The following is a 56,699-nucleotide window of genomic DNA, read 5'->3' as shown; positions in this document are numbered from 1 at the left end:
GCCGCGCCGCATCAGGCAGACGAACCGGTGCGTGAACAGACGCTGCTGAAAGAAGTTGTTGCCGTCGAGATCGGGGAAGTAGCCCACCGCGAGATCGATCGAGCCGGCTTCGAGGCCGCGGCCGACTTCGTCGTGCGCGAGCGAGACCGAGCGCAGGTTCGCATGCGGCGCGCGCGTCGCGAACGCCTGCAGCAGCTTCGGCAGGAACACGATCTCGCCGACGTCCGACAGCGCGATCGAGAACGTATGCGTGCTCGCCGCCGGATCGAAGTCATGCGGCGCGACGAGGCCGCGCTCGATCTGCGCGAGCGCATCGCGCGCGGCCGGCAGCAGCGCGAGCGCGCGCGGCGTCGGCTCCATGCCGCGCGACGTGCGCACGAACAACGGATCGCCGAAATACTCGCGCAGGCGGCCGAGCGCGGTGCTGACGCGCGGCTGGCTCACGCCGAGCAGGTCGCCGGCGCGGCTGACGTTGCGCGTGTCGTCGAGCGCGACGAGGTAGGGAATCAGGTTCAGATCGAGCGCATCCATCGTGAGGCCGGTATCCGGGAAACGTATACAACTTATCTCCAAAATCGCATTGCCGCATAGTCGGGAAAGCGCTCAAATGGGTTCCATTATTCGAACCAATGTTCAGGAGACGAACAATGCGCACCCAGGTCGCCATCATCGGCGCCGGTCCGTCCGGCCTTTTGCTTTCTCATCTGCTGCGCCTGCAAGGCGTCGATTCCATCCTCGTCGAAGCGCGTTCGCGCGAATACTGCGAGAACCGCATCCGCGCCGGCGTGCTGGAGCAGGGCACCGTCGACACGCTGAACGAAGCCGGCCTCGGCGAGCGGATGCGCCGCGAAGGGCTCGAACATCACGGCATCGAGCTGCTGTTCTCCGGTCAGCGCCATCGCATCGACCTGAGCGCGCTCACCGGCGGGCGCGCGATCACCGTCTATAGCCAGCATGAAGTCGTGCGCGACCTGATCGCGGCCGGCGACGCGCATGGGCACCAGATGCACTTCGAAGTCAGTGAAGTCGCGCTGCACGATATCGAAAGCGAGCACCCGTTCGTCACGTTCAAGCATGCGGACGGCCGCGCGGACCGCATCGACTGCGACTACATCGCCGGCTGCGACGGCTTCCACGGCATCGCACGGCAGACGATTCCCGCCGAGCGGCTGAACACGTTCGAGCGCGTCTACCCGTTCGCGTGGCTCGGCATCCTCGCCGACGCGGCGCCGTCGCTCGACGAGCTCGTCTACGCCCATCACGACAACGGCTTCGCACTGTTCTCGATGCGTTCGCCGACGGTCACGCGCCTCTACCTGCAGTGCAAGCCCGACGAAGACCTCGCGGAATGGTCCGACGCACGGATCTGGGACGAACTGCACACGCGCTTTTCGAACGACACCGGCTGGACGCCGACCGAGGGCCGGATCACGCAGAAGAGCGTGACGCCGATGCGCAGTTTCGTGTCGGAGACGATGCAGCACGGCCGCCTGTTCCTCGCGGGCGATGCCGCGCACATCGTGCCGCCGACCGGCGCGAAGGGGATGAACCTCGCGGTGGCCGACGTCCGCGCGCTGTCCCGCGCGCTCGGCGCGCGCTATCGCAGCGGCGACGCGACGCCGCTCGAGCGCTATTCGGCGACCTGTCTCGAACGCGTGTGGCGCGCCGAGCATTTCTCGTACTTCATGACGAACATGCTGCACTCGTCGCCGGAGGACTCGCCGTTCGTCAATCGCCTGAAGTTTGCCGAACTGAAGTACGTGACGCGCTCGCGGGCCGCCGCGCAATCGCTCGCCGAAAACTACGTCGGCCTGCCGTTCGACGACCAGACACCCCCCGAGGGATCCCGCCTTGACAACGCGCTGTGCGCGACTCTATGATCGGCCCATCGTTCGCTAATCGAATATGGGTTCGAATAGCGAACAAATGCCGAAGGTCGACGACGGCCTTCGACGCGGCACGCGACACGCGCGTGTCCCCTCGACAGGCCGCGCATCGTGCCGCGGGTTCGTATCAGGAAGAGACATGGTCAACAAGATTTTCGAATCGCTTCAATCGGCGGTCGCGGACGTCCACGACGGCGCGACCATCATGATCGGCGGTTTCGGTACGGCAGGCATGCCGTCCGAGCTGATCGACGCGCTGATCGAGCAGGGCGCGCGCGGCCTGACGATCGTCAACAACAACGCGGGCAATGGCGAGACAGGTCTCGCGGCGCTGCTCAAGGCGAAGCGGGTGCGCAAGATCATCTGCTCGTTCCCGCGCCAGAGCGACTCGCAGGTGTTCGACGCGCTGTACCGTGCGGGCGAAATCGAGCTGGAGCTCGTGCCGCAGGGCAACCTCGCGGAGCGCATCCGCGCGGCGGGCGCCGGCATCGGCGGCTTCTTCACGCCGACGGGCTTCGGCACGAAGCTCGCGGAAGGCAAGGAAACGCGCGTGATCGACGGCAAGTCGTACGTGTTCGAGACGCCGATCCACGCCGATTTCGCGCTGGTGAAGGCGTACAAGGGCGATCGCTGGGGCAACCTCGTGTATCGCAAGACCGCGCGCAACTTCGGGCCGATCATGGCCAGCGCCGCGAAGGTCGCGATCGTGCAGGTGTCGGAAGTCGTGCCGCTCGGCGGGCTGAACCCGGAACACATCGTGACGCCGGGCATTTTCGTGCAGCGCGTCGTCGAAGTGCCGCAGGCCGCGCATGCGACCGAGCTGGCCGCAGAACGTGCATCGCAAGCCGCCTGACAGCCTGAGGAGACCCGAAATGAAACGACTGACCCGCGATGAAATGGCCAAGCGCGTCGCCCAGGACATCCCCGAAGGCGCGTACGTGAACCTCGGCATCGGCGTGCCGACGCTGGTGGCGAACCACCTCGATCCGAGCAAGGAGATCTTCCTGCACAGCGAGAACGGCCTGCTCGGCATGGGCCCGGCGCCCGCGCCCGGCGAGGAAGACGACGAGCTGATCAACGCCGGCAAGCAGCACGTGACGCTGCTCACCGGCGGCGCCTATTTCCACCACTCGGATTCGTTCGCGATGATGCGCGGCGGCCACCTCGACTACTGCGTGCTCGGCGCGTTCCAGGTGTCGGCGAACGGCGACCTCGCGAACTGGCATACGGGTGCGCCCGATGCGATTCCGGCCGTCGGCGGCGCGATGGACCTCGCGATCGGCGCGAAGCAGGTGTTCGTGATGATGGAGCACCTGACGAAGCAGGGCGAGAGCAAGATCGTCGCGCAGTGCTCGTACCCGGTCACCGGCGTGCAATGCGTGAGCCGTATCTATACGGATCTCGCCGTGCTCGACGTGACGGCGGACGGCCTCGCGGTGAGCGAGATCTTCACCGACCTGTCGTTCGACGAACTGCAGAAGCTGACCGGCGTGCCGCTGATCGACGCGACGCGCAAGGCCGCGGCCTGAACGGCAAGCGTGCCGGCGCGCGCGATCGCGCGCACGCCGGCACGCTTGGGTAGACAATAGGCGCACGCCGTTTCCCCAATCTGATGCCATGCTCGAAGACAGCGCCCGCCTGACCTCCCTCATTTGCGGCACCGAGCCGCTCAACCGGATCTGGTCGCCGCGCGCGACGATCCAGCGGATGCTCGACGTCGAAGCCGCGCTTGCGCGTGCGCTCGCCGCGCGGCAGGTAATTCCCGCCGCCGCGGTCGCGCCGATCGAACGCGCGTGCGACGCCGGCCGGCTCGACGCCGACGCGCTCGCGTACGGCGCGGCGCTCGGCGGCAATCTCGCCATTCCGCTCGTCAAGCAGCTCACTGCCCAGGTGAAGGCCGACGACCCCGAGGCCGCGAAGTTCGTGCACTGGGGCGCGACGAGCCAGGACATCATCGACACCGCGACGGTGCTGCAGCTGCGCGACACGCTCGACGTGCTCGAGCCGCTGCTCGACGAAGCGTGCGCGTCGCTCGCGGTGCTCGCGCGCGCGCATCGCGCGACGCCGATGATCGGCCGCACGTGGCTGCAGCAGGCGCTGCCGATCACGCTCGGCCTGAAATTCGCGCAATGGCTCGACGCGTTGCTGCGCCATCGCGCGCGCTTCACCGAATTGCGCGAGCGCGCGCTGGTGCTGCAGTTCGGCGGCGCCGCCGGCACGCTGGCGAGCTTGCGCGAGCAGGCGGCCGGCGTGAGCGCCGCGCTCGCGGCCGACCTGAAGCTCGCGCTGCCGGCCGTGCCGTGGCACACGCAGCGCGACCGCATCGCGGAAGCCGCGTCGTGCTTCGGGATGCTGACCGGCACGCTCGGCAAGATCGCGCGCGACGTGTCGCTGCAGATGCAGACCGAAGTCGGCGAGCTCGGCGAACCGGCAGCCGCCGGCAAGGGCGGCTCGTCGACGATGCCGCACAAGCGCAACCCCGTCGGCTGTGCGGCCGTGCTGACCGCCGCGGTGCGCGCGCCGAATCTCGTCGCGACCGTGTTTGCCGGGATGGTCCAGGAGCACGAGCGCGCGCTGGGCGGCTGGCAGGCCGAATGGGATGCGCTGCCCGACCTCGCGCGCCTGACCGGCGGCGCGCTCGCGCAGATCGCGCAGATCGTCGCGGGCCTCGACGTGAACACCGAACGCCTCGCCGCGAATCTCGACCTGACGCACGGGCTGATCCTCGGCGAAGCCGTGATGCTCGCACTCGGCGACCGGATCGGGCGCCTCGATGCGCATCATGTCGTCGAGCATGCGTCGAAGGAAGCCGTGCGCACCGGCGCGACGCTGTTCGACGTGCTTGCCGCCGATCCGACCGTATCCGCCCATCTGTCGCGCGACGCGCTCGCGCGGCTGCTCGATCCCGCACATTATGTCGGCGAGGCGCAGGCCTACGTCGACGCTGTGCTCGCGCTGCACGCGGGCACGACACAACCAGGAGAACACTGATGCCTTTCGCCACTGTCAACGGCGTGAAACTGCATTACCGGATCGACCGTGCCGCGCGCGACGACGTGCCGTGGCTCGTCTTCTCGAACTCGCTCGGCGCCGACCTGCAGATGTGGGCACCGCAGATTCGCCCGCTCACGCAGCACTTCAACATCCTGCGCTACGACACGCGCGGCCACGGCCATTCCGAAGCACCGGCCGGCTCGTACACGATCGACCAGCTCGCGGGCGACGTGATCGGCCTGCTCGACCACGTCGGCATCGATCGCGCGTACTTCTGCGGGATTTCGATGGGCGGCCTGACCGGTGCCGCGCTCGCCGCGCGCTTCCCGTCGCGCATCGCGCGCGCCGTGCTGTCGAACACCGCCGCGAAGATCGGCTCGCCGGAAGTGTGGGCGCCGCGCGCGCAGAAGGCGCGTGCGGAAGGGATGGCCGCGCTGGCCGACGCCGTGCTGCCGCGCTGGTTCACCGACGCGTTCGTCGATCGTGAGCCGCGCCTGTTCGACGCGATCCGCGACACCTTCGTGCATACCGACAAGGATGGTTACGCGGCGAACTGCGACGCGCTGAACGCGGCCGACCTGCGCGAGGAAGTGAAGGGCATCGCGCTGCCGGTGCTCGTCGTGACCGGCGCGAAGGACATGTCGACGCCGCCCGACCAGGGCCGTGCGCTGGCCGCCGCGATTCCCGGCGCGCGTCACGTCGAATTCGACGCCGCGCACATTTCGAACATCGAGTGCACCGACGGCTTCAACCGCGCACTGCTCGACTTCCTGACCGCGTGAGGCACCGACGATGGACGACCAGCAACGTTACGAAGCGGGGATGAAGGTGCGTCGCGCGGTGCTCGGCGACGCGCACGTCGACCGTTCGATCCAGAACCGCACCGAAGTGACCGACGAATTCCAGAACCTGATCACGCGCTATGCGTGGGGCGAGATCTGGACGCGCGAAGGCCTGCCGCGCCATACGCGCAGCCTGCTGACCATCGCGATGATGGTCGCACTGAACCGCGGCGAGGAACTCGCGCTGCACCTGCGTGCCGCGCGCAACAACGGCGTGACGCGCGACGAGATCAAGGAAGTGCTGCTGCAGACCGCGATCTACTGCGGCGTGCCGGCCGCGAATTCCGCGTTCCATCTCGCCGACAAGATCTTCAAGGAACAGGATGGGGCCGCCTAGGTGCGGCTGAATAACACGGACGGCTCGCGCCGGACGTGACCCGATCGCGACACCTGCCGCTGCCGGCAGGTGTCGACGACGCATGACGCGCCGGCGGCGAATCGGCGCGCAAACAAGGAAAGACGCGGCCATCAGGCCGCGTTGTTTAAACAGGAGACTCGCGATGAATCGCGCACCCGTGGTCGATGTCCAGACCTTCATCAATGAGCAGCCGTTCGGCGGCTTCCAGTGGCTCGTATTCCTGATGTGTTTCGTGATCGTGCTGCTCGACGGCTTCGATACGGCCGCGATCGGCTTCATCGCGCCCTCGCTGCTCGGCGAATGGAACCTCACCAAACCCGATCTCGCACCCGTGCTGAGTGCCGCGCTGTTCGGCCTTGCGTGCGGCGCGCTCGTGTCGGGTCCGCTGTCCGACCGCGTCGGGCGCCGGTCGCTGTTGCTCGGCTCGGTGTTCCTGTTCGGCGTCGCATGTTTCGTGTCGGCGTTCTCCAACACCATCGGGCACCTGACGGTGCTGCGCTTCGTCACCGGTGTCGGCCTCGGTGCCGCGATGCCGAACGCGGTCACGATGATGGGCGAGTTCTGCCCGGACAAGCGCCGCGCGACCGTGATCAACCTGATGTTCTGCGGCTTCCCGCTCGGCGCCGCGTTCGGCGGCTTTCTCGCCGCGTGGATGATCCCGCATTTCGGCTGGCGCAGCGTGCTGATGCTCGGCGGCGTGACGCCGCTGCTGCTCGGCGTGCTGTTGCTGCTGAAGATGCCCGAATCGGTGCGTTTCATGGTCGCGCAAGGCCAGAGCATCGACCGGATCCGCGCGACGCTTGCGCGGATCTCGCGCGATGCGCTGAACGCCGGCTCGTTCGCGATGACCGAATCCGCGCCGCAGACGGGCGGCAAGGGGATGGGCGTCGTGCTGTCGCGCTCGTATGTCGTCGGCTCGGTGATGCTGTGGCTCGCATACTTCATGGGCCTCGTGATCTTCTACGCGTCGATCAACTGGATGCCGATCCTGCTGAAGGATGCCGGTCTCACGCCGAAGAGCGCGACGCTGATTTCCGCGCTGTTCCCGCTCGGCGGTGTCGGCGCGGTGCTGTGCGGCGTGCTGATGGACCGTTTCAACGCGAATCGCGTGATCGCCGTGTGCTACGCGCTGACCGCGATCAGCGTGTATGCGATCGGGCAGGCGGCCGGAAACGTGGGGCTGCTCGTGCTGGTCGTGTTCATCGCCGGCGTGCTGATGAACACCGCGCAATCGTCGATGCCGGCGCTTGCCGCCGCGTTCTATCCGACCGAAGGGCGCGGCACGGGCGTGGCGTGGATGCTCGGTGTCGGCCGCTTCGGCGGGATCGCCGGGTCGTTCCTCGTTGCCGAACTGACGCGCCGGCACTTCACGTTCGCCGGCGTGTTCGCGACGATCGCGGTCGCGGGCTTGCTCGCGTGCCTTGCGTTGCTGATCAAGCAGATGGCCCAGCCGCACGGCGTCGCGCAGTCGAGCGGCAAGATCGAGTCGCTCGGGCATTGAGCGGGATCGGGGCCGGGGCGATGCGCCGGCCTTTTGCTGGTTGCGAAAGGTCGTGAGCCGGCCGACACGCAACGACAGACCGGGCCGCGTCGGCGGCCCGTCCACTTTACGGCCGTCGCGCCGCTACTCCTCCGCGTCGTGTTCCTTGACGAAGTTGCGCAGATATGCGCGCAGCGCGGCCTCCTGGCTGCGGTGATCGGCAAGGTTCGCGGCGCCCATCTCTTCCTCGTCGCCGAACAGCGTGGACGGCGCGCAGTACGTACCCACTTCGATGTTTTCGCGCAGTACGCGGATCTCGTGCGTGAGCGGGTGGTACTCGGCGACCCAGTGCATGCCCTCGATGTGCTCGCCGGCTTTCAGCATCGGCTTCATCGGCATCTCCATGCAGAACAGCGGTGCAGCCGGCGAAGCGGCTGCACGCGCCCGTAACGAAAGGGTACGCCTGCATGGCGTGAAGCTCAACGGCGGCGCTTGTGAGCGCTTACTGCGGGAGCAGATGCGCGACGAGCGGGTATAGCGACAGGATCAGCAGCACGGCCATCGTCACGTTGAAGATGCGCAGCGCGCGGCGGTTCGACAGAAAGCGGCGCAGGCTCTGGCCGAACGCGGCCCACAGGCTGATGCACGGAAAGCCGATCAGGATGAACACGACGGCCATCCACGCGGCGTTCATCCCGTAGTCGGCGGACAGGCGGATCGTTGTCGCGGCGGTCAGCACCATCATCCATGCCTTCGGATTGACCCACTGGAACGCGGCGGCTTCGAGGAACGTCATTGGCCGCGGCTTGGCGCCCTGCGCCTTCACTTCACCGGACGTGCCGATGCGCCATGCGAGGTACAGCAGGTACGCGACGCTCGCGATTTCGAGGATCGTGTACAGGACCGGCACGCGCCGGAACGCCTCGCCGAGACCGAAGCCGACGCACAGCATCAGGATCGCGACGCCGATGCTGATGCCGAATAGGTGCGGCATCGTGCGGCGGAAACCGAAATTGACGCCGGATGCGAGCAGCATCGTGTTGTTCGGGCCGGGCGTGATCGACGTGACGAGCGCGAACAGCATGCCGGCGGGCAATGCGCTGAGGGTGAGGAAGTCCATCGCGGATTCTCCATTCGTGTTCGAGATTGGGATGGAGCCAGTGTAGCGACGGTTGTCTGTACAGTACCGGTACAGTTTGATTAACGATTGCCGGTACGGGGAGGGGGAATGTGGACCGGGACGAAATCACCGGTGTGGTTTCTCAGAAAAGATGTCCGCAGTCTCAATAAGTTGTCTTTGAATAATTGGCTACCGTCCACGTGTAAGGTATGCGACCCATATCTACACGCTGAAAATGATCGGAGAATATTTGGCGATGGTGGCATACGACGCAATGTTTGATCGACGGTGTCAGATCGACGTTGTGAGCCTATCCGGTCTTTTGTGTGTGAGGCATAAACTGAAGGCCAAGGAGCCACTTTTATGCCACGCAAACGCAAGGAAGAAGTGATGATAGAACCGGGCAAGGGCTTGAACCTGGACCCGGAACTGATCAAGCAACTGGTGCCCGGGACGCTGGACCGCGCAACGATCAACGAGCAGCTCGCTGCGCTCAAGAAGGCGATCTTCGAGCGCGCACTGGGCGGCGAGTTGGCCCACCACCTCGGCTACGAGAAGGGCGAAGCCAAGCCGGCCGGCAGCACGAACCATCGCAACGGCACCAGCCGCAAGCGCATCGCGACCGACGACGACCTGCTCGACGTCGAGATTCCGCGCGACCGCGCAGGCACCTTCGATCCGGTGCTGATCGCCAAGGGCGAGCGACGCTTCACCGGCTTCGACGACAAGATCATCGCGATGTACGCACGCGGCATGAGCGTGGGGGAGATTCAGGGCTTCCTGCAGGAGATGTACGGCATCGAAGTGTCGCCGGACTTCGTCAGCACGGTCACTGACGCGGTGATCGACGAAGTGCGTGAGTGGCAGCAGCGACCGCTCGAGCCGATGTACCCGGTGGTGTTCTTCGATGCCTTGCGCGTCAAGATCCGCGACGAAGGCGTGGTCCGCAACAAGGCGATCTATCTGGCGCTGGGCGTGCGCCGCGACGGCACGCGGGACGTTCTGGGCCTCTGGATCGAGCAGACCGAGGGGGCCAAGTTCTGGCTGCGGGTGGTGAACGACCTGAAGCTGCGTGGCGTGCAGGACATCCTGATTGCCGTGGTCGACGGCCTGAAGGGCTTCCCGGAAGCGATCAATACGGTGTTCCCGGAAACGACGGTCCAGACCTGCATCGTGCATCTGATCCGGAACTCGCTGGACTTCGCCAGCTGGAAAGACCGGAAATCCGTCGCAGCGGCGCTCAAGGAGGTCTATCGGGCACCGTCGGCCGAAGCGGCCGCCGTGGCGCTGGATGCATTCGACGCGAGCCCGTGGGGTACGAAATACCCACCGATTGCCGCCCTCTGGCGCCGGGCCTGGGATCAGGTGATTCCGTTCTATGCCTTCGCGCCGGACATCCGGAAAATTGTATATACGACCAACGCCATCGAGTCGCTGCACATGCAGCTTCGGAAGATCATCAAGGCGCGCGGCCACTTCCCGTCGGACGAGGCCGCACTCAAACTGATCTGGCTGGCGCTGCGCAACGTCGTTGCCAAGTGGACCGGCTCCCGGCACGATTGGAAGAGCGCGATGACGCAGTTTGCGCTGCTTTACCCGGAGCGATTCAACATCGGAATCTGAGTCTTAACCCGCCTCACACACAAGATTCCGGATACCTCCGACGTTTCGCATCGGAGGCACTCATTCCCCATTCCACGTGCGATTTCGCCCACGCAAAAGTATCGACATGACTGTCACGCAGCCCTCGCAGCGAACTGTCACCTGTTCGACCGGTTCGGCCCGCCCCGAAGAGCCGGAATTTTCCAGCTAAGACTGGGACGGAAATTGGGCCAGCCTCATGCGTCGCCGTTGATCGCGATGAATACGTCGTTAGCCATCAATAAGAATCCTCGCTAAGCGGCGCCCGGAGCCGCGCTGTGACGGTCCACGCCCGTGCAGAACGCGCCAGTTGTCAATGATTAGGATATCGCCCTGCTCCCATTGATGTATTTCCGCGGAGCCACTGGCTAAGCGATGTTCAGCGAGCCGCAGTGCTGCTCGTCCACGCTCGTCGATGGCTTCGATGCAGCCAGGATCGTATCGGAGGAAAGCGTGATCGGGGGACAGCATGGTTGAGTAAAACGAGTGCCGGCCAGTCCGAACGAAGATTGGTGCACTTTCGAGAAGATGAAACTCTTCCGCTGAAAAGCCGATGGTTTTCCATTCAAGAAGCGTCGTCACCGCACTTGGTGATCCGGGTTCCATGCAACCTAAAAGGAGGTAGCGACAGGGTCTAGGTCTGTGGCTGAGCTCTGTATGGAACGGTAAGGCGTTCAGTCCGTAGCGCGCACTCAAGGATCTCGGATGAGCATCCTCGCTCGTCTGGGGCCGAATGATCTCGTCGAGTGCGCCGGCACGGCCACAAATGCGTGAGCCAAGAAGTCTGCCGATGCGGTCAAGCTCGCTCAAGATGGTAGCGGCCTTCGTACCTTCAACTCGATGGAGGACCCAGCCGCGTTTGGCCAGTGCGGTTGCGAACGGAGGCGGAGCATTCAAACTTGAGCCTGGGACGACATAGTGATCGAGAGCCATGCGAGGCCGTTGCGCGTTGTCGACAGGTGCCACTGCTAGCTTCTGGAGGATTGTAAGCAATATTTGAGTTCAACAGTGCCGGCGCAAAATATCGGCTAGTTTAGGGGCGCGACCACGCGTAATCCATTGTGAGATCGTGGTGTGAAAGCAACCTAACTCGGTCGCGATAGCGGTGATCGATAAACCCTGCGCCGCGCGCTCCGGGCTCTTGTGCGGCAAACGGCCGAGCTGCCGCCGCAACTGCATCAGCGAGTCGGGCGGGATCGACTTACGCCGCCCGCTGGGCATTGAGTTGTAGAGGGTAGACTTGCCGATGCCCATCAACCGACAGATCTCGTCCACGGTATGGTGACGCTCGTGATAAAGCTGCAGGGCGAGCTGCTCGTGCTCGGGATCGAGCCGCTTCTTGCGCCCGCCTTTGTGACCGCGGGACCGGGCCGCCGAGCGACCGGCCTGGGTACGCTCACGGATCAGGCTGCGCTCGAACGCGGCGAGCGCACCAAACAGTGGAAACACAAGGCGGCCGCCGGTCGACGTCGTATCGATGTTTTCTTGCAGGCTGTGCAGGCCGACGCCGGCGGCATCCAGCCGCTCAATCAGGTGGATCAGGTCTTTCAGCGAACGGCCGAGCCGGTCGAGTCGCCAGATCACCACGATGTCGCCGCAGCGTAGCGTCGCAAGCAGCGCCGTCAGTCCGGTGCGCTCCGCTTTCGCGCCGCTGGTGGTGTCCTCGAACACGCGTTCGCATCCTACCTGCGCGAGCGCGTCACGTTGCAGATCGAGATACGGGTCGTCGGTCGAAATTCGGGCGTAACCGATCAGCATGCGTATTCCAATTTGTCCGACAAAAATCCAGTATAGTCGGACATTGAAAGATGGAAACCGAATCCAGACGTCTTTTATAGCGCATCGCAGGAGGCGTTCGGCAGGATACCGCTCGCTGGTTCCAGCAAGGGGAAGAAAATGGGGAAGGAAGCCATTTCGCGGGTCACGAAGCCTTTGTTGCCGCGCGCAACCCCGGCCGAATGCTTCAGAACCTATGTCCAGGCGCACTTGCTCGGTATGCAGGACGCTGAGTGGCGTCGCAAGGCCACGCAGGTCTGTCTCTATGCATGGGATATTGCGCTGCTTCCTGAGATGCCGATGCGTGAGCAGCAAATCGAACGGTTGTGGCAGACTTGCGAGCCGTTGACGCCCCACCACGCGTCAACGGACATGACGCGCTGGTTCAGGACCGACGTGCGTGCCTTGGTCGAGCGCAAGCGCGACTTGCTGCCGACGGTAACCACGTTTATCGATGACGCCCGGATCGAAGCTATCGACGAGGGGACGGATCGCCTCGTCGTGACGACCACGGCCGGGAACGAGGTGCTTCTGGTTCACTTCCTGCCCGATTTCGCGGGAAAACCGTCGCTCGGGCGACGGCTGTATCGCCTGCGTGACTGGGCCGACGACCTGGTCGACTGGGTGGACCGAATTCGCCGCGTGCGACAGCCGACCCACGACGAACAGGCGGAAGTGGCCGCGATCGGCGGGATGATGCGCATCGAGCTGGCTGGATGCCTCGAGGTGTCAACACGCTTGCATGCGATTCAAACGGCGGCGTCCGCCCGGCGGGTCACCGCCGAATGGGGCAATCTAGCCGGCAAGATCGATGCGCAGATCAAGGCGATCGTCGTCGACGTGTGGCGGCGCCCCCGAGATTTGGAAAAGTTTGTTTAAAAATCGCTGTAGTTTTACGCCATTTATGTTGCCTAAAATGGGTTAGCCGCACTTTTTTGCGCGGTAAATTCTAGAAAAACATTGAGAGAAAAATGGTACTCAGACCACCCGCGCTCGGGGAGCTGAAATTTCGCGATCTGTATAACGCGATCCACCGGGGCCTACTGCAGAACAACCGCCTGTTGCGGCTGGACACGCCGCTCGGCCAGAACGCACTGATTCCGCTGCGCGCACGCGGATCGGCTCGGATCGGCCGCGATTACAACTGGACGCTCGACGTCGCGTCGCTACGCGACGACACCGCGCTGCTGTCTCTGATGCACCAGCCCGTCACGCTGTGGATCCAGCAGCCCACCGCCCCGTTTGCCGACTCCGTCTATCGTCCGATCCACGGCTTCGTGCACCGGGTCGGCTACCTGGGCGGGGACGGTGGACTGTCGACATACCAGCTGGAATTTTCATCGGCGCTGGTGTTCCTGGGCGGCACCCGTAACGACGAAGGCTGGCTCGAGCAGACGGCGCAGGAGATCGTGTCCGATCTCCTCAATCGCTATCCGCAGCTGCAGGGCCGATTCCGCTTCACCCTGAACCGCGAGCCAGCGGTGCGCTCGTGGTGCCGGCAGAGCGAAACGGATCTGCATTTCTTCCACCGCCTGCTCGAAGACGAAGGTTGGTATTGCTACTGGGCGCACGAGCCGGTCCGTGACGGCGAGACCCCCAAGACCACGCTGGTGATCGTCGACCAGGTCGCGGCGCTGCCTGACGCGAAGCCGGCCGACTTCGTCCACGGCGCCGGCGACAACGAGGCGGTGAACGGGTTCACGCACTGGGCGGCCATGCAGACAATGCAGAGCCTGCGGTACGAATCCAGCGCGTTCGATTACAAACGCCCCGCGTCCCGCTTTGAAGCGGCGAGCACGCTCGCATCGATTGATTACGTCACGGACGACGGCCGGCACCAGGCGCAGCAGATTCCGAATGCGCCGATGACGGTCTATGAGCCGACCGCGTACGGATACCCCGATTCCGACAGCGGCGGCGCCCGCGCACGCCGGCGCGTACAGGGCTGGGATGCACGCGCCCGGCGCTACTTTGGGGTCGGCGGCCTGCGCTGGCTTGATGCGGGGTCGCGCTTCGTGCTGAACGACCACCCGCGCCATCCGGAACGCGACGACGCCGACCGGACGTTCCTGGTCGTCGAGGCGCGCTGGTTCATCGAGAACAATGTGCCGATCGGCCAGCCGCCGACCGAATTCCCGCTCAGCCTGCGTGCGACGCTGGCCGAGCAGCAGGCGGCACACGGCGCGCGCTTCACGACACCGGGCCACGCCGAGGACGGTATGGCCGGCTTCTTCGTGCTCGAGGTCGAGGCGCAGGACGCACGGATCGAGTTTCGCAGTCCGCTCGACCATCCGAAGCCAGCGATGTCGATCGAGCACGCGCTTGTCGTCACGCAGCAGGGAATCGAGGCCTGGTCGAACGAGCGGAATCAGGTCCGCGTGCATTTCGCATGGGATCGGAAAAATCCTGACGGCGCGTTCAATGCGTCGCCCCTGCTGTCGTCGATGCAGTCCGATACGGGCAACGGGTACGGCGCAGTGCACGTGCCGCGTGCGGGCGAATGGGTGCTCATCGGCTACTGGAGCAATGACTGTGACAAGCCCTTCATTTTGGGGCGCGTCAACGGCGGCACGACGCCATCGCCATGGCACACGAACGTGCTGCTGTCAGGGTTCCAGTCGCAGGGCTTCGGCAACACCGGCGCGTACAACGCGTTCGTGCATGACGACGCGACGAACCAGGGTGGCACGCGGCTCGTCAGCTACACGGGCAAGAGCTACGCGGCGCTCACCCAGGGTTACTTGATCCAGCAGGACGGCAATACGCGCGGCCGGTATCTCGGCCAAGGCTTCGTGCTGCATGCCGACGAATATGGCGCGGTGCGGGCGAGCAAGGGGCTGTCGATCAGCACGCACGCGAAAGCCTACGACGACGAGCAGCTCGGTGTCGACGAAGCTCGCACGCGGCTCCAGCAAGCCGGGATGCTGGTGGAATCGCTGTCGAGCGCCAGCACGACCGCACAGGCCGAATCGCTGCAGGCCGGCCAGGATGCGCTCAAGGACCTGACGACGGCCGTGCAGCAGCCGGTGTCGGGGCAGACGTCGGGTGGCGTCACGGCAGGCGGCGGCACCGGTAACGCGAACAGCTTCGCGAAGCCCGTGATCGTGATTGCGACGCCGGCGGATTTTGCGGCCGTGGCGGACCGCTCCGCGCACATGTTGGCGGAAGCGGAAATCAACGTGGTCAGCGGCGAAAACACCCACCTGGCAAGCGGCAAGTCGCTGATCGCGGCTGCGGCCGAGAAGATCAGCCTGTTCGTTCAGAAGGCCGGCATGAAGCTGTTCGCCGCGAAGGGGCCGATCGAGGTATCGGCGCATACCGACGAAATCAAACTGAACTCGGCCAAGGATACGTCTCTGTTCAGCAAGAAGCGGATCGTGATCGAGGCGACCGAGGAACTGATTTTGAAGTGCGGCGGCTCGTACATCCGCATCACGAAGGACGGCATCGAGGACGGTACGCGCGGCGGCCGCACGATCAAGTCGGCGTCGTTCAGCCGCCAGGGGCCGAGCTCAGTCGCTGAGCACATGAACAGCCTGCCGACGGCCAAGTTCAACGATCCGTACGTGCTGCGCGATCGCATCTCCGGCAAGGTGCTGAAAAACCACCCGTACGAGCTGATCCGTGGCGATGGAACAAAGTTGTCCGGAACGACGAACGAGCTGGGACATATCACCGAGCAGAAGAGCGAGGATATCGAGAAGCTGGCGGTGCGCGCATTGCGGCCGAAGCCGAATGGTCCCGCGGCATGAATCCGATAATCGATGCGCGAATTTGACGAACGACAATGAGCGATAACACAGATCAATCCAGCACCGGTTCGCCGTTTAGCGACGCCGAGGAAGCTGTGCGGCAGGTTGGACGCACGGACAAGGACGGCGCGTCGGTTGGACACTTCACGTTGACGCCGGCAAGCGACACGCGGCAAAAGGAGTTGCTGTGCGACGTGCGGCCGATCATTCCGGTGATCTTCCTGCCAGGTGTGATGGGCTCGCCGCTGGTCAATGAGAAAACCGGTGACGAAATGTTTTTTGCGCCGAATACGGACGGTATGCTCGGGAAAGCGGGGGCATTACCGGCACTGATCGGCATGTGGTTCAAGGGCGCGTCCACGCGGGAAACGCAATTCGACGCGACCGTGGCCAAGGTGACTCCATTCGGCCCGATCCGCGCCGGCAAGCTTCAAAAGGATGACAAGGAAGACCAGTATGTGGACGAGGCAGAGGCACGTCGACGCGGCTGGGGCTCAGTGTACAGATCAAGCTATCAACCGATGTTGGCGTGGCTCGAGGAGCAACTGAACGAGCCGAAGTACATGGGCAAGCACAAGGGAGCGTGGATCGAAACCGACCCCGACGGGAAGAAGTGGACGCTCAAGCCCGTGCTCGGCACCGAGCCGGCCGACTACGGGGCGACCGATGCCGGCGCGCAAAAACGCGGCCAGGCGATCACGGAAGAGTCGGCGGTGTTCGAGCATTTCGCGAAATACCGGTACCGGGTGTATGCAATCGGTTACAACTGGCTGCAATCGAATGAGAAGTCGGCGCAGCAGGTCATCGATGGCATGGACTTTGAGGACAAGAAGACCGGCCAGAAGATGCGACTGATGGGCATCAAGGAGATCATCGCGGAGAATGATAGCGGCAAGGCGATCATCCTCACGCACTCGATGGGCGGGCTGGTCGCACGGATGGCGATCGCAATGCATGGCGGAGCGGGCCTGATGCACGGTGTATTCCACAACGTGCTGCCGGCGACTGGGGCGCCGATCGCCGCGAAGCGGTTCCGCACCGGGGGCGGCAGCGAAGGCGGGGTGAACGGCTTTATCAATGGCGCGCTGCTCGGCAGCAATGCTGACGAGTTCGTGGCCGTGGGAGCAAACGCACCGGGGGCGCTCGAACTGTTGCCGATGCCGGACTACCACAATGGAGAGGCATGGTGGATCTTTGGGCGGCTCGATGGCACGCCGGTGATGAAGTTGCCGCAGCAGGGCGACGTATATAACGAGCTTTATATTAATCAAAAGTGGTACGGGCTGGTACCGGAACAATCAACGTCGTTGCTCGATCCGGCTGGCATCGTCCAAAAGCGGCTCGACAGTCAGCCAATAAAATCAACGGTGTCCGAGAATTTCGCAAAAACAATGCTGTCTGTTGTGCGCAATCAGGAAAAAATAAAAGATAAATATCATGATAAAACATACGTAGCATATGGAGATGGGGCGCTAACGCCCAAGGGTTCAAACTCATCGAGCGATGGGCACAGCAAACCGAAGATCGAGAAAAGCGAGAAGCTCGACGATCTATTGGCATGGGGCACGGTGATCTGGAAAGGGAATATACCGCCCGATGTGACGGAGGAAGAACTGCGCGCCGCGCGGTTCTTGGGTGAGAAACACGACGATTCCCACACCGGCACGCTGCGCGTGCACCTGGACTCGCGCAATGTCACCATCGAATTCGAGGTGCAGAAGGTAGCGAAGCTGCCACCGGGTAGCGACGTGCCCGATCCCCAAAAAAATGGCATCGTGCCCGGCGACGGAACGGTGCCGGTCTGGTCGGCCGAAGCTCCTGCGCACAGCGAAGAGGGTGGCGCGGCCCACGGCGTACAAATGGTGTTTGACCAAGGAGGCTATGTGCACCAGGAAAGCTATAACCATCCATGGGCGCGCTGGGCGCTCCTCTACAGCATCGTGCAAATCGCGCAGGATGCCCCGGAGCCGAAATGCTGACGCGAATTGGCCGACTTCTCTTTTTGGTGGCGGGCGTGTGTGCCTGTTCGATAACGTTTTCGGGTGAACTGACTATGACGAATCCCTTGCTTTCCAAGTCGCGCCCGTGGTGCATCGGCCGCTTCGTATTCGATCGACCGGTGGCAAGTAAACTCACGAATCAACGATACGCTTATTGGGGGAACAAACTAGAGACGCAGCACAATGCGTCGCCTGCCGAATATCAAGCCAAAGTTGACGCAGCGGAAAAGAAATATCGCATTGAAAGGCGCTTTGATCCTTCAAATCCGAAAAATCAATCTGGACCTGTCTGGCTTGAAAAGGCGATTTCTCCGACAAAGACTTCAAAGGTGTTCGCTTATCAAGAAGGAACCGCAAAGGCTGCGAAATTGCCGTTTGATACAGATGGCTATATTTACGAGAGCAACACCTTGTTCCATACCACTGGATCCTTTGGTTCAGGTGGTTTGGACAAGTTTGAGCCTGTTTACACCGATCTCTATCGGCGCATCAAGGCGCGCGATAACTGGTCTGTGCCGACCGAATCGGGATTCTGCTTCGACGGCGGAATCGCCACGGGCTCGTCAACTTTCACCGAGGAAGTCAGCGAGTCGATTGCGCTGATGCCGGGTCGGCCGGCGTTGCTGGTGATCGAGATGCGGGACGCAGTCGACGTCGGCCAGAAAGAGTCACTGACCAAGACGCTTCCTGAGCTGCGCGCGAAGATGGATCGCATCTCGAGCGGCAGCTACCGAATCCTGCGACAAGGCAAACGCACGGTGGCCGGGATGGACGCCGAGGAAGTCCTGTTCGCGCTGAAGGAGGGCGAGATCACGTCCTACCGCTTCTACTTGCTCGCACCAGGCGACCCGAGCACGCTGGCGAAACCGCATACCGCGATTCAGTTGTTGCTCGGTGCGAGCAGCCCCGATTTGAAGCCTGACGAGGCGACGTCGCCGGTCGATGAGGCAGGCGCGCTGCAAACGTGGGAGACGTTGTTGAACAGCCTGCGCCTGCGGCCGGGTGCCGTCTGAACGGAGACGCCATGCGACGTTACGACATCGTGAAGGGCGACACGACGACCGTCGGCGGTATCGTACAAGGCGGTGACGGCACCGATTTGATCGGAGGTCGAGAGCAAGCCTATGAGCACGATCCGGTGTGGTGCCCGGTCTGCAAGACGTTGGGCAAGATCGCGTGCACCGGCCCGCGGATTTCCACTACCGGGCCGGACGGGCGCGAGGCAGCATTGAGTGACGATCTGTGCATGTGCGCATGCCCTGCACCACCAAAACTGGTGGCGTCGCAGTCGGTGTCGTACGTCGATGTCTGAACCGAGGCGTCGAGTTTTGGCTAATGCACCCGATCCCAACGTCGCGATGACGACTCCCGATTCCCTGGAACCCAGCGGGATTGCCTTGCCTGACAAGCCGCTTTTCTCCAAGGGACACGAACTGGACGTGTTTGGCGATGCGCTCGACACGCCGGACCTCTTCAGCCTGGCGATGACAGCGTCGCTCGAATTGCGCGGCAAGCCCGTCATCTGCCAAGACCTTCTGCCGGAACTGTCGATGCGGATTGAGGCTCGCCCGCTTTCCCCCGACAGTGGCCCGGCCGAGCTGATGCAATACAGCAGCCAAGCGTGGCGTTCCGTTGCCGAGGTCTTGATCCAGCGACACGGTCGCCTGGAAGTGAACGAATGTGTGACGCTGACGGCAACGGCGGGCGTGCAGGTGGTCTTGGCGCGAACGAGCGGACAACCCGTCCTGCCGCCGCACGCCATGCGTATTCGTGTCGAGTACAGCCCAGTGATCGTGGCCCGTTTCCACGTCGCGCGGCACGATATGCCACTGATACAGCAGGCGCACCGCACAACGACCCCCTTCGCAAGCGTGAAGCAACCAGGCCCGACACGCCTCGTGCCCGATACTCCGTCGATCGCGGATCTGATTCGCGCGGCGCTGCTCAAAACCGAGCAGGCCGCAGATGACCGATTCGCGCGCCTGCCCATGCCGGTGCGCTACCGAGCCTGTGGCGCGCTCGACGCTTGGACTCGCGTTCGACAGGCTGCGGGCCAGTCAGGCGCCGAGTTCACCCAGCGGCTGCGGGAAGACCCGATTTCGCTCATGCGATCGGATTTCGGCACTTATCTCGAATGGTGGAGCAACGGTAGCCCGACACTGTTTCGAAGCACTCACGATCGCGTTCGTGCCCACGGCACCCTGTGCTGGCAAATGTTCGACGCGTGCGAGGGCGTCTTGTTCGAGCCCACACCGCCGCTGCACCACTTGCTCGACGATGCGTTTATTGCAGAGGACGTGCCGGTTGGCACCATCGAGTTGCCGGCCGACACAATGTGCATTATTCCCGACCCGTCGTGGTGGGGGCATCGAGGTGGACTGGACGTCATCATGCTGTTTCGCCGCGGGCCGGGATCGCACTCCGGATACGCGACCAGCCACGTCATCAATGTGATGTTCTGGACCGATGTCCGGGCCGAAGACTGGCTCGAAACAGGCTACATCGCAATCCCACTCGACGATCCCCAAAAGACCATTCGGCAATTTCTCGATGACATCGGTACTGATTTGACGCAGAAACAGCAAGCCGACGCCGATACGATTGCCACCACGGTGCAGCACTGGAGACGGGTGCTCGACTACGCGATCAAGATGCTGCTATATCTGGCGACTGGCGAGGCGCAAGTCGTACAGGATCGCGCCTACACGACCGCGCCGCGTGAGTTCGGCGGATTGGGCAAGCGCAAGCGCACTGAGCGGCTGGCGCAAATCGAAATGCTGTACGACCGTCATGTCATCGGACCCGCCGTGCTCGATGCCGCACCCGCCCCGTCTTCCCCATCGGATGGTGTGCATCGGGAGGTCCGGGGCCACTGGCGACGGCCGCACTTCAAAATGCAGCCCCACGGTCCGCAGCGGTCCTTGCGCAAACTGGTCTTCATCGGCCCGACCCTCGTTCGAGCGGATCGTCTGGGTCTGGCATGATGAGGTAGTCGAAATTGAGTCGTGAATGAATAAGATGTGTTGATTTCCACCGAGTCTTAACCCACGCGAGGATCGAAAAAGCCGGTGGTACTGGGATGATTGCGGCTGCTATCGGCTTTCCGATCGGCCATCGCGCAAAGTGAGGGGGGCCACCGCCTCGAATTTGAAGAGGTGCACACGTGATCGAGCGGTGTCCCGCCACCGATCTGTTTGACAAGAAGAGGCGTGAGTGGCTCGGTGTTCAACCGCTGCCACTAGATGAACGACTGGATGTCGAGCAGCGACTGCGCGAACTGGACCGCCTCGGCGACGATCTGCGTGAAGTGGAGCAAGCGCTCGCGCAAGCGACCATCGACGATGCGCGATTGCGCGTGGTGCTGACGATCACTGGCGTGAACACCACAGTGGCGATCGGGTTGCTAGCTTTCTAGTGCGCAATTTTAGCGGGGGCGGCTGGCTGTGGACAAAAGAGCCATAACGGCAATGACTGTCCGGTTTGCTATGGCGACGGAGCGGTTTCGAAGGAACTTGAAGTTGATCTATCGGACTTCGACGAGATCGACTGTCAGCATTGCGGCGGAGCGGGATACGACAACGGGGAAGATTGTCCGGTTTGTCACGGCGAAAAGCAGCTTGAACGACGATTCGCAGACCGGATCGATTTCAGCCAGTATGAAACTGTCGAGTGTCCTAGATGCGACGGGAGCGGTTACTGGCGAGGAGATGCCCGCTTGCAACCTAGATGAATGACGGCTCCTGACCGATACCCTGCCCGATTCGGACGCCGGTCACGACGCAGTCGCAATTGAGGGCTACACCTGAAATGGAGGTCCACGAACTACCGTTCGTGGTGCGCGCGCGGGTCCGAAATATACAATTATCGGGTCGACATACGTTAAGTAGGGCGAAAAGGAAAATGCCCGCTCATCAAGCGGGCATTTGAAGAGGTGGGGCGAGAACATACCGCGGAACCACGTCCAAGCCGGTAAGTCCCGCTCCCTGTTTTCTTTCGCTAAACATAGCTCCGCCACGATGTGAGAGTAGCCGCTATTTTGCAGACCTGCAACGGTGCGCCCGACCCTATCCGGCCGCACCGGTCTCGAGCGATGTGATGTAACGCAACAGGTCTTCAGTGCGCCCTTCTGAAACGAGCCACTCAGCAGTCTTGTAATCAAAGGTCGGCAACGGTTCATTGCGATACCAGAAGAGCGTGCGCTGCACGTCGCCGGAGATATCGGTAGCCGCTCGGATGATCCGAAGCGCATCCCGAAGGAACTTCTGCACGCTTTCGGAGCCCGCAAGGCGGCTCACCGTATTGCGATGTACATGGGCCAGCCGTGCCAGCGTTTGCATATCGATATGCAAAGCGGTCGCGAAGCGGCGCGCTGAGATGATCGGCGCGTCGTTATCACCCTCCCTTAGGGATGCCATGAACTTGTCGAAACCGCTGGGAGGGTAATCCCCCCGTTTTCCACGGGGTTCAGAAGTAGAAACTAAGCGGCCATGGCCAACCGCTGCTTTGGCGTAAATCCGCCCAAGGCCATGTTCGGGCGGTCATGATTGTAAGTCCACATGGGCCTGTCAGTAATTTCGTGTTCAAGGCATATGATCCTCCCCAGGAGAACCTATGCCTCGCAAACCGAAAACCCCACCGGTAGAGCTACCGGCGATTCCCGCTGAACTGCTTGAACAATTCGGCAACGGCCCGATGACGGCCGAAGCGATCAATGCCGCGACGCTAGCCCTCAAGAAGGCGCTGATCGAGCGAGCGCTGGGCGGTGAGATGAATCACCACCTCGGCTACGCGCCGGGCGCGGCAAAACCGGCCAGCGTGACGAACCAGCGCAACGGCCGTGGCGCCAAGACGGTTCTGACCGAAGACGGACCGATCCGCATCGAAGTACCGCGCGACCGCGACGGCAGTTTCGAACCACTGCTGATCCCCAAACACGAACGACGCTTCACGGGCTTCGACGACAAGATCGTTGCGATGTACGCACGGGGCATGACCGTGCGCGAGATTCAGGGCTTTGTGCTGGAGCAGTACGGCACGGAAGTTTCGCCCGAATTCATCAGTTCGGTGACCGATGAGGTCATGGCCGAAGTGACGGCCTGGCAGGCCCGGCCACTCGAACCGATGTATCCGGTCGTATTCTTCGACGCGCTGCGCGTGAAGACTCGCGAAGACGCCGTCGTGCGCAACAAGGCCGTCTATCTGGCACTGGGCATTCTGCCCGACGGCACGCGTGACATCCTGGGCCTGTGGATCGAGAACACCGAGGGCGCCAAGTTCTGGATGAAGGTATTCAATGATCTGAAAACACGCGGCGTGGGCGACATCCTGATTGCCGTGACCGACGGCCTCAAGGGCATGCCCGAAGCACTTGCGGTGGTGTTTCCGGCCACGACGCTGCAAACCTGCATCGTCCACCTGATCCGCAACAGTCTCGATTACGCGAGCTGGAAAGACCGCAAGTCCCTCGCTGCTGCGATCCGCCCGATCTATACCACCCCGAGCGCTGAAGCCGCGCAGGCCGAGCTGGATGCGTTTGCTGACGGTCCGTGGGGGCAGAAATTCCCGCCGGTCAGCACGGCGTGGCGCAACGCCTGGGATCGCGTGATTCCGTTCTTTGCGTTCCCGCCGGGCGTGCGCAAGGTGATCTACACGACGAACGCCATCGAGAACATCAATTCGCAGCTACGCAAGATCATCAAGACCCGAGGTCACTTCCCGACCGATGATGCCGCGACGAAACTGATCTGGCTGGCGCTGCGCAACATCACTGCCGATTGGGGACGTGCCGCTCACGACTGGAAGACAGCGATGAACCAATTCGCTATCCTCTACGAGGACCGGTTCGTTCGACCATCCGTGTGAATCTCAACCCCGCCTTGAACACGGAAATTCTGACACCCCCGTCCACATCCAATCGGTCGCGAAACGCTGCACGTGGTCTAAGTCTTCCCAGTGGTACTGCGACAGCCATTCGTACCGCACGGTCCTGTTGAATCGTTCGACATATGCATTCTGCTGCGGCTTGCCCGGTTGGATGTAGTCGAGCCTGATGCCGTACTGTCGGGCCCATTCGATGATTGCCGCGCTCAGATACTCGGGCCCGTTATCGCACCGAATCGCTTTTGGCCTGCCGCGCCAACCGATGATCTGCCGCAGCGCACGGATCACGCGTTCGGACGGCAATGAGAAGTCGATCTCGATGCCGAGTGCCTCGCGGTTGAAGTCGTCGATCACGTTGAACAGCCGGATGCTGCGTCCGTCGGACAGTTGATCGTGCATGAAGTCCATCGACCAAACCTGGTTGACGGCGCACGGCACCGCCAGCGGCTCCGGGACCTGCCTGACCAGCCGCTTGCGCGGCTTGATCCGCAAGTTCAACTCCAGTTCGCAATAGATCCGGTACACGCGCTTGTGATTCCAGCCGAAGCCTTTCACGTTGCGCAGGTACAGGAAGCACAGTCCGAAGCCCCAGTTCCGGTGGTTGTCCGTCAGGCGCAGCAGCCAGTTCGCAATCTCGTCGTTCTCGGCGGTGCGCCGACCGACGTACCAATAACAGGCCTGGCTGATCCCAAATGCCTCACATGCCAGCCGGATCGATACGCCCCGGCTGGACACCGCATGCATGGCCATCTCACGCCGGCAAGATGGCCTCAATCTTTTTTTGCGAGCGCCTCCGCTACGATCTCGGCCTTGATCTTCTCCTCGACGTACATCTTGCGCAGCCGGGCGTTCTCGGCCTCCAGTTCCTTCATCCGCGCGATCAGCGAAACGTCCATCCCGCCGTACTTCGAGCGCCATTTGTAGAACGTCGCCGTGCTGATGGCCAACTCCCGGCACAGGTCCGGCACCGACAGAGGTGGCCGCGCAAAATCGGACAGCGGGATAAGTGGAACGGCCGGGGCCTGAGCCAGCGATAATGCAGGCAAAGGAACCGAGGAAATGACGAAACGAACCCGACGCACGCACTCAGCGGCGTTCAAAGCGAAAGTGGCCCTGGCGGCTGTCAAGGGCGAGCGCACGCTGGCCGAACTGGCGCAGCAGTTCGATGTGCATCCGAACCAGATCACAGAATGGAAACGGCAGTTGCAGGAGCGCGCGGCCGACGTGTTCGGTGCGGCTGGCCCGGTGTCTAGCGAGCCACCGGTAGACGTGAAGACCCTGCACGCCAAGATCGGCCAACTCAGCCTGGAAAATGATTTTTTAAGCGGCGCGCTCACCAAGGCGGGATTGCTGAGCGCAAAGCGATGATTGACCGTGGCCATGCGTTGCCGGTTTCGCAGCAAGTCCGGCTGGTTGGTATCGCGAGATCGAGCGCGTATTACCGGGCGCGGCCTGTGGGCGAAGTCGATCAACGGCTGATGCGCCGGATCGACGAACTGCATCTGGAGTTCCCGTTTGCCGGTGCCCGGATGCTGGCGCGCTTGCTGCGCCGGGAAGGCTACGAGGTCGGCCGGCGCCGCGTACGCACGCAAATGAAGCGCATGGGCGTGGAGGCGCTGTACTGCAAGCCGAACACGAGTCGGCGCAACGCGCAGCACAAGGTCTGGCCGTATCTGCTGAGCGGCATGAAGATCGAGCGGGCCAACCAGGTCTGGGCACTCGACACGACCTACGTTCCCATGGCGCGAGGCTTCGTGTATCTGACGGCGGTGGTGGACTGGGCCAGTCGCAAGATCCTCGCGCACCGCGTGGCGATCACGCTGGAGGCCGTGCATGCCGTTGAAGCGCTGGAAGAAGCGTTCGCCCGCCATGGGCACCCCGACATCGTGAACACCGATCAGGGCAGCCAGTTCACGGCGGGAACATTCACCGAGGCGGTGCTGGGCCGAGGCATTCGACTGTCGATGGACGGCAAAGGTGCTTGGCGCGACAACGTGTTCGTCGAGCGCGTGTGGCGCAGCATCAAGTACGAAGAAATTTATTTGCGAGCCTACGAGTCGGTAAGCCATGCCCGGCGCTCCATTGGCCAATACATTGAGCTGTACAACCGCAAACGGCCTCATTCGAGCCTGGCGGATCAGACGCCCGATGAGGCATACTTCGCGACGCTGCCTGCGATCAAATCGGCAGCATGATCGCCCTGGACGCTCCACTTAAAACTCTCAGAAAACTGTCCGAACGAGCGAGGCCACCTCTGACAGCCCCGATTCCACGCGCTTGAGCGCGTCCATGATCTGGCTGTCCGTGAATCTCGATTTCTTCATGCTGTAGAACTCCCTCAACGAGAAAATTCTACTTCTGATCACACCGGTTTTTCGGGGGGATTACCGGAGGCGTTGAGTCGCAGGCGATGTCAGGATCCATGGTTGACTCCTCGATGCACACTATTCGCACATTTATAGCACATGCCGACCAGAGCCGCCGGACGGTGATACACACTTTTACGTGCGATGCCTTGCGCCAAGTTTGGCTAGCACGCCCGAACGGGACGGTAACGTTCCCAAGGACGATTTTTCTGAGAATTTCCGTTCCCAAGGACAACTTTTCTGAGACGGGCAGCATGTGGTTGTCTCAAAAAAGATGTCCAAGTCCTTGATTTCTCTAGTAGGCCAAAGACACCTTTTCTGAGAGCCCACAACCGGATCGTGCTTGGCGCGCTTGCGGGAATCGGCTCGCGTTGACGCTCGACGGCCGGGCCGCGAGCCGACACGGTCCGTAGCCGGATCGATTTCGACGAACTCGGCGAGCGTGGACGCGCGCCGGCTGCCAGGTATGTGCATCACGCCGGCACCACGCGTAAAGCGCTTCGTCAATGAATCGCGCAATCAGCCACGGGCATGCGATGCGGTCGACCTTCGGCCGTTCGCGCGTAATCCACTTCATGCATGGCGCGCCTCCTGTATGCCGGACGAATATCGTCCAATGCGTCACGTCCGTCTCCTCCGCAGTGCGGCTCAATGATGGAGCAGCGGGTAGGCCACCAGCCCGACGAGCGCGGCAGCCATGACGATGACCGGCTCCTGCAGCTTCTTGAAACGCCATAGCAGCAGCACGGTAGCGAGGGCGAGCAGTGCGGTCGGCATGTCGACGATCGAGCGTTTCGCGATGACGAGCACGGAGCCCGTGATCGCCCCGACGGCTGCGGCGGTGATTCCGTCCACGAACGCCCTGACGCCCGGGCGGTGCCCGTACTTCTTCACGTACGGCGCGGGAATCACGGTGAACAGATAGCAGGGCAGGAACGTGCCGAGCGCCGCGACGCACGCGCCGGGCAAGCCCGCCACGAGATACCCGATAAAGCCGACGGTGATCACGACGGGGCCGGGCGTAATCATCGCGACCGCGACCGCATCGACGAACTGCTTGTCGTTGAGCCAGTGATGTTCGGTGACGACGCCGCCGTAGAGGAACGGCACGATCGCGAGCCCGGAGCCGAACACGAACGTGCCTGCCTTCATGAAGAACGCGCCGATCTGAACGAGCTGCGGCAGATCGATGCCGCTCAGCATTCCGCTGGCCGCCGGCAGGTTGGCGGCGGCAACCGCATTCAGCCCGCCCCTGTGCAGCCACCTGGGCGGGGCGCGCCACAGCCAGCCGACCAGGCCCGCGACGAGGAACAGCCACGCGATTTCCGATTCCGTGATGAAGGTCACGGCGGCGAGCGTCACGAAGATCGCCCAGAGCAGCTTGTCGCGGCCGACCGTTTTCGTCGTGAGCTTGTACGCACTCATCGCGATGATGCCGACCACCGCGGCGCCGACGCCGTAGAAGACGGCCTGCATCCAGGACAGCCCGCCGAAATGCGCGTACGCGAACCCGAGCGCGAGCACCATGAGGAACGATGGCAGCACGAATGCGAAGCCGACGAGTGTCGCACCGACGATGCGGTAGTGAACGAAGCCGAGATAGATCGCGAGCTGGGCCGCCATCGGCCCCGGCGCGAGCTGGGCCAGCGTGAGTCCTTCCTTGTAGTCGGCTTCCGTGATCCAGCCGCGGCGCTCGACCAGGTCGCGACGCATGTAGCCCGCAAGCGCAACCGGCCCGCCGAAGCCGAACGTGCCGAGGCGCAACATGTAGGCGACCAGCTCGCCGAGCGAATAGGCCGGTTCGGTTGTGGCGATGGCAGTGGTCATGACCTGGCTCCGGTCTTGTTCTTTCCGCTCGACGAGAAATGCGCGTGCAGGGCGTCGAGCACGGCGCTCATCTGCTCGAGCAATTGATCGTCGTTCTCCGTGCGCTGGCGCGTGCCGGCCATCACGGCCTCGAAGCCGATCGCCTCGGGCGCTGCGGGGCCGCCGACGTCGAGCGCGTGCACGATCTCGGCGAGCCGCGCGAGCGCAGGGTCGTTGTCGAGTCCGAAACTGGCCAGCAGCACCTCGAACGTTACGCGCTTGCCGACGTGCGTGAACGTCGCACCGTCGAAATCGAAGCCCAGCGCGTCAGCCGGACAATCGGCAGGCGATGCGAGCCAGATGAAGCGGGCGCGTGCGTCGATGAAGCGGTGGATCAGCCACGCGCTGGCGACGCGATCGACCCACATCCGCTGCCGCGTCGCCCAGGTGCGGCCCTGATATTCGTCGATCGCCAGCGGGCGGATCGCGCGGTCCGCGGCGTGCGGCTCCCCCGGCGACAGCACGGTGTCGATCAGTGCGACGAAATCCTGCAGGGCAACTTCGGCACGGGTGGCCGAGTCGCCCGGGAAATAGTCGATCGCGCGGATGGCGTCGAAATCCTTGCGCACGCGCCGCAGCAAACGTGTCAATTCCGTGGCCGACTTACCGGCGAGGGTCTTGCGGGCATCCGCAAGGGTCTGGATGAAGGCGGCGTCATCCTCCCCGCGATCGAAGAGCGCGCGGAATTCCAGTTCCTGCGATGCGTCCAGGCTCGGCGCCCGTAACAGATGAGCCGTGCCGCCACTTTCCGCAATCGCCCCCGCGAGGTCGCGCAGCGTCTCCTCATGCTCTTCGTTGTACGGCAGCAGGTAGATACCGTCGCGCAACACCGCACAGCCCTTTGCCTTCAGCGCGCGCCAGAAGCGCATGCGGGCCGTCGCGTTTTCGGTCGGAAGGGTCAGCACGAGGAGCGACCACGTAGAAATAGTGTTCATGTAGTGAAATCTATCCAATTGTTATTCACTCTACAAATTTTTTGACGCAGTCGCTGAGTCGCGTCGCACCCATGCCCGCTTCATCGTGGCCAGGCTTGTTGCAGATCCGCGCGCAGTGGGCCGAAGCGAGCACGGTGCAGGTCCGTTCGAGCACCGGGCGCCGCTTTCCGGCATAGACCTTTCATCGGCCCGATATATACCCCTCCCCTCTATATGGAAATGCGATTTCAGATATAGTCCCCCCCGGTATATGAAGGAGCCACCATGAGCCACACCATCCAGGACAAGCAGAAGCTGCTGAACCGTGTCCGCCGCATCAAGGGACAGGTCGAAGCGATCGAACGCGCGCTGGAGGACGAGCGCGGTTGCAACGAAATCCTCCGCCTCATCACGAGCGGCCGCGGCGCGATGAACGGCCTGCTCGCAGTCGTGCTCGAGGATCACATCCGCAGCCATCTGGTCGATGCCGAGGGGCACGACGACGAAGGCAGCGCGACCGAGCAGCTAATCGAAGTCGTACACAGCTACTTCAAGTAAACGGAGGCGGAATGAGCAATTTCAGCGATGACGCCTTCGGCGCAGGGCACGACCACATTTTTCTTGGCGCGGCGCACGAGCAGAACGAACGCAGGACCTGGATGGTCATCGCGCTGTGCGCGGCGATGATGGTGGCCGAGATCGTCGGCGGGTCGCTTTTCGGCTCGCTGGCGCTGATCGCGGACGGCCTGCACATGTCGACGCACGCGGGCGCGATGCTGATCGCCGCGTTCGCCTATACGTATGCGCGCAAGCATGCGAACGATCCGCGCTTCGCGTTCGGCACGGGCAAGCTCGGCGACCTCGCGGGTTTCACGAGCGCGATCGTGCTCGCGATGATCGCGCTGCTGATCGGGTACGAAGCGGTCGCGCGTTTGCTGGCGCCCATTCCGATCCATTTCGACGAGGCGATTCCAATCGCGGTTGCCGGCTTGCTCGTCAACATTGCGAGCGTCTGGCTGCTGAGCGGCGATCATCATGGTCATAGCCACGGTCATGGCCACGGCCACGGCCATCATCACGGGCATGGTCATGGCGATCACGACGATCATGCGCACGACAACGAAGAGGAAGCGCACCGGATCTTCGACCAGCAGGGCATATTCGTCGTGTCGGTGTTCGAGGAGGGCGTCCCGCCGGTTTTCCGCGTCGCGCCGGCGACACACGAGACGAAGCGCGTCGATGCGAGCGCCGTGTCGGTGACGACGATCCGCCCGGACGGCACGCGCCAGATGTTCGCGATGCAAAGCCGCGATGGTTATCTGGAGTCGACCGAAGCCATTCCCGAACCGCACGAATTCAAGGCGATCGTCCGCTTGAACGGTCGCGAACACGAACTGGCGTTCGAGGAGCACGATCATGGCGCATCCGCGGCGGCGGCGCGCGATCACAACATCCGCTCCGCCTACATCCACGTGATCGCCGATGCCGCGGTTTCCGTGCTGACGATCGTCGGGCTGCTGCTCGCGCGTGCGTTCGGCTGGGTCTGGATGGATCCGCTGGCCGGCATCATCGGCGCGATGGTGATCGCGAACTGGTCGTACGGCCTGATGCGCGACACGGGCGGCATCCTGCTCGACATGAATTCCGATCGCCGTCTGACGGACAAGGTGCGTGGCGCCATCGAAGGCACTGGAGACCGCGTCGCCGACCTGCATGTGTGGCGGCTCGGGCCGGGGCACATGAGTGCGGTGGTGTCGGTGACGACCACCGATCCGGATCGGGATGCGCGCTTCTATCACGGCGTGCTGCAGCGATTCAGGAACCTGTCGCACGTCACCGTCGAAGTCGTGCCCGCGACGCGAGGACGATAAAGCATGGCGGTCAAGTCCCCTTGTGTCGACGTGTGTTCGTTCGACGGTCGCACCGGCTACTGCGTGGCATGCCTGCGGACGCGCGACGAAGCGCGCGGCTGGAAGAAGATGACGGATCACCGGCGTCATCAAATCGTGAACGACCGCGCGCGGCGGCATGCGAAACTGACGCGGGAAACGACCGACTGAACACATCATGAGCGCCCCGTCACCGATTGCCGGCAAACCTGCGATTCCGCGGACCGTGTGGGCCCTGGGTCTCGTGAGCCTCTTCATGGACCTGTCGTCCGAGCTGATCCATGCGCTGTTGCCGATCTACCTGGTGTCGACGATGGGCATGAGCGTCGCCGCGCTCGGCGTCCTCGAGGGGGCGGCCGAAGCGACGGCGATGATCGTCAAGGTGTTCTCCGGTGCGATCAGCGACTGGCTCGGGCGCCGCAAGGGGCTGCTGCTGGTCGGCTACGGGCTCGCGGCGTTGACCAAGCCGTTGTTTCCGCTGGCGTCCACGCCGGCCGTCGTCGTGACGGCCCGTCTGCTCGACCGCGTTGGCAAGGGGATTCGCGGCGCGCCGCGCGACGCGCTGGTGGCCGACATCGCGCCGCCCGAAATTCGCGGCGCGTGCTTCGGCCTGCGTCAGTCGATGGATACCGTCGGCGCGATTCTCGGCCCGATGCTCGCGATCGCGCTGATGCTGTGGTTCGGCGATCGCATCCGGACCGTGCTCTGGTTTGCCGTGGTGCCGGCCTTCGTCGCGATCGCATTGATCGTCTTCGGCGTACAGGAGCCCGAGCAGTCGAAACCGGACCGGCGCTTTCGCTCGCCGCTGCGCTGGAACGCCCTGCGCGAGTTTCCCCGCAGCTACTGGTTCGTCGTCGCGGCCGGCGCGACGTTTACGCTCGCGCGATTCAGCGAGGCGTTCCTGGTGCTGCGTGCGCAGCAGACGGGGCTCGACGCGGCATGGATTCCGGCCGTGATGGTCGCGATGAGCGTCACCTATGCGCTGTCGGCCTGGCCGGTCGGCATCCTGTCGGACCGGCTCGATCGCCGCGTGCTGCTCGCGGCCGGCATGGTGTTGCTGATCGCGGCCGACCTGCTGCTCGGCATCGGCACGTCGACGATCTCGATGTTCGCCGGCGTGGCCGTGTGGGGGCTGCACATGGGCTTCACGCAGGGCATCCTCGCCGCGATGGTGTCGGAAACCTCGCCGGCCACGCTGCGCGGCACCGCGTTCGGCGTGTTCAACCTGGTGAGCGGCGTCTGCATGCTGCTCGCGAGCAGCATCGCCGGCGCACTGTGGACGCGTTTCGGCGCATCGACCACGTTTCTCGCGGGCGCGGCGCTGGTCGTGCTGCCGCTGTGCCTGTGCCGGTTCATGCCGCGACCCGGCGCGTCGCACGCGTGACGCGGCGCCGGCCGGGTCTGCCGACGTTCGGCGCAAGGCTGAGCTGACGGCCGGGCACGACGGTGCCCGAAGACCAGACCCGCCGTCGCGGTCCGCCCGTCCCCGGCCCCGGCCCCGGCCCCGGCCCCGTCCCCGTCCCCGTCCCCGTCCCCGTCCCCGTCCCCGGCCCCGGCCCCGGCCCTGGCCCCGGCCCCGGCCGGCGAAGGCCCGCCTCGCCTCCTTTCCCGCGCCGCGCATCGCTTGTCGCTTTCAGATTTGAAAGATTGTCGGGCGTTTGCGATAGAATGCCCCCCCTGTTCGCCGTGGCCATGCCCACGGACGGGCACCGGCACTCGAAGCGGCGCGCGCCGCGCTCGCGGTCCACCGTTCCCATGTCGATGCCGGCGATCTCCCTGTCGTTGGAAGCACAAGTTCTGTAATTTGGATTGCTAATGAAGAAGAAGCACAACATCACCAAGTACATCGTCATCGCGATGGTGCTTGGCATCGCCGTGGGCTACGCCTGTCATAGCGCGTTTCCCGACCCGAAAATGGCCAAGGAAGTCGCCGGCTACGTGTCGCTGCTGTCCGACGTGTTCCTGCGGCTGATCAAGATGATCATCGCGCCGCTGGTGTTCGCGACGCTGACGGTCGGTATCGCGCAGATGGGCGACAGCGGGTCGGTCGGCCGCGTGGGCGTGAAGGCGTTCGGCTGGTTCTTCATCGCGTCGTTCACGTCGCTGGTGCTCGGCCTCGTGACCGCGACGATCCTGAAGCCGGGCAGCCACCTGAGCCTGCCGTTGCCTGCCGCCGACGCGGCGCTGAACCTGAAGACGGGCGCATTCACGCTGAAGGACTTCGTCGTCCACCTGGTGCCGAAATCGATCGCCGAGGCGATGGCGAACAACGAGATCCTGCAGATCGTCGTGTTCTCGATCTTCTTCGGTACCGCGCTGTCCGCGCTTGGTGACGCCGGGAAGCGCCTGACCGGCGTGATCGACGATCTCGCGCAGGTCATGCTGAAGGTGACGGGCGCGGTGATGTGGTTCGCGCCGGTCGCCGTGTTTGCCGCGCTGGCGTCGACGATCACGACGGAAGGGCTCGGTATCCTGCTCACGTTCGCGAAGTTCATGGCGAGCTTCTATCTGGCGCTTGCGCTGCTGTGGGGCGTGCTGACGCTCGCCGGCGTGGCGTTCCTCGGCAAGCGCGCGTTCACGCTGATTCGCCTGATTCGCGAGCCGTTCCTGCTGTCGTTCGCGACGGCGAGTTCCGAAGCCGCGTATCCGAAGCTGCTCGACGCGCTCGACCGGTTCGGCGTGAATCGCAGGATCTCGAGCTTCGTGCTGCCGATCGGGTATTCGTTCAACCTCGACGGCTCGATGATGTACTGCACGTTCGCGGTGCTGTTCATCTCGCAGGTGTACGGGATCGACCTGCCGCTCGGTACGCAGATCACGATGCTGCTGATGCTGATGGTGACGTCGAAGGGGATGGCGGGCGTGCCGCGCGCGTCGCTCGTCGTGATCGCGGCGACGCTCAGCCAGTTCCATCTGCCGGAAGCCGGGCTGCTGCTGATCATGGGCGTCGACATGTTCCTCGACATGGGGCGCTCGGCGACCAACGCCGTCGGCAATTCGATCGCGGCTGCGGTGGTCGCGAAGTGGGAGGGCCAGCTCGGGGAACCGCGCGCCGACTCGGATTCGGACGGCGGTGGCGAAATTGAGCAGGTGAAGGTACGGGAGACGGCGACGTCCGCGTGATTTCCCTGTTGTGAATGATATGCGCCGGCCCGGATTCGACACGGACTCGGGCCGGCGCGATACCCGCCAGCGGTCATTCCTTTACCCGTCTTTACCCGTATCCGGCGATTGTCCCGATTCGCCGAAAAACCTTCCGCCATTGCCGATACGCGGCATTCGAAACCGCGGCGATATTCCCGCCATCGAAAGCTGCACTGCCCCGATAGCGCACGCGAACGCATAAGTGGTCGTTCACTCTCGCGCAGTCGTACGCCCGGCCGTCGCGAGCAGCGCGCAATTTTTTTCGATTTATATGACGCTATTCTCGGCGTTGCCGATTATCGAGCGCACGCGCGATGTAATACCGACTGCACCGGGTGATTTAGCGGAAGTATTTACGCATTGCCGATTTTCAAACCACCCGGCTGCCCCCTCACGTGAATGACTCCACCATTCAGGAGAGCATCAGCCATGGTCGCCAGAAAATCGATTCAGGCCGTGCTGCTCGCCGCCGCGGTCGCCGCGATCGCGCCGGCCGCAAACGCGGGTAACACCACCGACTGGATCGCGAATACCTACGGCACGCTCGCCGCGCACGTCGGCAACGTCGCGCGCTCGATGTGGGTCGCGCCCGAAGGCGTGATCTACACGGCGTCGATGTGGGACGAGGACGAGGGCGGTGTCGCGATCTACCAGAACGGCAAGAGCGTCGGCTCGATCGGCACGCATTCCGAGTTCCAGGGCAGTGCGATCACGGGCAATGCGACGTCGCTGTTCGTCGCGCTGCAGCCCGGCAACGGATACGGCAGCGGCGCGGTCGGGCGCTACAACCGTGCCACGCGGTTCCGCGAGAAGCTGATTCAGGTCACCGCGGCGACCAACCAGCCGCGCATCGACGTCGTCACCGGGCTCGCCACGGCCGGCTCGCTGCTCTATGCGAGCGATTTCTACGGCAATCGCGTGCGGGTGTTCACGACCGACGGCGTGTGGCAGCGTGACATCGGCGTGTCGGCACCCGGCGCGCTCGCGGTCGACGGTGCGGGGAACATCTGGGTCGCGCAGAAGAGCGCAGGCTCGGTCGTCGAATTCAGTCCGGCCGGCGCGCTGCTGAACACGATCCGGCTGGCCGCCGGGTCGCAGCCGTCGGCGCTCTATTTCGATGCGGCGGCGGGGCAGCTGATGATCGGCGACGAAGGCCCCGACATGAACATCAAGCGCTATTCCGTCTCGGGCCGACCCGCGCTGGCCGGCACGTTCGGCGTGCCCGGCGGCTATCTCGACACGACGACGGGTATCAAGGGGCAGGTCGGCGCGAAGCGCTTCACCCGCATCGCCGGCATCGGCAAGGATACGGCCGGCAACCTGTATGTGCTCAACAATCCGTGGGGCGGCAGCTGGGATCTCGGCCGCAACGGCGCGACCGACATTCACGCTTACAGCAGCGCCGGCAGCCTGCGGTGGACGCTGCAGTCGCTCAACTTCGAGGGCATCGCCGCACCGGATCCGGTCACCGACGGCGCGCTGTTCTACAGCGGCACGCACGTCTACAGCGGCACCGCGGGCGGCACCTTCGTCGCGAACACCGTCGATCCGTTCACGTATCCGTCGGACCCGCGCATCAACATGAGCGATACCCAGCGCGACGAGCACTTCGGGCTGCTGACGTCCGTTGGCGCGAACCGGATCCTCGTTGCAGCGGGGCAGAATCCGCCGGTCTACTACTTCTTCCACTTCAACGCGGCCAACGGCTACGTCGCGATTCCGGACGGATCGATCCCCGGGCCCGCGTTCAACACGACCCGGCGCGTGTCGGCCGGCTTCAGCCTCGACAGCAAGGGCGGCGTCTGGGCCGGCCTCGACAAGACCGGCGCCATTTATCACTATCCGCTGAACGGTTTCGACGCGAGCGGCAAGCCTTCTTGGGGGGCGGGCGTACCCATGCCCGTGCCGGCCAGCATCCAGCCGCTGACGCGCATCGTCTATCTCGCCGACAGCGACACGATGGTGCTCGCGCAGGGTGTGGTCGGGAGTACCGACTGGACGTCGATCGGCACGCGCATCGAGGTGTATCACGGCTGGAACGCCGGCAACACGACGAAGCCGAATCCGGTCATCACGCTGCCGCACAGCGGCGCGAAGTCGATCGACGCGGCCGGCAACCATCTGTTCGTCGGCTACTGGTTCAGCAGCAGCGGGCCGCTGTGGCCGAACATCGACGCATTCAACCTCGACACCGGCAATCTCGACACGACGCTCGTCAATGCGAGCCCCGCGACCGTGGATACCAGCAGCGCGATCGACGCGATGTACAGCGTGCGCGCGTATCGCCGCTCGAACGGGGAATACGTGGTGACGAAGAACAACGTGAAGGGGAACAGCATCACCGTTTATCGGTGGACGCCTTGATGGGCGAGGCGCGGCATGCCACGGTTCAGGCGCGCCAGATCAGGCTCGCGCTCGTCTCCGTTTCCGACGCGAGGGTGAAGCCGAGCCGCTCGTAGAGGCGCCGCGCCGGGTTGCCGCGCAGCACGCCGAGCGATACGGGCACGTGCTCGCGTGCGGCTTCGATCAGCAGCTCGCGCAGCACGGCTTCGCCGATGCCTTGTCGCTGTCGCGACGGGAGGATCTGGATCTGGTGAACGTGCCATTCGTCGGCGGCGCGCGTGACCTTCAGCAAACCGATTGCATCGGCGCCGTCGCAGACGATCATCGCGTCCTCGAAGTTCGAGCGGATGCGCTGATCGTGCGCTTTGTCGTCGGTGGGTGCGCCGACGCGTCGCAGATGCTCGGTCATCGTGAGTCGGCGGAGCCTCAGCAGGAAGGGCAGGTCGGCGGCGGTCGCCGGGCGCAGGCAAATGGCAGGGGGCATGGTCGAGGAGCGATCGCGGGTGGATTCCATGGCGCGAAGCGAATGATCCACGAACGCGGTATGGCGGTCAAAGGCCGGGCAGCGGGAATTGTCATGACGGTCGACCGAAAGCCTGCATCAACCGACGGCGGCCGGGGCGACGCGCTCGGGTGAACGGCACGACCGCCGGTAGCCCGCCGACATTCGCGCCGGCGCGACGAGGCCGTGCGGCTCGTGGAACCGCAGCGCCTCGACCGCTATGCCGAGCCGCGCGGCTGCGGCCGAAGCGCTCCGGCGCAGGGTGGGCGTGCTCATTCGGCGCCTCAGTTTGCTGTCGATTCGTGAAACCAGTGTTCGCTGGATAACCCGAAGAACACCCCGCGCATGCGCGTCGTTGTGCGGCGTGCGCGCGCCGCCGAGATACGGCAGGAACGACGGCGCCCGGGCGGGTTCGTGCCGTTGCCGGGTTGGCATTCATCGCCGGCTTTTGTAAAGAAGCCACGGCAGCGCGATCAACGACGCGTGCCTGCGCAACAGGCACGCGTCGTCACACTCAAATGCGGCCCAGCAGCACCAGTATCACGACGATGACGACGATCAGCCCGACCGAGCCCGATGGCCAGTAGCCCCAGCTTCGGCTGTGCGGCCACGCCGGAAATGCTCCGATGAGCAGCAGAATCAGAACGATGATAAGGATCGTACCGAGCATCGCACCCCTCCTGAACGTGGTGACATGACGGTGGCTCCTGCCGCAATTCGCGTGCCGCGGCGGGGAGTCGGGCGAAAGCCGGCACAAGCGCGCTGTATGAATACGTGGAATTCATGCGATGAATAGTGGGCGATTCAGAAAATAAATTTCAAAAATGTGACCCTGGTCGCTATGCTGGGCCTTCGGTTTCCCCTCAGGCGGGCACGCAATGGCTGAACTTTTTCTGGTGCGGCACGGGCAGGCGTCGTTCGGCACGGACGATTACGACCGGCTGTCCGCGGCCGGTGAGCAGCAGGGCGTCTGGCTCGGCGAATACTTCGCGCAGCAGGGCCTGACGTTCGACCGGGTGATCTGCGGCACGATGAACCGGCATGCGCAGACTGTCGCTGCGATCCTGCGCGGGATGGGCGGGGAAGGCGCGCAGGTCGACCGCCATCCCGGCCTGAACGAATACGACTTCCACGGGCTGTTCGCGGCCGCGGCGAGCGACTATCCGGAGATCGCGCGGCTCGCGGCCGGCTCGATGAAGGAGCACTTTCGCGCGCTGCGGCAGGTGCTACACCTGTGGTCCGACGACAAGCTGGGCGACACCGCGCCCGAAACCTGGGCGCATTTCCAGCAACGCGTCGCCGACGCCCGCGCCGCGATCCGCGAGGGCGGCAGCCAGCGCGTGCTCGCGGTGAGTTCCGGCGGCCCGATCGCGGTGACCGTGCAGCAGGTGCTCGCGGCACCGCCGTCGAGCGCGATCGCGCTGAACCTGCAGATCCGCAACAGCAGTCTTTCGCAGTTTTTCTTCAACGCCGAAGCGTTCCACCTGGCGTCGTTCAACGGCATACCACATCTCGAGGATACCGAACGATATGCGTGGCGCACCTACGGCTGACCCTACGAACGATCGCGACGATGACGAACCCTTCCCAGCCCCTCGACGTAGCTCGCCTCACGCGCTATCTGGAAGCGCACGTGCCGGGTTTCGAAGGCCCGCTCGACATGGAGAAGTTTGCCGGCGGCCAGTCGAACCCGACCTTCCTGCTGCATGCGAAGAGCGGTCGCTACGTGCTGCGCCGCCAGCCGCCCGGCGAGTTGTTGAAATCCGCGCATGCGGTCGATCGCGAATTCCGCGTGCTGAGCGCGCTGTCGGGCACCGCCGTGCCGGTCGCGCGTCCGTATCACCTCTGCGAAGACCGCGACGTGATCGGCAGCCTGTTCTACGTGATGAGCTTCGAGGACGGCCGGATCTTCTGGGATCCGGCACTGCCGGAGTTGCCGAAGGCCGATCGTGCGATCTGCTACGACGCGCTGCTGCGCACGCTGGCCGCCCTGCACGACGTGGACGTCGACGCGGTGGGCCTCGCCGACTTCGGGCGCCCCGGCAACTACTTCGAGCGCCAGATCGGCGTGTGGACGAAGCAGTATCGCGCGGCGGAAACGGAGCGCCTCGACGCGATGGAGACGCTGATCGACTGGCTGCCGAAGGCCTGCCCTGAGGACACCGGCCGGCCCGCGCTGGTGCACGGCGATTTCCGGATCGACAACCTGATGTTCGCGCGCGACGACTATCGCGTGCAGGCCGTGCTCGACTGGGAACTGTCGACGCTCGGCAATCCGCTCGCCGATCTCGCGTATTTCTGCATGTGCCTGCGGCTGCCGCCGGGCGACCAGGTGCGCGGGCTCGCGGGCCAGGATCGTGCCGAACTCGGCATTCCCGACGAAGCGGCGATCGTCGCGCGCTACTGCGAACTGCGCGGGATCGAGCCGATCCGCGACTGGCATTTCTATCTCGCGTTCAGTTTCTTCCGGCTCGCGTCGATCGCGCAGGGCGTGAAGGCGCGCGCGCTGCAGGGCAACGCGTCGAGCGAGCAGGCGCTGCGCGTGGGCGCGATGGCTGGCCGGCTGGCCGAAATGGCGGTCGACGTGATCGGCGCGCATCGCTGACATAGGTGACATCGCGGACATCGCCGCGCGGCCGCACGAAAAACATCAATGGAGGAGCACAGCAACATGGCAACGAATCTGTTCGATCTGACGGGCAAGATCGCGCTGGTGACGGGCGCGAGCCGCGGCATCGGCGAGGAAATCGCGAAGCTGCTAGCGGAGCAGGGCGCGCACGTGATCGTGTCGAGCCGCAAGCTCGACGACTGCCAGGCGGTCGCGGACGCGATCGTCGCGGCGGGCGGCCGCGCCGAAGCGCTGGCCTGTCACGTCGGGCGGCTGGAGGACATCGCCGCGACGTTCGAATCGATCCGCGGCAAGCATGGCCGGCTCGACATCCTCGTGAACAACGCGGCCGCGAATCCGTATTTCGGGCACATCCTCGATACCGATCTCGCCGCGTATGAAAAGACCGTCGACGTGAACATCCGCGGCTACTTCTTCATGTCGGTCGAGGCCGGCAAGATGATGAAGGCGCAGGGCGGCGGCGCGATCGTCAACACCGCGTCCGTGAACGCGCTGCAGCCGGGCGACCGTCAGGGCATCTACTCGATCACGAAGGCCGCGGTCGTCAACATGACGAAGGCGTTCGCGAAGGAGTGCGGGCCGTTCGGCATCCGCGTGAACGCGCTGCTGCCGGGCCTCACGAAGACGAAGTTCGCGGGCGCGCTGTTCGCCGACAAGGACATCTACGACACCTGGATGGCGAAGATTCCGCTGCGCCGCCACGCGGAGCCTCGCGAGATGGCTGGCACCGTGCTGTATCTCGTGTCGGACGCGGCGAGCTATACGAACGGCGAGTGCATCGTCGTCGACGGCGGCCTGACGATCTGAGCGCGCGATGAAACTCGACAGCTACGCCGGGCAGGCCGTGATGATCACCGGCGCCGCGAGCGGCTTCGGCGCGCTGCTCGCGAGCGAGCTGGCCGCGATGGGCGCGCGGCTCGCGCTTGGCGACCTGAACGAGGCGGCGCTCGAACGCGTGGCCGCGCCGCTACTGGCGGCCGGCGCCGACGTGATCGCGCAGCGCTGCGACGTGCGCATCGAAGCAGAGGTCGCTGCGTTGGTGAAGGCGGCGGTCGAGCGCTTCGGCCGGCTCGACGTCGGCATCAACAACGCGGGCATCGCGCCGCCGCTGAAGGCGCTGATCGATACCGAGGAAGCGGATCTCGATCTGAGCTTCGCGGTGAACGCGAAGGGCGTGTTCTTCGGGATGAAGCACCAGATTCGCCAGATGCTCGCGCAGCGCGAAGGCGTGATCCTCAACGTCGCGTCGATGGCAGGGCTCGGCGGCGCACCGAAGCTGGCCGCGTACGCGGCGTCGAAACACGCCGTGGTCGGGCTCACGAAGACGGCCGCGCTCGAATACGCGCGGCATGGCATTCGTGTGAACGCGGTGTGCCCGTTCTACAGCACGACGCCGATGGTGACCGACAGCGACATCGGCGATCGCCAGGATTTTCTCGCCCAGGGCTCGCCGATGAAGCGGCTCGGCCGCCCCGAGGAAATCGTCGCGACGATGCTCACGCTGTGCGCGAAGGAAAACACCTATCTGACCGGGCAGGCCGTCGCCGTCGACGGCGGTGTCTCGGCCTTCTGAGCGAAACGAACGGAACAACGGAATCTCGAGGAGTCGATCATGGACTTTGGCTACACCCCGAAAGTGGAAGAACTGCGCGAACGCGTGCGTGCATTCATGGACGCGCACATCGTGCCGCGCATTCGTCAGTGGAACGAGGAAGTGCATGCGGGGCAGTATCCCGTGTCGTTCATGGAGGCGCTGAAGGAGCGCGCGAAGGCCGAAGGGCTGTGGAACCTGTTCCTGCCGCACCTGAAGGAGGACGAGCCGGGCACCGGGCTGACGAACCTCGAATACGCGCCGCTCGCCGAGATCATGGGGCGCGTGGGCTGGGCGTCGGAGGTGTTCAACTGCAACGCGCCGGACACCGGCAACATGGAGCTGCTGCACCTGTTCGCGACGCCCGAGCAGCGCGAACAGTGGCTGCTGCCGCTCTTGCGCGGCGAGATCCGTTCGGCGTTCGCGATGACGGAGCCCGACGTCGCGTCGTCGGACGCGACCAACATCACGACCCGCATCGAGCGCGTGGGCGACGAATACGTGATCAACGGCCGCAAGTGGTTCATCACGAACGCCGCGCATCCGAACTGCCGGATCTTCATCGTGATGGGCAAGACCGATCCCGACGCGGAATCGCACCAGCAGCAGAGCATGATCCTGGTGCCGCGCGACACGCCGGGCGTGACGGTCGTGCGCAACATCACGGTGGTCAATCACTACGCGCCCGAAGGGCACTGCGAGATCACGTTCGACAACGTGCGCGTGCCGGCGCGCAACCTCCTCGGCGAGGAAGGCAGCGGTTTCGCGCTCGCACAGGCGCGCCTCGGGCCGGGCCGGATTCACCACTGCATGCGTTCGATCGGCGCGGCCGAGCTCGCGCTGGAACTGATGATCGACCGCGCGCAGTCGCGCGAGGCGTTCGGCAAGCCGCTGAACCGGCACGGCACGATCGGCGAATGGATCGCGCGCTCGCGCATCGAGATCGACCAGGCGCGCCTCCTGGTGCTGAAGGCTGCATGGATGATCGACAAGGTCGGCGCGAAGGCGGCGCGCAAGGAAATCTCGATGATCAAGGCGCTCGTGCCGACCGTATACACGGACGTGTGCGACCGCGCGATGCAGGTGTTCGGCGCGATGGGCCTGAGCCCCGACACGCCGCTCGCCGATCTGTGGACCTGGGGCCGCGCGCTGCGCTTCGCGGACGGCCCGGACGAGGTGCACCTGCAGGCGATCGCGCGCATGGAGATCAAGGACGCCGTGCGCGGTTCGACCGAGCCGTACCTGACGCGGCCGCCGCGCGGCTGAGCCGCGCGCCGCGCAGGGACGCGACGTGGAGGAGCGGGAGACGCACGCCGTATTAAGATGCCGGCAAGGAGATCCGGCGATGCGTCTTTCGAAGATTGATCTGAACCTGTTCGTCGTATTCGAGGCGATCTACAACAAGCGCAACCTGACGCGCGCGGCCGAGGTGCTGAACCTCACGCAGCCGGCCGTCAGCAACGCGCTGGCGCGGCTGCGCAAGACGCTGAACGACCCGCTGTTCGTCAGCACGCCGGCCGGGATGATGCCGACGCCGATGGCCGAGAACATCGTCGGCCGTGTGCGCGAGGCGCTGCAACTGCTCGATTCGAGCGCGCACGAAGGCGACGTTTTCGATCCGGCTTCGTCCGAGCGCGTGTTCCGGCTCAGCATGAGCGACCTGACCGAGGCGCTGCTGCTGCCCGCGCTCGGTGAACTGCTGCAGACGCATGCGCCCGGCATGCACGTGCGCAGCTACACGATGGACCGCCGCGAAGTGGCGACCGCGCTCGCGAACGGCTCCGTCGACATCGCGATCGACGCGCCGCTGATCGGCGACCCGCACCTGCATCAGGCGCTGCTCGTGCGCGACCGCTACGCATGCATGATCCGCGACGATCACCCGTTCAAGGGCGACGCGCTGACCATGGACGACTACCTGTCGATGGGGCACATCCACGTGTCGAGCCGCCGCAAGGGCAGCGGGCACGTCGATGCGGAGCTGACGCGGCTCGGGCTGCGCCGCAATATCCAGATGCGGGTGCAGCACTACATGGTCGCGCCGCTGATCGCGATGCGCGGCGATCTCGCGCTGACGGCGCCGCTCAGGCTGCTGCAGCGTTACCCGGCGCGGATTCTCGAACTGCCGTTCGAGATGCCGGGACTCGAATACTTCTGCTACTGGCACCGCAGCGCCGATCAGGATCAGGGCAGTCGGTGGCTGCGTGAGCAGTTGATGATGCTGATGGGCGGGATCGGCGAGCCGCAGTGAAGGGCGCGGCGTGCGCATCGCGCGTTTGCCCGCGCTTGCCGGCTCAATACGAATCCTCGTCGAAGCGCGACGATGCGCTCCGGCGCTTCATGTCCTTCAGCCAGCTCCTGACCTGATCCGGATCCTCGAACTCGCGCAGCGCGACGGCCAGGTCCTGGTTGCTGCGCTGCATGCCGGCGATGTCGCGCGCGAGCATGCGCAGGACCGTATCGGGCGCGACCTTGTTCGACGACGCGATGCCGTAGGTCCGCCGGAAATCGTTCTCGACGTGCACGATCTCCTGATCGAGTTCGCGCAGTTGTTCCTCCAGGATGCCGTTGTAACGCGTGAGCCGCGCTTCGCTGAGGCCGTCGATTGCACGGCGGTCGATCTGTTCGATCTCCAGCTGCAGTTCCAGCAGCTGCAGCAGGTTGCCCTTCTCGTAAGCGCGGTTGACCCGCTGCATCAGCACGGTCTTGCGTTGTTGTTCCAGCGGATCGGTTTCGCGATCGGGATGCAGCGCGCTCGCGAGCTTGCGATAGATCTCGCGGATCGACTTGCTCGATTCGGCCTGCTCGGCTTCGACGCGGGCCTGCGCGGCCGATTGCTTCGGCGCTTTCTTGCGCTTCGCGCGCTGGGCCTCGCGGGCCGCGTGAGCGGCCATGTCGCGCTCGAACTGTGCGTCGAGTTCGGCTTGCATCCGTTCGGCCAGCTCGTCCGGCGACAGTGAGTCCAGATCGTCAGCAGGTCGCGATTGCGGTTGGGGCTCCCGCTCCGTTTCTGTTGGCTCGGGCTCGGCCGCTGCGTTGCCGACCTGCCCGGATTCGGCGTGCCGGTTGTAAATGATCTTCAGCGCCGCGTCGTCGCTCACATTCAGCAAATCGCGCGCCATGTCGGCGATCAGGTCGGACAGCGTGCGCTGTTCGGCCTTGCTCAAGCCTTTCTGCAGAAACGTGTCGTCGAGCAGATGAATCAGCCGGATCCGCAGCGCCGTCGCTTCCTGTTCGAGCGGCAACAGCGCGTCGACGAACTTCTTCTGGAACGCCGGCATCACGGCTTCCCACGCGCCGAGCCGCTCGCGCCGCTTTTCGATGTGCTTGACGAGCGTATTGAACGTTTTCTGGGCTTTCGACAGGCTGGCTGTCTCGTGACCGGGCGCGATGGCGACCGCGGCACCGCGACGTGCGGTCATGATGAATGTCCTCCGGCCGCGGCAGGGGGCGCGGCAGGCCGGTATTTTAGCCGGACGGACGCACTCCTTCCGGCGTGCGGCGTTACGGCACGGCCATCGATTCCGTCATGTTCTGCTTCATGTAGTCGAGGAAGCGCTTCTGGAACAGCATCGTGTGCTCGTGCGCGGTGCGTTCGGCGGCGTCGGCATCGCGTCGCGCGATCGCGTCGATCAGTTCGTCGTGGTCGCGCCCGAGCTTGGGAGCCGTCGGCGAACTCACGGTGAAGTCGCACGCTGCCGTCGCGCCGAGCGCCTACGGTATCGCGGTGTCGGCCGGCGAGCGGGCCGGCCTGAATGCCGATCGAGGCGTGCGCAACCCGAGGCCCAACAGGATGCGAAGCGGTTGCAAACGCAACCGTATGAAGATATTGGCGAGCGCAGTACCGCGTGTCGTCAGTCGCCGAACAACTGCCCCTGCCCGGAAATCACGCGTTCGAAATCGTCGCGCAGGAACGGCAGGATCGCATCGGCGACCGGCTGCAACTGACGGCTCACGTAGAACGCGTAGTCGATCGGCGAGCGCATCGTCTCGAGCGGCTCCGGGCCGGCCGTCGTCATCACGTAGCTGATCCAGCCGCCGCGCTGGTACTGCAGCGGCCGGCCGCGCGCCTGGTTGAATTCGTCGGCGATCCGCGCGGCGCGCACGTGCGGCGGCACGTTGCGCTGGTAATCGCTCAACGGCCGGCGCACGCGCTTGCGATAGATGAGTTGCGCGTCGTATTCGCCGGCGAGCGTGCGGCGCACGTAGTCGCGAATGAAGTCCTGATACGGTTCGCGCTTGAACACGCGCCGGTAGAGCTCGCGCTGGAATGCCTGCGCGAGCGGCGTCCAGTCGGTGCGCACCGTTTCGAGCCCCTTGAACACGAGATCCTCGCCGCCGTTCGCCGCGAGCGCGAGGCCCGCATAGCGCTTCTTGCTGCCTTCTTCCGCACCGCGCACGGTCGGCATCAGGAAGCGCCGGTAATGCCGCTCGTACTGCAGTTCGAGCGCGCTCTCCAGCCTGAAGCGATCGCGCAGGTGCGCTTGCCACCAGCGGTTCACGTGCTCGACGAGCGCGCGGCCCTTGGCGGCGGCTGCGTCGTCGTCTTGCTCGCGCCCGAGCCAGACGAAGGTCGAATCGGTATCGCCGTAGATGACTTCGTAGCCCTGCGCCTCGATCAGCTCGCGCGTGCGATGCATGATCTCGTGGCCGCGCATCGTGATCGACGACGCGAGGCGGGGATCGAAGAACCGGCAGCCGGTCGAGCCGAGCACGCCGTAGAACGAATTCATGATGATCTTCAGCGCCTGCGACAGCGGCGCGTTGCGCTGGCGTTTCGCTTCGTCGCGGCCTTCGGACACGCGCCGCACGATGTCGGGCAGGCAATGCGCGGTGCGCGAGAAGCGCGCGCCGAGAAAGCCCGGCACCGACGTGTCGTCGCCCGGATGCGCGAGCCCCTCGATCAACCCGGCCGGATCGATCAGGAACGTGCGGATGATCGACGGATAAAGGCTCTTGTAATCGAACACGAGCACCGAGTCGTACAGGCCGGGCCGCGAATCCATCACGAAGCCGCCGGGACTGTTCTGGCCCGTCACGTCACCGAGGTTCGGCGCGACGTAGCCGAGCCGGTGCATGCGCGGCAGGTAAAGGTGCGTGAACGCGGCGACCGAGCCGCCGGTGCGATCGGCCGCGAGGCCCGTGACGGTCGCGCGTTCGAGCGCGAAGGACAGCAGGTCGGCCTTGTCGAAGATGCGCGTGACGAGTTCGCAATCCTTCAGGTTGTAGCGCGCGAGCGCGGGCCTGTCGTGATCGAAGCGGCGCTGGATCTCGTCCATCCGCTGATACGGATTGTCGATCGACTTGCCTTCGCCGAGCAGCGACTGCGACACGTATTCGAGGCTGAACGACGGGAACGTCCACGTCGCCGATTTCAGCATGTCGATGCCGTCGAGGATCAGGCGGCCGGCCGCGCCCGCGAAGAAATGGTCGGGCTGCTGGCCGTGCGCGCGCCACTCGAGCACGCTGCCGCCGCGGCCGAGCTTCAGCGGCACGCCGTATTGTTCCGCGTGCGCATGCAGGATGCGCAGGTCGAACTGCACGAGGTTCCAGCCGATCACCGCATCGGGATCGTATTCCTCGAACCATTCGTTGAGGCGTGTGAGGATCTCGGCCCGGCTGTCACAGTAGTCGAGACGGAAGTCGACGGCCGACGCGTCGCCGTTCGGCGGGCCGAGCATGTAGACCTGCCGTTGTCCGCAGCCCTCGAGCGCGATCGAATAGAGCTCGCCGTGGACGCTCGTCTCGATGTCGAGCGACACGCAGCGCAGTGTCGGCCGATAGCCGGTCGCGGGTTTCAGTTCGGCGTCGGTCAGCGTGCCGTCGTGGCCGGCCGTGCCGCGAAACAGCACCGGTGCGGTAATGAAGCGCTCCATCGCGTAGCGGTCGGGCGGCTGCACGTCGGCTTCGTAGACGTCGACACCGGCCGCGGCGAGGCGTTTCTGGAGTCCGGACAGGTGGCGGTAGCGGCGGCAATAGAGGCCGGCCACCGCGCGCTGGCGGAAGTCGCGCAGCGCGAGCGGGCGCAGTTCGGCATCGCGTTCGCCGGCGAGCGTGCGTTCGGCGAGCGCCTGCTGCTCGACCGGCACGAACGCGACGGCTTCCTGCGGGCGCAGCCGCACGCGGCGCGGACCGTGTTCGGTTGCCAGCCAGAACTCGATCTCGATGCCGGATGCGGTGTCCCGCCAGTGGCGGGTGAGGATGAAACCTTGCTCGAACTCCGTCAAAACGCTTGCTCGTCGTGGATGCCCAGGCGGCGGATTTTAGCGCCTCTCGCGCGGTTCCCGCCGAAGGGCGGATCGATGGCATCAGGTGGCAGGAAGCCGCCGCGCGACCCGCCACGCAGCGCATCGACCGCGTGCGGCAGCCGGCGTCGCGTGCAGACCGGACGACGCGTGTGCGTCACGTATTCGCCGACCGGGCGTTTAGCGCCGATGCGGCATTCAAGCCGGCATCGGCGCGAAATTCCGCTTCAGGTGTTCCGCTCGCCGTGGCCGCTGATACAGATAGCCCTGCGCGTACTGAATCCCGACCGCATGCAGCGCGCGATGCTGCTCTTCCGTCTCCACGCCCTCGGCAATGATCTTCAGGCCGTAGTGGTGGGCGACCGCCGCGATTCCTTCGATCAGTTTCGCGTTGCCCGTCGTGAGCTGCGAGATGAACTGTCGGTCGATCTTCACGTAGTCGAAGGGAAAGCGCGACAGCATGTCGAGGTTGCTGTGATGCGTGCCGAAGTCGTCGATCGCGAACTTCGCGCCTTTCGCGCGCAGTGTGGCGAATATCTCGGTGGTGCGCGGATTCTTCTCGAGCAGGATGCGCTCGGTCACTTCGAGGACCAGCGTGCTGCCCTGTGGAAGCCTGCCGATCGTGTCTTCGACGACGGACACGAAGCGCGCGCGTTCAAGATCCTTCGGCGCGACGTTGATCGCGATGCGTAGCGGTACCGACGGCGCGAGTGCGGTCAGTTCCGATACGGCCCTCCGAAGCACGAACTCGGTCACCTTCGGCAGGACCGCACTTGATTCGACCTGCGGCACGAACACGGCCGGACTGATGGCTCCCCATTTCGGATGGTGCCAGCGCAGCAGCGCCTCGACGCCGACAGTCCTGCGCGTTTCGACGTCGATGATCGGCTGGTAGACGACATGAAATTCGTTGCGCTTCAGCGCATTGCGAACGGCCTTCAGCAACAGCCGGCGCGGCGCCATCGCGAGCAGGTACGTGGCCGCTACGAGGCCGTTGACCAGCAGCGCGATCGTCAGGCAGATGAGCCGGTAGCGCCGCTGCACCTGCGAAACGTAGGGTTCCGCCGAGCTGACGGAGACTGTGAATGGCCACGCGTTCGACGCAATCTTGCTGCCCGTGGCCGGCGCCGCGCCGAGTGACGGGACGAACGTACCATGCCGATCGATGCTTCCCGCGCCCTCGATCGACAGGGTGGCCGTTTCCGCCCCGAAGCGGGTTCCGTGCGCGAGCACGTCTGCCACATAGTCGCCTTCGACCAGATAAAGGACGCCGGAGTCGGGCGCGGTCGCGCGAAACGCCACCAGCACCGGAACGTCACGCTGAAACGGCGTTTGCCGAAGCAGCGTGATGGCCGTCATCCCCGGCGCTGGCGCGTGAATGTAGGCGTCGAGCGGGACGTTGATCGCGCCCAGCGCCGACGAGCAGGTGACGCGACCGCTGTTCGCCAGCCCGACGGCCCGAAGATAGCGCAGGTGAGTGCCCACTTCGGCGAGCGTCCTGAAGATCGTCGTGCAGGGCCGCCCGACCAGCGCGTTCAACTCATCCGGATGCCGCGTGCGAATCCCGTCGAGGATGCGGTCGACCGATATCACGATGTCGTTCGCGACGTCGCTTTCGTGCCGTGCAATCGAGTCTCGCGCCAGACGCCCTGCAACGACGAGCGCCAGCACGAACACGAGGATGCAGACGATCAGGGCAACCGGGAAGACGATGTGCGACCACGCGCCGCTGCGCTGGAACGCGGGTTTCGGGCGCGGTGCGAGCGCGGATGGTCCTCGGGTCGTACTTGTTGTTGTGCGCATGTGAATGCAGGTCGAACCGGTCGATGAATTGGCGCGAGGCATTCGCCGTGCCTGGCCGGGGCACCGCGGCTCGCGCCCATATCGGGACGCAAATCGATTCTACGCTCGCGAAACGCACGAAGCGGCATCGCGGCGGGAGCACAGGATTCGAGGCGCTCTTTCGTAACATACATCGACAACGGATGTATGTCGGTATCGCACACCCAAAAAAAACCCGGCCGCATCGATGTGCAGCCGGGACAGAAGACACCGTCTCTTGGCACGAGGATGGTGCGCGGCAAGTATAAGGCGTGTTACGCGCGATTACGAAATATTGTTATTCAAAAAATAGCGCAATATCGAGATTGATGCTTGGCGAGAAATATTTGCATCGCGCGTCACATCCGGCGACCGCGCTTCAGAAGTCGTTGCGCATCTTGTGGAGCAGGTCGCGAGGCGATTGATGCGTGTCCATAGCGGTGAGGACGTCGGTCAGGAACCACGGCAGGTTCAGTTGCGTATCGGAATCGCCGACGCAGATGCGGATCGGCGGCGCCTTTGACGCCGCGCGGGAGCCGGGCGCTGCGCCGGCGGACGTCGAGGACGGCACGCAGTTTCTCGCTTGCTGCGCAACGGGCGCGGTGGCATTGTCCGTGGCGGTGCCGGCGACCGCCGGCAAGCTGACGGCGGCAAGCAGGGTCAGGATGGCGAAAGGGGCGGCGCGTTTCATGCGATTCTCCGGCGATGCACGTTCGACACCGTCGGCGGGCCCGAGTTCGGCAGGTTGCCGATGCCGCACGCGTGACAACATCTGCATGTCCGACGCGGTCGAACGCGGTGCGTGAGTGGTCTCGCGCACAGGATCGATCATTCAAACGTCAAGAATCGTTTGGATCCCCGTCAGACGCTTGCGATGCTGAATGCGCTCATTTATCGTGCCGCCACGACGGCGCCGATACAGGGCGTCGAGCCAGTTCGCAAGGAGCATTCGTCATTACCGCATTCAATCGTCGCACGCATGTTCGTGCCTTTCTCGTCGCATCGGTCGCGTATCTCAACCTGTCACAGCCCGCGTCGGCGGCCTATACGGAATCGTGGATGAGCGACCACGACGTCAAGGAATACGCACACCAGGTCAAGCATTCACCCGCGGCAGCGAGCGGTGCGGCGGCCGTGAAGCCGGGGCGGCAACCCGGTTCTTCGCGGTCGAATGCGCCGGCCGCGGCGCATGCCGACGCGAAACCCGTGTCGAAGGCGCACGCGGCACCCGCGAAGACCCGCAAGGTCGAGCATGCGGTCGGCATCGATCCGAAGGCGCCCGTCGTTGCGAAGCCGAAGGCCGTGCGGGCGACGCACAAAAGCGTGGCCATTCAGCACTGACGTTGCACGCAGGCCGGCACGTATCGATAACCGAAGCGTTCGAGCATCACGGAGAAACTCATGTCGCTGATGGACCGCCTGCTGTCACGCGGCGTGCAGAACGGCGCGTCGAGAAGGCGCGTGATCGTGCGTGTCTGGCTCGACGAGCACGGGCGTGTCCGCGATCTCAAGGTCAGGCGCAGTTGCGGCGACGCCGCGCTCGACGAGAAAGCGCTTCACGCGATTGCGGTCATGCGCTTCCCCGGCGGTCATCTAGGCTCGGGCGGGAAATCGGCGAAGCGCTGGCACGATCTCGATTACCCGGTGGACTGACGACGCGTCGAGGCTATCCGTCACGGCGCCTCAATCCCGTGTAATCGTAGAAGCGGCTTCCGGCGGCGAGTTTCTCGCCGTCGCACGCTGCCCTGGAAATCCGTCGCGCGCTTGTTTAACAGCATCTTCACGATGACCCGCGCGGCGTTGCGATACACGTCCCGCGCGAGCCGGCCCGTATGCAGGTGCTCAGGTCAGTGCAGGCCTGCCGATGCGATCGAGCGCATCGTGTCGGTGATGCGCACGCAACGCGACAGGCCGAACGTCTCGGCTTCGCGGCGTTCCGGTTCGCTGCTCGCGACGGCCACCGCGCGCTCGGGCGGCACGCCCAGCGCCTGCAGCGCGATGTCGAACGGATGCTGGCTTGATACGGAGTCCTGCTGATGAGCGTCGGTCACGACGACCGAGAAGCGGTCGAGGTTCGCACGGCCGAACTGGCCTTCGAACATGTCGCTGAGCCGGGCGGCAGGCAGCGTCGTGACGAGACCGAGTCGATATCCTTGCTCCGACGCGCTGTCGAGCCACTGGATGATCGCATCGCGCTGGTTGCGCGATTCGTGCGAATCCGGTGTCGCTTCGATCTGCGCGAATGCGGCGTCGAGACGGGTGACGATGGCTTCGATGACCACGGTGATTCCTCTCCTGAGACGTGACGATCCGTTCGCGGACGGGAATGCCCCACACCTTAGCGTCGATCCGGAAATTACGACCAATTAATATTTATAGTCGACTCATACGATTCGACTAATGAATGGGGCGGTGAGCCAACACCGGCGCGGGATGCGCCCGATCCCATGTTTTGCGGATGATTTGCATCGTATCGACGGGCTTCCATGTGATGCACCAAACGTGCGCACGCAACGAATGCACCGGATCCGTGCAGACAAGAAAACGGCGTATCGGGCGAGGTGCGCCCGATACGCCGTCTTGCGATGCCGTGTGGCAGTCTGCGATCAGTGCAGCTTGATCGACGGCTGGTTGAGGCTTTGCAGCCAGTGGCTCAGCGACTGAAACAGCGCGCGCTTCAGTCCGTACACGCTGAACAGATGCTTGCGGTACAGGAACTTGTACAGCCCGATCGCGGCGAGCCCGTCGACGATCAGCGAGCGCGAACGCACGCCGAGGTCGGCCTGATACACGGCTCCCGCCCGGCCGAGCGACACGACGGTGCCCGCGTCGCGGAACGTGAAGCCCGGCGTCGGCTTGCCGGCGAGGCGCCGCGCGAGCGCATCGCCGAGGTACACGGCCTGCTGGTGCGCAACCTGTGCACGCGGCGGCAGGAAACCGCTCGCATCGGCCGACGGGCACGCGGCACAATCGCCGAACGCATACACGTGCGGATCGTCGGGCGTCTGCAGCGTGTCGGTCACGATCACCTGGTTCGACCGGTTAAGCGCGATGTCGCCGAGTTCCCGCAGCATCGCGGGGCCCGCGACGCCGGCCGCCCAGATCGTGATGTCGCTCGCAAGCCGCTCGCCGGTCGCGGTCATGACCGCGTCCGCGCCGACTTCCGCGACGCGCGTATCCGTCAGCACGTCGACGTTCATCGTGCGCAGTTGCGCCTGCATCCTGGCCGACAGCCTTTCGTCGAGCGCCGGCAGGATGCGCGGGCCGCCTTCGATCAGCCGGATGTGTACGTCGTGCGCCGACACCAGTGCCTTGAAGCGATACGTCGTCAGCTGCTGGATCGCATGACGCAGCGCCGCGGCCAGTTCGACACCCGTCGCGCCCGCGCCGATCACGTTGATGCAGATCGGTGCCGCGCGCCGCGCCGGCTGCTGCTCGGCCAGGTGGTTCGCCTTCGTGCAGGCGGCGAGGAACTTGCGGCGGAAATCCTCGGCCTGGTCGAGGTTTTCGAGCGGCAGCGCGTGACGCGCGGCGCCCGGCACGTTGAAGAAGTTCGTCACGCTGCCGACGGCCAGCACCAGATCGTCGTAGCCGAGCTCGCGTTGCGGCAGGATCTCCGTGCCGTCCGCGTCCTGCACCGGCGCGATGGTCGCCGTGCGTGCCGCGCGGTCGACCCGCTGCAGCGCGCCCTGCACGAAGCGGAAGCCGTGGCGCTTCGCCTGCGCCGCGTATTCGATCGAGTGCGAGGCCGGATCGCGATGGCCGGATGCGGCTTCGTGCAGCAGCGGCTTCCAGAAGTGCGTCGGGTAGCGGTCGACGAGCACGACGTCGGCTTGCCCGCGGCGGCCGACCGTGTCGCCGAGGCGCGTGGCGAGCTGCAGGCCGCCGGCGCCGCCGCCGACGATCACGATGCGCGGCACGCGCGGTGCGCGATCCGTGGCAAGGGTAGGCGTGATGTGGTCCATGTTGTGGCTCCCGCTGATGACGATTCGGATGACATTGCTCAAGAACCGACGATATAGTTTTGAACCTACGCGAACAATTTAATGTTTATAAGCAACTCATATGTATTCACTTATAGGAAAGGCCGCGACGTTCCGGCAGCTGAAGGCGCTGGACATGATTGCGCGGCTCGGCAGCGTGTCGCGCGCGGCCGAGGAGCTGAACCTGACGCAGCCGGCCGTGTCGCTGCAGGTTCGCCTGCTCGAGGAGGCGGTGGGCGCTGCGCTGCTGCAGCGGGTGGGGCGCGGCGTGCAGCTGACCGCGGCCGGTGAAATCGTGGCGCGCTATGCGCGCGAGATCCTGTATCTGTGGAGCGAGGCCGGCGACGAAGTGGCCGCGCTGACGGGCGACCTCGGCGGCACGCTGCGGATCGGCGCGATTACGACGGCCGAGTATCTGATTCCGCCGCTCCTGGTGAAATTCACCGCGACGCGCCCGCACGTGAAGACCTATTTCAAGGTCGGCAATCGCGACGACATCATCCGCATGCTCGCGACGCATGAAATCGATCTCGCGGTGATGGGCAGCGCGCCGAAGGAGCTGCGCACGCACGCGGTCGAGTTCGCGAAGCATCCGATGGTGTTCGTCGCGGCGCCCGGCCATCCGCTGATGCAGCGCAAGCGTGTCGCGCTGAAGGATCTCGAATCCGCGCACCTGCTCGTGCGCGAACGCGGTGCGGGCACGCGCTCGACCGTCGAGAGCCTGTTCAAGACGGCCGGCCATCGCTTCCATGTGGGCTCCGAACTGTCGAGCAACGAGGCGATCAAGCAGATGGCCGAAGCAGGGCTCGGCGTCGCGTTCCTGTCGTTGCACGCGTGTGCACTCGAGTTGCGCACCGGGCTGCTCGGGCAACTGCCGTTTCCGGGCAACCCGATCGAGCGCGAATGGTATGTGGTCACGCTCGCCGACCGGCGGATCTCGCAGGTGACGGGGCTGTTTCGCGACTTCCTGATCAAGCAGGGTGCCCCGGTGATCGACGGCGCGACGGTGGCGCCGCACGAGCGGCGGCGCAAGTAGGCGCACGCCGGGGACGCGGGCGGCGTGTGCGAGCCGTGCGTTCCGTCGGTCAGACGATCCCGAAGTCGTCGTTGCTGTCGGGAATCGACGCGAGCAGCCGTTCGAGGCGGTACCAGCCGATCATGCGCAGGCACCGCGCGGCGAAGGCGGTTCGGTTGTTGCGGGGAGCGGGGCCGGCAGGGCGGCGAGCCGCACGGGACGGCGAAGCGAGGATGAACGCCGCGCGTCGTGGGCAGGAATGGGGCATGACGGTCTCCGTAGGTGTCGGATGAGGCCATCGTAATCGTCGCGGCGCCCGTTCGCGCGCAGGCAAGGATGCGGCGGAGCAGGAACGGATGATCTTTTTCTGCACGGCGCGGGAATGGCGGTACGCGCCCGGCAAGCGGCCCGGAAAAGCGTCACAATGCGCGTTCGACACCCGATCTGGTGGAGGGGAACCATGAGCGATCCGATTCTCGCCGCGCCGGCTGACAACGGCGTGCCGGTCAGCCTGCGCTCCAGCCGCGGGCTCGGCTGGCGCGGCTTCGGCGCGTCGCTGCTGGAGATTCGCGCCGGTACGTACCGGATTCCGGCCACGGAACATCACCGCATCGGCGTGCATATCGGCTCGCCCGTGCGCGCGGATTGCGTGTGCGACGGCGAACGCGTGTCGCGCATCCAGGCCCACGGCGACATCGACGTGATTCCCGCCGGCCTGCCGGGCCAGTGGACCGACAGTGCCGACTGCCGGATCCTGCACGTCGCACTCAGCGACACGTTCGTGCGGCGCACGTTCGAGCAACTCGAGCTGAAGCCGTCGCAGGCGCAGATCCGTCGGCGGCTGCAGGTGCGCGATCCGCGCCTGCAGCACATCGCGTGGGCGATGGCCGCCGAACTCGAAGCGGAAGACGCGTCGGATCCGCTCTATGCGGAGAGCCTGTGCACGGCGCTCGTCGCGCGGCTGGCCGACAGCCAGCCGGTGTTTCGCGAGCGCCGGCGTATGCTTGCGCCGAAAGCGGCGGCGCGCGTGATCGACTATGTCGAGGCCAACCTCGAACGCCGCATGACGCTGGCCGAACTCGCGGCGCTCGTGTCGATCAGCGTGCCGCATTTCAAGGTGCTGTTTCGCGAGACGCTCGGGATGCCGGTGCATCAGTACGTGGTGCGGCGCCGGGTCGAGCGTGCGAAGGCGTTGCTGCTCGAAGGCCGGCTCAGCATCAGCCAGATCGCGCTCGAAGCCGGGTTCGCGCATCAGAGCCACATGGCGAACTGGATGAATCGCGTGCTGGGCGTGACGCCGACGGAGGTCGCGCGGTCCGGGGCGCGTGGCGGGCTGCGGCTCGCTTATGACGGCGAGGACCGTTGATCGACCGCTGTGCCGGATTGGACCGCGCGGGGGCCGACGATCGGCGAGCCCATGATCTGCCGGAGCAGGCGACGCGGCGGACACACTCGGCAACCGTGTAATTCGTCATCCGTTCCTGTTCCGATCATCCGTCCGTGCGCGTCACGTTGACTGCGAGCGCCGAGAATCACTGCACCATCATCCCCCGGGAGCGGATCGTGTTCGTGATCTTCGGAGCATCAGGCAACGTCGGACTGTCGACTGTAACGACCTTGCGCCAGGCAGGCCATCCCGTGCGCGCGGTGCTGCGCGACGCACGCCGGCGCGAACGCTTCGCGCAACTCGGCTGCGACGTCGCGATCGCCGATCTGACGGACGCCCGCGCGGTCGCCGCGGCGATCGATGGCGCGCAAGCCGTGCAGATGCTGTGCCCGGTGCCGATCGCCGACAGCGACCCGGCGGCAACGATGGAGCGGACGATCGACCTCGTGACCGGCGCGCTCGTCGCGAATCCGCCGCCGGCGCTGCTCGCGCTGTCGGACTATGGCGCCGAGCGCGACGGCAACACGGGCATCACGCGGCTCTTTCATCGTCTGGAGGAAAGGCTGAGGACGGTTCCGACGAGGCTCACGCTGCTGCGCTCGGCCGAACACCTGCAGAACTGGACCCGCGTGCTGCCCGTCGCACTCGCAACCGGCGTGCTGCCGAGCTTTCACCATCCGGTCGACAAGGTGTTTCCGACGGTCTGGGCGCCCGATGTCGGTGTCGCGGCGGCGCGGCTGCTGCTCGATTCCGCCGAAACCGGCAACCGGCCGCGTATCGTCAGCATCGAAGGGCCGCGGCGGGTGAGCGTGCGGGGCATCGCGGATACGCTCGGCGCGGTCGCGGACCACGAGATCGTCGCGCGCGAACTGCCGCGCGACGCATGGACCGCGACGCTGTTGCGCGCCGGGCTCAGCGAGCGTCATGCACAACTGATCGTTGATCTCTATGACGCGCACAACGCGGGGCAGATCGATGTCGAGGCCGGCGTGTCGGAGCGGGTGTATGGCGCGACGACACCGGCGGAGGCATTCGCCAAGCTGGTGCGCGAGCATGCGCGGTGAGCGACGCGGCGGCTGAAAGGGCGCGCGCCGCGCGTTACGCCTGCCGCCGCGCCCAGCTCGTCACCGCATACGCGATCGACCCGATCACGATCCCCCAGAACGCGGACCCGAGCCCGAGCCACGTCATCCCCGATGCGGTCGCGAGGAACGTGATCACCGATGCCTCGCGATGCGCCTCGTCCTCGAAGATCCCGTGCACGTTCGCGCCGAT

The 56,699-nt window shown here is 64.7% G+C and carries 54 protein-coding genes and 2 pseudogenes (2 of these 56 cut by a window edge); 34 read left to right on the top strand and 22 right to left on the bottom strand.

Going from position 1 to position 56,699, the window contains the following annotated elements; translation table 11 throughout:
* Positions 1-531, bottom strand: partial view of a LysR family transcriptional regulator gene (locus tag WS66_RS12175; RefSeq protein ID WP_059598699.1) — the 5' portion only. The gene continues 396 nt to the left of window position 1, outside the view; only the first 531 of its 927 coding nucleotides appear in the window; it begins with the start codon at positions 529-531; its stop codon lies beyond the left edge, outside the window.
* Positions 532-647: 116 nt separating this feature from the next.
* Here WS66_RS12175 and pobA point away from each other — a divergent pair, with 116 nt between their 5' ends.
* The 7 genes from pobA to WS66_RS12140 all read left to right on the top strand — a co-directional run bounded on the left by pobA (position 648) and on the right by WS66_RS12140 (position 7,581).
* Positions 648-1,880: a 4-hydroxybenzoate 3-monooxygenase gene (gene pobA / locus WS66_RS12170; RefSeq protein ID WP_059598700.1), complete on the top strand. Its 1,233-nt coding sequence runs from the start codon at positions 648-650 to the stop codon at positions 1,878-1,880.
* Positions 1,881-2,025: 145 nt separating this feature from the next.
* Entirely contained in the window at positions 2,026-2,739 is a 714-nt protein-coding gene (locus tag WS66_RS12165) for a 3-oxoacid CoA-transferase subunit A (protein ID WP_059598701.1), read from the top strand.
* A gap of 19 nt (positions 2,740-2,758) precedes the next feature.
* A complete protein-coding gene (locus WS66_RS12160) occupies positions 2,759-3,415 on the top strand; it encodes a CoA transferase subunit B (RefSeq protein ID WP_012365076.1) in 657 nt (218 codons plus the stop codon).
* 88 nt (positions 3,416-3,503) lie between these two features.
* Entirely contained in the window at positions 3,504-4,877 is a 1,374-nt protein-coding gene (locus WS66_RS12155; RefSeq protein WP_059598702.1) for a 3-carboxy-cis,cis-muconate cycloisomerase, read from the top strand.
* On the top strand, positions 4,877-5,662 hold the full coding sequence (pcaD, locus tag WS66_RS12150; protein ID WP_059598703.1) for a 3-oxoadipate enol-lactonase: 786 nt from the start codon (positions 4,877-4,879) through the stop codon (positions 5,660-5,662). Before WS66_RS12155 ends, pcaD begins: the two co-directional genes overlap by 1 nt.
* A gap of 10 nt (positions 5,663-5,672) precedes the next feature.
* Positions 5,673-6,059: a 4-carboxymuconolactone decarboxylase gene (pcaC, locus tag WS66_RS12145; RefSeq protein WP_059598704.1), complete on the top strand. Its 387-nt coding sequence runs from the start codon at positions 5,673-5,675 to the stop codon at positions 6,057-6,059.
* Between the two features lie 163 nt (positions 6,060-6,222).
* Complete coding sequence (locus WS66_RS12140; RefSeq protein WP_059598705.1) at positions 6,223-7,581, top strand: MFS transporter; 1,359 nt, start codon at positions 6,223-6,225, stop codon at positions 7,579-7,581.
* Between the two features lie 123 nt (positions 7,582-7,704).
* Here the strand turns inward: WS66_RS12140 and WS66_RS12135 are convergent, their stop codons facing one another.
* The gene (locus WS66_RS12135) at positions 7,705-7,953 is read right to left on the bottom strand and encodes a hypothetical protein (protein ID WP_059598707.1); all 249 of its coding nucleotides are present in this window, start codon (positions 7,951-7,953) and stop codon (positions 7,705-7,707) included.
* A 109-nt stretch (positions 7,954-8,062) separates the two neighbouring features.
* Positions 8,063-8,680 (bottom strand): LysE family translocator, encoded by a 618-nt coding sequence (locus WS66_RS12130; RefSeq protein ID WP_059598706.1) that lies wholly within the window; start codon positions 8,678-8,680, stop codon positions 8,063-8,065.
* Between the two features lie 363 nt (positions 8,681-9,043).
* Here WS66_RS12130 and WS66_RS12125 point away from each other — a divergent pair, with 363 nt between their 5' ends.
* Positions 9,044-10,303, top strand: a complete 1,260-nt coding sequence (locus WS66_RS12125; RefSeq protein ID WP_108064653.1) for an IS256 family transposase — start codon at positions 9,044-9,046, stop codon at positions 10,301-10,303.
* A gap of 249 nt (positions 10,304-10,552) precedes the next feature.
* Here WS66_RS12125 and WS66_RS34195 read toward each other — a convergent pair whose 3' ends face one another.
* Positions 10,553-10,903: a TauD/TfdA family dioxygenase gene (locus WS66_RS34195; RefSeq protein ID WP_218928981.1), complete on the bottom strand. Its 351-nt coding sequence runs from the start codon at positions 10,901-10,903 to the stop codon at positions 10,553-10,555.
* A gap of 420 nt (positions 10,904-11,323) precedes the next feature.
* Positions 11,324-12,079: a recombinase family protein gene (locus WS66_RS12115; protein ID WP_082729071.1), complete on the bottom strand. Its 756-nt coding sequence runs from the start codon at positions 12,077-12,079 to the stop codon at positions 11,324-11,326.
* A 138-nt stretch (positions 12,080-12,217) separates the two neighbouring features.
* Between WS66_RS12115 and WS66_RS34390 the strand changes: the two genes are divergently transcribed.
* The 7 genes and pseudogenes from WS66_RS34390 to WS66_RS12075 form a co-directional block, all read left to right on the top strand.
* Entirely contained in the window at positions 12,218-12,976 is a 759-nt protein-coding gene (locus tag WS66_RS34390) for an Imm75 family immunity protein (protein ID WP_236872904.1), read from the top strand.
* A gap of 92 nt (positions 12,977-13,068) precedes the next feature.
* The gene (locus WS66_RS12100; protein WP_059607902.1) at positions 13,069-15,849 is read left to right on the top strand and encodes a type VI secretion system Vgr family protein; all 2,781 of its coding nucleotides are present in this window, start codon (positions 13,069-13,071) and stop codon (positions 15,847-15,849) included.
* A gap of 35 nt (positions 15,850-15,884) precedes the next feature.
* Positions 15,885-17,828, top strand: coding sequence for an esterase/lipase family protein (locus tag WS66_RS12095; protein ID WP_059607903.1), 1,944 nt, complete (start codon positions 15,885-15,887; stop codon positions 17,826-17,828).
* Positions 17,822-18,862, top strand: coding sequence for a T6SS immunity protein Tli4 family protein (locus WS66_RS33660; RefSeq protein ID WP_059607904.1), 1,041 nt, complete (start codon positions 17,822-17,824; stop codon positions 18,860-18,862). The genes WS66_RS12095 and WS66_RS33660 overlap by 7 nt, the downstream gene beginning before the upstream one ends.
* An 11-nt stretch (positions 18,863-18,873) precedes the next feature.
* Complete coding sequence (locus WS66_RS12085) at positions 18,874-19,161, top strand: PAAR domain-containing protein (protein ID WP_082729073.1); 288 nt, start codon at positions 18,874-18,876, stop codon at positions 19,159-19,161.
* A gap of 46 nt (positions 19,162-19,207) precedes the next feature.
* Complete coding sequence (locus WS66_RS12080; RefSeq protein WP_059607905.1) at positions 19,208-20,833, top strand: hypothetical protein; 1,626 nt, start codon at positions 19,208-19,210, stop codon at positions 20,831-20,833.
* Between the two features lie 173 nt (positions 20,834-21,006).
* Positions 21,007-21,258, top strand: a pseudogene (locus WS66_RS12075) (IS110 family transposase); the annotation flags it as partial.
* Between the two features lie 655 nt (positions 21,259-21,913).
* Here WS66_RS12075 and WS66_RS12065 read toward each other — a convergent pair.
* Positions 21,914-22,264, bottom strand: coding sequence for a hypothetical protein (locus WS66_RS12065; protein WP_059607907.1), 351 nt, complete (start codon positions 22,262-22,264; stop codon positions 21,914-21,916).
* A 196-nt stretch (positions 22,265-22,460) separates the two neighbouring features.
* On the opposite strand from WS66_RS12065, the gene WS66_RS12060 reads away from it, so the two are divergent.
* Complete coding sequence (locus WS66_RS12060; RefSeq protein WP_108064652.1) at positions 22,461-23,711, top strand: IS256 family transposase; 1,251 nt, start codon at positions 22,461-22,463, stop codon at positions 23,709-23,711.
* A gap of 3 nt (positions 23,712-23,714) precedes the next feature.
* On the opposite strand, the gene WS66_RS12055 is transcribed toward WS66_RS12060, so the two are convergent.
* Positions 23,715-24,733 (bottom strand): IS3 family transposase gene (locus WS66_RS12055; protein ID WP_442859293.1). Its coding sequence is split into 2 segments (ribosomal slippage): positions 23,715-24,505 and positions 24,505-24,733, totalling 1,020 coding nucleotides; the frame shifts between segments, so codons are not numbered across the junction.
* A 55-nt stretch (positions 24,734-24,788) separates the two neighbouring features.
* Here WS66_RS12055 and WS66_RS12050 point away from each other — a divergent pair.
* A protein-coding gene (locus WS66_RS12050; RefSeq protein ID WP_442859285.1) for an IS3 family transposase occupies positions 24,789-25,924 on the top strand; the annotation gives its coding sequence in 2 pieces (ribosomal slippage) (positions 24,789-25,053 and positions 25,053-25,924; 1,137 coding nt in all).
* Positions 25,925-26,591: 667 nt separating this feature from the next.
* Here the strand turns inward: WS66_RS12050 and WS66_RS12045 are convergent.
* The 3 genes and pseudogenes from WS66_RS12045 to WS66_RS12035 form a co-directional block, all read right to left on the bottom strand.
* Positions 26,592-26,672: pseudogene (locus tag WS66_RS12045) on the bottom strand (chromate resistance protein ChrB domain-containing protein); the annotation flags it as partial.
* Positions 26,673-26,743: 71 nt separating this feature from the next.
* Complete coding sequence (locus WS66_RS12040) at positions 26,744-27,922, bottom strand: chromate transporter (protein WP_059604823.1); 1,179 nt, start codon at positions 27,920-27,922, stop codon at positions 26,744-26,746.
* Complete coding sequence (locus WS66_RS12035; protein WP_059604826.1) at positions 27,919-28,896, bottom strand: chromate resistance protein ChrB domain-containing protein; 978 nt, start codon at positions 28,894-28,896, stop codon at positions 27,919-27,921. The genes WS66_RS12040 and WS66_RS12035 overlap by 4 nt, the downstream gene beginning before the upstream one ends.
* A gap of 264 nt (positions 28,897-29,160) precedes the next feature.
* Between WS66_RS12035 and WS66_RS12030 the strand changes: the two genes are divergently transcribed.
* The 6 genes from WS66_RS12030 to WS66_RS12000 all read left to right on the top strand — a co-directional run bounded on the left by WS66_RS12030 (position 29,161) and on the right by WS66_RS12000 (position 36,272).
* Positions 29,161-29,433 carry a metal/formaldehyde-sensitive transcriptional repressor gene (locus tag WS66_RS12030; RefSeq protein ID WP_059604831.1) on the top strand — a complete coding sequence of 91 codons (273 nt, stop codon included), beginning with the start codon at positions 29,161-29,163 and terminating at the stop codon, positions 29,431-29,433.
* 11 nt (positions 29,434-29,444) lie between these two features.
* Positions 29,445-30,746, top strand: coding sequence for a CDF family Co(II)/Ni(II) efflux transporter DmeF (dmeF, locus tag WS66_RS12025; RefSeq protein ID WP_059604834.1), 1,302 nt, complete (start codon positions 29,445-29,447; stop codon positions 30,744-30,746).
* Between the two features lie 3 nt (positions 30,747-30,749).
* The gene (locus tag WS66_RS12020; RefSeq protein WP_059508013.1) at positions 30,750-30,935 is read left to right on the top strand and encodes a DUF1289 domain-containing protein; all 186 of its coding nucleotides are present in this window, start codon (positions 30,750-30,752) and stop codon (positions 30,933-30,935) included.
* A 7-nt stretch (positions 30,936-30,942) separates the two neighbouring features.
* Positions 30,943-32,148 carry an MFS transporter gene (locus WS66_RS12015; RefSeq protein WP_059604837.1) on the top strand — a complete coding sequence of 402 codons (1,206 nt, stop codon included), beginning with the start codon at positions 30,943-30,945 and terminating at the stop codon, positions 32,146-32,148.
* A gap of 431 nt (positions 32,149-32,579) precedes the next feature.
* Entirely contained in the window at positions 32,580-33,887 is a 1,308-nt protein-coding gene (locus WS66_RS12005) for a dicarboxylate/amino acid:cation symporter (protein ID WP_059604840.1), read from the top strand.
* Positions 33,888-34,337: 450 nt separating this feature from the next.
* Entirely contained in the window at positions 34,338-36,272 is a 1,935-nt protein-coding gene (locus WS66_RS12000) for an SMP-30/gluconolactonase/LRE family protein (protein WP_059604843.1), read from the top strand.
* Positions 36,273-36,297: 25 nt separating this feature from the next.
* Here the strand turns inward: WS66_RS12000 and WS66_RS11995 are convergent, their stop codons facing one another.
* The 3 genes from WS66_RS11995 to WS66_RS11990 form a co-directional block, all read right to left on the bottom strand.
* Positions 36,298-36,735 carry a GNAT family N-acetyltransferase gene (locus WS66_RS11995; protein WP_059604846.1) on the bottom strand — a complete coding sequence of 146 codons (438 nt, stop codon included), beginning with the start codon at positions 36,733-36,735 and terminating at the stop codon, positions 36,298-36,300.
* Between the two features lie 117 nt (positions 36,736-36,852).
* Entirely contained in the window at positions 36,853-37,188 is a 336-nt protein-coding gene (locus WS66_RS34775) for a hypothetical protein (RefSeq protein WP_162499692.1), read from the bottom strand.
* 79 nt (positions 37,189-37,267) lie between these two features.
* Entirely contained in the window at positions 37,268-37,423 is a 156-nt protein-coding gene (locus WS66_RS11990; RefSeq protein WP_011881216.1) for a DUF3309 family protein, read from the bottom strand.
* Between the two features lie 208 nt (positions 37,424-37,631).
* Here WS66_RS11990 and WS66_RS11985 point away from each other — a divergent pair, with 208 nt between their 5' ends.
* The 6 genes from WS66_RS11985 to WS66_RS11960 all read left to right on the top strand — a co-directional run bounded on the left by WS66_RS11985 (position 37,632) and on the right by WS66_RS11960 (position 43,224).
* On the top strand, positions 37,632-38,306 hold the full coding sequence (locus WS66_RS11985; RefSeq protein WP_059604850.1) for a histidine phosphatase family protein: 675 nt from the start codon (positions 37,632-37,634) through the stop codon (positions 38,304-38,306).
* Between the two features lie 20 nt (positions 38,307-38,326).
* On the top strand, positions 38,327-39,358 hold the full coding sequence (locus WS66_RS11980) for a phosphotransferase (protein ID WP_059604855.1): 1,032 nt from the start codon (positions 38,327-38,329) through the stop codon (positions 39,356-39,358).
* 66 nt (positions 39,359-39,424) lie between these two features.
* On the top strand, positions 39,425-40,189 hold the full coding sequence (locus tag WS66_RS11975) for an SDR family oxidoreductase (RefSeq protein ID WP_059605181.1): 765 nt from the start codon (positions 39,425-39,427) through the stop codon (positions 40,187-40,189).
* 7 nt (positions 40,190-40,196) lie between these two features.
* On the top strand, positions 40,197-40,955 hold the full coding sequence (locus tag WS66_RS11970) for an SDR family NAD(P)-dependent oxidoreductase (protein ID WP_059604859.1): 759 nt from the start codon (positions 40,197-40,199) through the stop codon (positions 40,953-40,955).
* A 39-nt stretch (positions 40,956-40,994) separates the two neighbouring features.
* Positions 40,995-42,239, top strand: a complete 1,245-nt coding sequence (locus WS66_RS11965; protein WP_059604861.1) for an acyl-CoA dehydrogenase family protein — start codon at positions 40,995-40,997, stop codon at positions 42,237-42,239.
* 79 nt (positions 42,240-42,318) lie between these two features.
* On the top strand, positions 42,319-43,224 hold the full coding sequence (locus tag WS66_RS11960; RefSeq protein ID WP_059604864.1) for a LysR family transcriptional regulator: 906 nt from the start codon (positions 42,319-42,321) through the stop codon (positions 43,222-43,224).
* A 43-nt stretch (positions 43,225-43,267) separates the two neighbouring features.
* Here WS66_RS11960 and WS66_RS11955 read toward each other — a convergent pair whose 3' ends face one another.
* From WS66_RS11955 to WS66_RS11935, 5 genes are all read right to left on the bottom strand, one after another.
* Positions 43,268-44,395, bottom strand: a complete 1,128-nt coding sequence (locus WS66_RS11955; RefSeq protein ID WP_059604868.1) for a J domain-containing protein — start codon at positions 44,393-44,395, stop codon at positions 43,268-43,270.
* Positions 44,396-44,477: 82 nt separating this feature from the next.
* Positions 44,478-44,654: an FCD domain-containing protein gene (locus tag WS66_RS11950; RefSeq protein ID WP_236872902.1), complete on the bottom strand. Its 177-nt coding sequence runs from the start codon at positions 44,652-44,654 to the stop codon at positions 44,478-44,480.
* Positions 44,655-44,827: 173 nt separating this feature from the next.
* Positions 44,828-47,200, bottom strand: a complete 2,373-nt coding sequence (locus tag WS66_RS11945) for a DNA polymerase II (RefSeq protein ID WP_059604871.1) — start codon at positions 47,198-47,200, stop codon at positions 44,828-44,830.
* Between the two features lie 216 nt (positions 47,201-47,416).
* Positions 47,417-49,063: an EAL domain-containing protein gene (locus tag WS66_RS11940; RefSeq protein ID WP_059604875.1), complete on the bottom strand. Its 1,647-nt coding sequence runs from the start codon at positions 49,061-49,063 to the stop codon at positions 47,417-47,419.
* A gap of 355 nt (positions 49,064-49,418) precedes the next feature.
* Positions 49,419-49,730 carry a hypothetical protein gene (locus WS66_RS11935; protein WP_059605184.1) on the bottom strand — a complete coding sequence of 104 codons (312 nt, stop codon included), beginning with the start codon at positions 49,728-49,730 and terminating at the stop codon, positions 49,419-49,421.
* A 368-nt stretch (positions 49,731-50,098) separates the two neighbouring features.
* On the opposite strand from WS66_RS11935, the gene WS66_RS11930 reads away from it, so the two are divergent.
* Both WS66_RS11930 and WS66_RS11925 read left to right on the top strand, forming a co-directional pair.
* Positions 50,099-50,380, top strand: coding sequence for a hypothetical protein (locus tag WS66_RS11930; protein WP_059604877.1), 282 nt, complete (start codon positions 50,099-50,101; stop codon positions 50,378-50,380).
* Positions 50,381-50,440: 60 nt separating this feature from the next.
* Positions 50,441-50,692, top strand: a complete 252-nt coding sequence (locus tag WS66_RS11925) for an energy transducer TonB family protein (protein ID WP_059604880.1) — start codon at positions 50,441-50,443, stop codon at positions 50,690-50,692.
* A gap of 194 nt (positions 50,693-50,886) precedes the next feature.
* Here the strand turns inward: WS66_RS11925 and WS66_RS11920 are convergent, their stop codons facing one another.
* Positions 50,887-51,321: a phosphatase gene (locus tag WS66_RS11920; RefSeq protein WP_059604883.1), complete on the bottom strand. Its 435-nt coding sequence runs from the start codon at positions 51,319-51,321 to the stop codon at positions 50,887-50,889.
* 324 nt (positions 51,322-51,645) lie between these two features.
* Positions 51,646-53,004 carry an NAD(P)/FAD-dependent oxidoreductase gene (locus tag WS66_RS11915; protein ID WP_059604886.1) on the bottom strand — a complete coding sequence of 453 codons (1,359 nt, stop codon included), beginning with the start codon at positions 53,002-53,004 and terminating at the stop codon, positions 51,646-51,648.
* 100 nt (positions 53,005-53,104) lie between these two features.
* On the opposite strand from WS66_RS11915, the gene WS66_RS11910 reads away from it, so the two are divergent.
* Positions 53,105-54,058, top strand: a complete 954-nt coding sequence (locus WS66_RS11910) for a LysR family transcriptional regulator (protein WP_059604889.1) — start codon at positions 53,105-53,107, stop codon at positions 54,056-54,058.
* A 49-nt stretch (positions 54,059-54,107) separates the two neighbouring features.
* Here the strand turns inward: WS66_RS11910 and WS66_RS11905 are convergent, their stop codons facing one another.
* On the bottom strand, positions 54,108-54,305 hold the full coding sequence (locus tag WS66_RS11905) for a hypothetical protein (protein ID WP_059604892.1): 198 nt from the start codon (positions 54,303-54,305) through the stop codon (positions 54,108-54,110).
* A 192-nt stretch (positions 54,306-54,497) separates the two neighbouring features.
* Between WS66_RS11905 and WS66_RS11900 the strand changes: the two genes are divergently transcribed.
* Positions 54,498-55,403 (top strand): AraC family transcriptional regulator, encoded by a 906-nt coding sequence (locus WS66_RS11900; RefSeq protein WP_059604896.1) that lies wholly within the window; start codon positions 54,498-54,500, stop codon positions 55,401-55,403.
* A 197-nt stretch (positions 55,404-55,600) separates the two neighbouring features.
* Positions 55,601-56,488 (top strand): NAD(P)H-binding protein, encoded by an 888-nt coding sequence (locus WS66_RS11895; protein WP_059605187.1) that lies wholly within the window; start codon positions 55,601-55,603, stop codon positions 56,486-56,488.
* A 34-nt stretch (positions 56,489-56,522) separates the two neighbouring features.
* Here the strand turns inward: WS66_RS11895 and WS66_RS11890 are convergent, their stop codons facing one another.
* On the bottom strand, positions 56,523-56,699 hold the final stretch of the coding sequence (locus WS66_RS11890) for a benzoate/H(+) symporter BenE family transporter (protein WP_059604899.1). The gene runs 1,026 nt beyond the window's last position; only the last 177 of its 1,203 coding nucleotides appear in the window; its start codon lies off the right edge, out of view; its stop codon occupies positions 56,523-56,525.

It is taken from the genome of Burkholderia sp. LA-2-3-30-S1-D2 (assembly GCF_001523915.2).
GTDB classification, from domain to species: domain Bacteria; phylum Pseudomonadota; class Gammaproteobacteria; order Burkholderiales; family Burkholderiaceae; genus Burkholderia; species Burkholderia diffusa.
This window is presented reverse-complemented; position numbering and strand designations above follow the sequence as displayed.

What these genes read in the sequence shown, in the direction of transcription:
- pobA (WP_059598700.1), top strand. Translation starts at nt 648, where the DNA reads ATGCGCACCCAGGTCGCCATCATCGGCGCCGGTCCGTCCGGCCTTTTG.
- WS66_RS12165 (WP_059598701.1), top strand. Translation starts at nt 2,026, where the DNA reads ATGGTCAACAAGATTTTCGAATCGCTTCAATCGGCGGTCGCGGACGTC.
- WS66_RS12160 (WP_012365076.1), top strand. Translation starts at nt 2,759, where the DNA reads ATGAAACGACTGACCCGCGATGAAATGGCCAAGCGCGTCGCCCAGGAC.
- WS66_RS12155 (WP_059598702.1), top strand. Translation starts at nt 3,504, where the DNA reads ATGCTCGAAGACAGCGCCCGCCTGACCTCCCTCATTTGCGGCACCGAG.
- pcaD (WP_059598703.1), top strand. Translation starts at nt 4,877, where the DNA reads ATGCCTTTCGCCACTGTCAACGGCGTGAAACTGCATTACCGGATCGAC.
- pcaC (WP_059598704.1), top strand. Translation starts at nt 5,673, where the DNA reads ATGGACGACCAGCAACGTTACGAAGCGGGGATGAAGGTGCGTCGCGCG.
- WS66_RS12140 (WP_059598705.1), top strand. Translation starts at nt 6,223, where the DNA reads ATGAATCGCGCACCCGTGGTCGATGTCCAGACCTTCATCAATGAGCAG.
- WS66_RS12135 (WP_059598707.1), bottom strand. Translation starts at nt 7,953, where the DNA reads ATGAAGCCGATGCTGAAAGCCGGCGAGCACATCGAGGGCATGCACTGG.
- WS66_RS12130 (WP_059598706.1), bottom strand. Translation starts at nt 8,680, where the DNA reads ATGGACTTCCTCACCCTCAGCGCATTGCCCGCCGGCATGCTGTTCGCG.
- WS66_RS12125 (WP_108064653.1), top strand. Translation starts at nt 9,044, where the DNA reads ATGCCACGCAAACGCAAGGAAGAAGTGATGATAGAACCGGGCAAGGGC.
- WS66_RS12115 (WP_082729071.1), bottom strand. Translation starts at nt 12,079, where the DNA reads ATGCTGATCGGTTACGCCCGAATTTCGACCGACGACCCGTATCTCGAT.
- WS66_RS34390 (WP_236872904.1), top strand. Translation starts at nt 12,218, where the DNA reads ATGGGGAAGGAAGCCATTTCGCGGGTCACGAAGCCTTTGTTGCCGCGC.
- WS66_RS12100 (WP_059607902.1), top strand. Translation starts at nt 13,069, where the DNA reads ATGGTACTCAGACCACCCGCGCTCGGGGAGCTGAAATTTCGCGATCTG.
- WS66_RS12095 (WP_059607903.1), top strand. Translation starts at nt 15,885, where the DNA reads ATGAGCGATAACACAGATCAATCCAGCACCGGTTCGCCGTTTAGCGAC.
- WS66_RS33660 (WP_059607904.1), top strand. Translation starts at nt 17,822, where the DNA reads ATGCTGACGCGAATTGGCCGACTTCTCTTTTTGGTGGCGGGCGTGTGT.
- WS66_RS12085 (WP_082729073.1), top strand. Translation starts at nt 18,874, where the DNA reads ATGCGACGTTACGACATCGTGAAGGGCGACACGACGACCGTCGGCGGT.
- WS66_RS12080 (WP_059607905.1), top strand. Translation starts at nt 19,208, where the DNA reads ATGACGACTCCCGATTCCCTGGAACCCAGCGGGATTGCCTTGCCTGAC.
- WS66_RS12065 (WP_059607907.1), bottom strand. Translation starts at nt 22,264, where the DNA reads ATGGCATCCCTAAGGGAGGGTGATAACGACGCGCCGATCATCTCAGCG.
- WS66_RS12060 (WP_108064652.1), top strand. Translation starts at nt 22,461, where the DNA reads ATGCCTCGCAAACCGAAAACCCCACCGGTAGAGCTACCGGCGATTCCC.
- WS66_RS12040 (WP_059604823.1), bottom strand. Translation starts at nt 27,922, where the DNA reads ATGACCACTGCCATCGCCACAACCGAACCGGCCTATTCGCTCGGCGAG.
- WS66_RS12035 (WP_059604826.1), bottom strand. Translation starts at nt 28,896, where the DNA reads ATGAACACTATTTCTACGTGGTCGCTCCTCGTGCTGACCCTTCCGACC.
- WS66_RS12030 (WP_059604831.1), top strand. Translation starts at nt 29,161, where the DNA reads ATGAGCCACACCATCCAGGACAAGCAGAAGCTGCTGAACCGTGTCCGC.
- dmeF (WP_059604834.1), top strand. Translation starts at nt 29,445, where the DNA reads ATGAGCAATTTCAGCGATGACGCCTTCGGCGCAGGGCACGACCACATT.
- WS66_RS12020 (WP_059508013.1), top strand. Translation starts at nt 30,750, where the DNA reads ATGGCGGTCAAGTCCCCTTGTGTCGACGTGTGTTCGTTCGACGGTCGC.
- WS66_RS12015 (WP_059604837.1), top strand. Translation starts at nt 30,943, where the DNA reads ATGAGCGCCCCGTCACCGATTGCCGGCAAACCTGCGATTCCGCGGACC.
- WS66_RS12005 (WP_059604840.1), top strand. Translation starts at nt 32,580, where the DNA reads ATGAAGAAGAAGCACAACATCACCAAGTACATCGTCATCGCGATGGTG.
- WS66_RS12000 (WP_059604843.1), top strand. Translation starts at nt 34,338, where the DNA reads ATGGTCGCCAGAAAATCGATTCAGGCCGTGCTGCTCGCCGCCGCGGTC.
- WS66_RS11995 (WP_059604846.1), bottom strand. Translation starts at nt 36,735, where the DNA reads ATGCCCCCTGCCATTTGCCTGCGCCCGGCGACCGCCGCCGACCTGCCC.
- WS66_RS34775 (WP_162499692.1), bottom strand. Translation starts at nt 37,188, where the DNA reads ATGCCAACCCGGCAACGGCACGAACCCGCCCGGGCGCCGTCGTTCCTG.
- WS66_RS11990 (WP_011881216.1), bottom strand. Translation starts at nt 37,423, where the DNA reads ATGCTCGGTACGATCCTTATCATCGTTCTGATTCTGCTGCTCATCGGA.
- WS66_RS11985 (WP_059604850.1), top strand. Translation starts at nt 37,632, where the DNA reads ATGGCTGAACTTTTTCTGGTGCGGCACGGGCAGGCGTCGTTCGGCACG.
- WS66_RS11980 (WP_059604855.1), top strand. Translation starts at nt 38,327, where the DNA reads ATGACGAACCCTTCCCAGCCCCTCGACGTAGCTCGCCTCACGCGCTAT.
- WS66_RS11975 (WP_059605181.1), top strand. Translation starts at nt 39,425, where the DNA reads ATGGCAACGAATCTGTTCGATCTGACGGGCAAGATCGCGCTGGTGACG.
- WS66_RS11970 (WP_059604859.1), top strand. Translation starts at nt 40,197, where the DNA reads ATGAAACTCGACAGCTACGCCGGGCAGGCCGTGATGATCACCGGCGCC.
- WS66_RS11965 (WP_059604861.1), top strand. Translation starts at nt 40,995, where the DNA reads ATGGACTTTGGCTACACCCCGAAAGTGGAAGAACTGCGCGAACGCGTG.
- WS66_RS11960 (WP_059604864.1), top strand. Translation starts at nt 42,319, where the DNA reads ATGCGTCTTTCGAAGATTGATCTGAACCTGTTCGTCGTATTCGAGGCG.
- WS66_RS11955 (WP_059604868.1), bottom strand. Translation starts at nt 44,395, where the DNA reads ATGACCGCACGTCGCGGTGCCGCGGTCGCCATCGCGCCCGGTCACGAG.
- WS66_RS11940 (WP_059604875.1), bottom strand. Translation starts at nt 49,063, where the DNA reads ATGCCTCGCGCCAATTCATCGACCGGTTCGACCTGCATTCACATGCGC.
- WS66_RS11935 (WP_059605184.1), bottom strand. Translation starts at nt 49,730, where the DNA reads ATGAAACGCGCCGCCCCTTTCGCCATCCTGACCCTGCTTGCCGCCGTC.
- WS66_RS11930 (WP_059604877.1), top strand. Translation starts at nt 50,099, where the DNA reads ATGAGCGACCACGACGTCAAGGAATACGCACACCAGGTCAAGCATTCA.
- WS66_RS11925 (WP_059604880.1), top strand. Translation starts at nt 50,441, where the DNA reads ATGTCGCTGATGGACCGCCTGCTGTCACGCGGCGTGCAGAACGGCGCG.
- WS66_RS11915 (WP_059604886.1), bottom strand. Translation starts at nt 53,004, where the DNA reads ATGGACCACATCACGCCTACCCTTGCCACGGATCGCGCACCGCGCGTG.
- WS66_RS11910 (WP_059604889.1), top strand. Translation starts at nt 53,105, where the DNA reads ATGTATTCACTTATAGGAAAGGCCGCGACGTTCCGGCAGCTGAAGGCG.
- WS66_RS11905 (WP_059604892.1), bottom strand. Translation starts at nt 54,305, where the DNA reads ATGCCCCATTCCTGCCCACGACGCGCGGCGTTCATCCTCGCTTCGCCG.
- WS66_RS11900 (WP_059604896.1), top strand. Translation starts at nt 54,498, where the DNA reads ATGAGCGATCCGATTCTCGCCGCGCCGGCTGACAACGGCGTGCCGGTC.